This is a genomic window from Frisingicoccus sp., assembly GCF_048388605.1.
Classification (GTDB): Bacteria; Bacillota; Clostridia; order Lachnospirales; family Lachnospiraceae; genus Frisingicoccus.
Map to the genome: position 1 here is coordinate 1 of NZ_DBGCTU010000006.1, position 57671 is coordinate 57671.

A 57671-nucleotide genomic window follows, 5' to 3' on the forward strand; every position below is an offset into this window, starting at 1 on the left:
GAACTTCTGCCGTGGTCTGCAAAGCTGCCGGAAATATGCCGGGTAAAATAAATATGGTTATTTGGTCGCCAGCAATGGCGGCCTATAAAATCAACGGTACCCATGATTTACCGTATACGACTTTAATAGCCGAACCGGCATTTGCAGATGATAATATTAATGAATCAGAAACCCTGGTTGAGGGCGAATCCAATGAAGAGGAATCTTCAAAAGAAACGGATGAAGTTATGAATGATTCAGGAGATACGGTGGCTTTAACCGAGACAGAAGCGGAAACAGAGCCATCAACCGAAGTTATTCGGGATAGCTCGGAAAATATACAGGTATATGCTAGTAGGCAGTCTATAGAAAAGAGTGTATCTGTGACAGAAAGTGGTAATGGCAAATATGCGATTCGAATTTCTGGAATTGAAGAGACTGATGTAAATAAAGTTTATGCACCAACATGGTCTGAGCCAAATCAAGGAGATATATGTTGGTATGTAGCTGAGAAACAGTCAGATGGTAGTTATATTGCCAATATCGACTTGAAGAATCATCGGAATCATCTGGGAAATTATATAACTCATATATATTTAGAGTCACAGAGTGGCGAAAAAACTGTTGTTGGCTCCACAAGTTTTAAGGCTGAATTAAGTGCCGGAGATTTTATAACAAATCTTCAGAATAGTGGTTACTCTATGCGGGTGAAGCTTGATAATGTAAATACACAGGGGGTAGAGAAGTCTGTTTATTTTGCAGTATGGAGTCGAGAAGATGGACAGGATGATCTTGTTTGGTATGAAGCTCAAAAAGACGGGGATGGGTATGCGGCAGATGTATGGTTTTATAATCATAAGGATTCTGGAGTATATGACATTCATACGTATATTAAAGATGAAAATGATAATATGTATTTTTTGAAATCGACGACTTTTAATGTCGATAGTCTTCCTAAAGAGGCATCAATCGAAGTGAGCGGTTCTGATAATTCAAGAGGAACATTTAATGTAGCTGTGTATTTAAATTACCCTGAAAGTGCTATATCAAAAGTATATGTCCCGGTATGGTGTAAAAAGGATCAGAGTGATATTCGCTGGTACGAGGCAACGAGACAATCGGATGGTAAATATTTTGTAGAAGTAGATATAAAAAATCATCAATATCACACAGGGCGGTATTTGATACATGCGTATGTTGAAAATAAGGATGGAAGTCAAAAAATTGTCGGCAGTACACAAACGAATGTAGAAGTTGGCGCCGATAAATTTTCAGTGTGCAATACGGAACAAGAATATATTAGAAAATTAACATTAAATTCGGTGGTTACTCAAGGAATAGATAAAAAAATATATTTCGCTGTTTGGAGTGCGAAAAACGGTCAGGATGATCTTTATTGGTATGAAGCTTCTGGCGATGCTGCAAATTATTCAGCAGATATATTATTACATAATCATGCAAGTACGGGTTTGTATTATGCGCATGCTTATATGGAGGACAAAAATGGAGGCATGCATTTTTTGAAAGGCTTGACATTCAACATTAGTAAAATACCTAGTGTATCTGAATTGACGATTACGGATATTAATAATAATTCAGGAACATTTAATGTAAATTTATATTTGGCCGAATCTTTGGATAATATATCAAAGGTGTATGTTCCGGTATGGTGTAAAGCAGATCAAAGTGATATTAAATGGTACGAAGCGGAAAGAAAAAGTGATGGCAGATACACAGTTCAGGTTAATGTGAAAAATCATCAGTACCATATTGGCGATTATACAATTCATTCTTATATTTTGGATAAAAAAAATAAATTGAATTTTATTAATTCAGCTAAATGTTCTTTGAAATTGAGTGCAGGAGAGTTTTATGATAGTAGTACAGGGAAGGACTATTCGGTCAAATTGACGCTTAATTCTGTGATTACACAGGGAATAGAGGATAGGGTGCTTTTTGCTGTTTGGAGCAAAAAAAACGGTCAAGATGATTTGCATTGGTATACGGCTAATAAAGACGGAACAGGCTATGCATTAGATGTATTATTGTATAACCATAAGGATACTGGAACATATATTGCGCATGCGTACATTAAGGATAGAAATGGCGGAATGAGTTTTCTTAAGGATATGACGTTTGAAGTTGATAGCTTACCGGAAGAAACTATCGAGGTATCAAACATTAATCAGAAAAACGGTACGTTTGATGTGAAGGTATTAACCAGTAGACCAACAGATGGAATTAAGTGTGTGTGGGTCCCGGTATGGTGTAGTGCGGATCAAAGCGATATTTATTGGTATAAGGCCGAGCGACAGGAAAATGGAGAGTATAAAGCAACTGTAGATGCTCTTAGGCATAAGTGGCATTCGGGAGATTATACAATTCATTCATATGCAGAATTGCCGAGTGGCGAGAAGCAATTTATTAAAGAGGATAAAATAAATATACAATTAGGGTATAAAGCTGTGTCTGAACGGATAGATTCTCGCTCAGCAAGAATCAGGCTGTATGGCGTAAGCGATGATGTTACAAAAATGGATTTTGCTGCATGGAGTGTGCAAGAGGGCTCAGATGATTTGGTATGGTACTCGGCAAAGAAAAACCCGGATGGTACATGGAGCGCAGATGTTCATAGCAAACGTCACAAGGTGGCCGGAGAATATGTCTGCCATATGTATATAACCTCGGGTGAAACCCAATTTGTGACAGAGACTACATTTAATATCGAAGAAAAATGGGAAAATACATGGCGTTGGATTGATGGGTATAAACGTTATATTAATTCAGATGGTGAAATTGATACAGATGTTTCCAGACTTGTCACAGGTCCATTTTATATTAAAGTTTATAAATGGTCGAATTATCTTATTGTTTTTGCAAAAGACGAATATGGTAATTATACAGTGCCGGTGAAGGCAATGATTACGTCCTGCGGCAATGGTACGCCAACAGGCACGTACTATTCGCCGAATAAATTTAGGTGGTTAACGATGGTTGGCGGTTCTAAAGCTCAATGGTGTACCCAGATTTCAGGTGATTATTTATTCCATTCAGTACCATATCGGGTGGCTGATCCAACAACATTATATACGGATTTAATGTATAATTATTTAGGCACGACTCAATCTTTAGGTTGTATACGTTTACAGGCTGGAGATGCTAAATGGATATATGATAACTGCTCATTGGGAACTCAAATATATATTACTCCGTATGAGTCTGGTGGCCCAATTGATAAGCCTTCATTTACCCCGGTTCCATCATGGCATACATGGGATCCAACAGATCCGACAATACATTATATGTGTGAACGCTATGGATGCCATTAAAGGAATTATTATAGTTGTAGTTTTAAGCTGAGCTATTATAAGTTATGGGATTTGGATGTTTCGTTCAAATCCCATAGTATTATTATGGTAATAGAAGTTGAGTTGGAAGACGTAAAGCTTTGAATATTAGTGTTTGGGGAGCGTTGTTATGATTAATTTTAATGAACCGCCATATGTAGAATCATGCTTGGCATATATACAAAATGCAATAAGAAACAAAAAAATATGTGGGGATGGAGAATATACTAAAAAATGTAATCAATGGCTTGAGACAAAAACAGGCATAAAGAAGGCATTATTGACAACTTCTTGTACTCATGCAACGGAACTGGCAGCGTTGCTGGCGGATATTAAAGAAGGTGATGAGGTTATTATGCCTTCGTATACATTTGTTTCCACGGCAGATGCTTTCGTATTACGGGGCGCTAAGGTTGTTTTTGTGGACATACGTCCAGATACGATGAATATTGATGAATTATTGATAGAGAATGCAATCACAGATAGGACAAAGGCAATTGTACCGGTTCATTATGCAGGTGTGGCGTGTGAAATGGATAAAATTATGGACATTGCACGGCAGCATCATTTGTGTGTTATTGAAGATGCAGCGCAGGGAGTGATGTCCAGCTATAAGGGGCAATCCTTAGGAGCGATTGGTGATTTTGGATGTTATAGTTTTCATGAAACAAAAAACTATAGTATGGGTGAAGGCGGAGCCCTTCTGATTCAAAATGAAAAAGATATTGAGAGTGCAGAGATTATTCGGGAAAAGGGAACGAACAGGAGCAAGTTTTTCAGAGGGCAGATTGACAAGTATACATGGGTGGATAGGGGTTCGTCTTATTTGCCAAGTGATTTAAATGCGGCTTATCTGTATGCTCAGTTAGAGGTTGCGGATAAGATTAATGATAAGCGTTTAAAAATATGGAATATGTATAAAGAAGGTCTTCAGGATTTGGAAGAAAAGGGAAAAATAAATCTCCCGTTTGTTCCGGAGGGCTGTGTTCATAATGGACATATGTTTTATTTGAAAGCAAGAGACTTAGAGGAAAGAACGAAATTGATTGAGTTTCTAAAAAGAAATGATATTCAGGCGGTATTCCATTATATTCCATTGCATTCAGCTCCGGCCGGAATGAAGTATGGAGTATTTTCCGGAGAAGATAAGTTTACAACAAAAGAGAGTGAACGGATATTAAGGCTTCCGATGTATTATACACTGGGAGAAGACAGCGTTGAATATATTATTGATAAGGTACACGAATTTTATAAATAGTGATTTAAATTAGAGGAGATACTTTATGATTGTTATTATTGGGGCCACAGGATTTATAGGAATGTATACGGTGGAACATTTTTTGAGTAAAGGATATGATGTGCTTGCAACAGGCAGAAACAAAGTGATGCTTGATAGTTTGAGGGGAAAGGGAGCAAAGACAGAGGTTCTTGACATTTCCAGGGCAGAGGACTTTGCTGTTTTACCAACAGAAAATGTTGAAGGTGTCATTTTGCTGGCAGGGCTTCTTCCGGCAAATACGCCGGTGGATATTTCTAAAGATGAAAATGCGGCAGATTATATGCGTATTAATGTAATTGGCACAATTAATGTTTTGGAATATTGCAGGAAAAATGGCATTCAGAAAGTGATTTCGACCTGTAGTTATGCGGACGTTATTAATTCATGGAAAAAAGGTGTAGCGCTGACTGAAGATGAACCAAGAAATTTTAAATATACCGGAGATCATGCAGTGTATGTTATATCAAAAAATGCAGCCAATGATGTCATGGAATATTACAATCAGCAGCATGGTATGCAATGTGCTTCTTTCAGGCTGCCGCCGGTATACGGGGTTGGACCTCATTCAGAAATATATGTGAATGGGAAATACTATAAAACAGGTATTCAGACATTTATAGAAAAGGCATCTTCGGGAGAGGATATTGAGATTTGGGGCGATCCGGAGATTTCGAGAGATATTATTTACGTAAAGGATGTGGCCAGAGCATTTGAATTGGCTTTGAAAAGTGATAAGACCAGGGGGCTCTATAATATGACCTCAGGAACAGAAGTAACTCTTGAGGAGCAGGTTCGAACTGTAATTGAAGTTTTTGGGGAAGGGAAGGATTCGGGCATTGTATATCGTCCAGAGAAACCGAATAATACGCCGTCATTTTTATTTGATATGACGAAAGCGAAAAGGGATTTTGGATTTTCTCCAGAGTATATATCGTATAAGGATATGATGATTGACTATAAAAAAGAACTGGAAAGCGGAAGATGGGATAGTTTTATTTTAAGCAGGAAAAAAGAGAAGTAGGTTAGTATGAAAAAGATAGTTATTATTGGCGCAAATTCCTTTCAGAATCCTTTGATTCTAAAGGCAAAAGAGATGGGGTATGAGACCCATGTGTTTGCATGGCAGGATGGCTCTATAGGAGAACGGACAGCAGATTATTTTTATCCTATCAGCATTATCGAAAAAGAGGAAATATTAGAAAAATGTAAAGAGATAGAGCCCGAGGCAGTTGTTACAATTGCATCGGATTTGGCCAATATTACAGTGCGGTACCTGGCTGAAAAATTAGGGATGCCATGCAATAGTGCGGAGAGTATTTATATATCAACCAATAAATATGCAATGCGTGAGGCTTTGAAGAAGCATGGGATACCGACACCGGGCTTTGTAAAAGTGGTTGAAGGGGATGATTATGAGAAAGCAATCTCGAATTTGAGTTTTCCATTGATTGTCAAGCCCACGGACCGTTCCGGAAGCCGGGGAATTACAAAAATCAGCAGTATTGATGAATTAAGGACTGCGGTAAGAGCTGCCGTAAAAGATTCCTTTGAAAAAAGTGCTATCATTGAAGAATATATTGATGGTGAAGAGTATAGCTGCGAGAGTATATCCTATGAGGGGATTCATCATACACTGGCGGTAACCAGAAAATATACGACAGGAGCACCGCACTTTATAGAGACAGGGCATGCGGAACCGGCAAATATAAATCGGGAAGTATATAATAAGATTGAAAAAGAGATACATCGCGCATTGGATGCGTTGAAAGTGCGTTATGGCGCATCCCATGCGGAATTTAAGATGGATGATAAAGGGAATATTCGGGTCATAGAGATTGGCTCCAGGATGGGAGGCGACTGTATTGGCTCGCATTTGGTATATTTATCCACAGGATATGACTTTGTCAAAATGGTGATTGATGTTGCTGCAGGAAAATCGCCCAAATTTGAGCAGGAGCGTACTCCGGCATATGCTGCCATTCGTTTCGTTTTTTCCCAGAAAGATTTAGATGTTTTTGAAGAACTCAAAGAGAAAAAACCGGAATCTATTTATTATGTGAGTGAAATAGAAGATATAGGTGAGCATGAAGTTGTAGATAGTTCAACAAGATTTGGATATTATATTTTTACTGCTCAAACTTATAATGAAGTAAAGGAAATATTAGAGCGATGAAAGAAAAAAAGGGAAGTAAGTTTTTGATATTGTTTTTTTTGCAGGTGATTGTTATCGTCTATACAATGTCAGGGGTGGCAGCTAAATTTGCCTCGCAGCATGCATTTCTTTCACCGGGCTTTATTTTGTGCTATGGCGCCGAGATAGTTATCTTAGGTATTTACGCCATTTTATGGCAGCAGATTATTAAAAGAGTGGATTTGTCCGTGGCTTATGCCAATCGGAGTGTTGCGTTGTTGTGGTCAATGCTTTGGGCCGGTTTGTTTTTTTCTGAGCATGTTACTATAAAAAATATTCTCGGTGTTGTTGTGGTGCTCATTGGCACTATGATTGTGAATAAGGAGGATTAGGATGATTTATTGGGCATGTATGTTTCTTTCTGTACTTGTTGCCTCTTTTTCACAGATATTGCTTAAGAAGAGTGCGGGAAAAAAGTATGATAATTTTATTAAGGAATATTTGAACCCGTATGTAATCATAGGCTATGGAATGATGGTAGGTTCGACAATCCTGACAATTTTGGCATATCGGGGAATTGCTTATAAAAATGGACCTGTGATTGAGTCGCTGGGATATATTTTGATTATGTTTCTAAGTTATTTGTTTTTTAAAGAACCCATTACCAAAAGAAAAGTTTTGGGGAATCTTTTGATTTTGCTGGGGATTTTTATATTTTACATTTAGGAGGAAGCATTTATGGACATTTCGGTGGTTATTCCGGTATATGGGTGTAAGGCGGCCCTTTGGGAATTGTATGAGCGACTTGTGAAGTCGGTATCGAAGATAACGAAAAGTTTTGAAATTATTCTTGTGAATGATGCGTGTCCTCAGAATTCCTGGGAAGTCATCCGGCAGATTTGTCAAAAGGATGTCAGAGTAAAGGGAATTGAATTATCCAGAAATTTTGGACAGATTAAAGCAATTACTGCAGGATTGGATTATTCTTCAGGGGATTGGGTTGTTGTTATGGATTGTGATCTTCAGGATCGCCCGGAGGAGATTATTAATTTATATAATAAAGCCCAGGAAGGTTATGATGTTGTTTTTGCCCGGCGTAAAAACAGGCAGGATTCTTTTTTGAAAGTTTTAGTGTCCAAAATATTTTATAAGATTTATTCTTTTGCTTCAGATGGAGATTATGATCCGGCCGTTTGTAATTTTAGCATTAGTAAAAGGATTGTTATTGAAAATTATTGTAAAATGCGGGAATTACACCGTGCGTTTGTTATTTATGTAAAATGGCTTGGGTTTAGACAAACAGTGATTGATGTCGAACACAATCAGAGAAAAGAAGGAAAATCCTCGTATGATATGAAAAAGCGTTTTAAAATGGCTGGAGAAATTTTAACATCACAGTCGGATAAGTTGTTGAAATTTACAGTCGGATTGGGATTTTTAATGACTTGTTTTTCCTTTCTGGTTATTATTTTTCTGGTTGTCAATTACTTTTTTGGAGATGTGGCAACGGGATGGACAAGTATTATAGCCACGAATTGTCTTATTGGCGGGATTATCATTATGGTTATTGGCCTGGTTGGGATATATGTAGGAAATATTTTTATGCAGACAAAACAAAGGCCGCTGTATGTTGTACGCCAGATTCTAAATGAAGAAGAAAGGTTTGAGGGTAATGATAGAAGGAGCAAAGTTGAAAGATAGAAAGGTAGTATTAGGGGCCTTTAGCTTAGCTCTTATATTTTCTATTGTTTTTATTTTTGGAGATTTCCTTTGTGGTAATAAATTTTTTATGTTCAATGATGTTGGAAGTGATACATTAAATCAGTACTATCCCTTTTATATAAGCTTGATTTCGAGGATTAAAGATGGAACATTTGGTGTTTGGAATAGCCAGCATGCATTAGGGACAAGTATGATTAATAATGTTTCGCAGACACTGGATCCATTTGGCCTTATTGTTATTATACCAGGTCTTATTGCAGGCATTGAAACAGTTAAATATATGTTGGTTATTATGCAGATTGCTAAAATTTTAGCATCTGCATATTTGTGTAGAATATATTTAAAATTATTTAACATCTCCGAGGTGGCAGCATGTTTGGGCGCATATTTATATGCGTTTAACGGCTATTTAATGTTATGGGGACAACATTATATTATGGGAACTGGAAGTGTTTATTTAGTGTTGATATTGTTTTTCCTTGAAAGTAGTATCAGGAAGCGTCAGCATAAGTGGAAGGCATTCCTTTCTGTTTCTGTCATGTTCTCTATGATATACAGTTATTATATGGCATACATGATTTTAATGTTTTGCGGCATGTATTTTATTGTGAGAATTTTTTACCCCGGCGATGCAATGACATGGCTGGGACGTATAAAAATGTCAGTAAGCATTTTGATTGCGGTTGTGTCGGGAATTATGTTGTCTGGCGTTATTTTATTGCCATCAGCAGCCTATTTGTTTAATAGTTCTTCAAGGTTAAATTCAGGCTCTTCTTTAGTTAGCCGATTTTTGGAATATTTTCTTTCTATATCGCCGTTGAATCATATAGGTCAGACAGTTAGTCGGTTAATATCAAACAATTTACTGTATATAGACGGAAATGCATTGCCGGGATGGGGGAATTATTATGAAATGCCCACGGTGTTTTATACAGTATTTATTTTTATGATTTTTACCCAGTTTATAGCGTGGATTATCAGGAATATAAGTAAAGAATACAATAAATCAGTTTATTATATTTTTTGTGTATGCGTATGCATATTTTTTATGTTCAATAGAGGAATTTCTATGGCATTTAATGGATTTGCTTATCCTCAGGGACGATATATGTTTGTTATAATTCCAATGTTTGCACTGATGACAGGGATTGTGTGGAGCGAGTGTATAGAGAAGGCTAGAATTAGTATTTGCGGAGTGATTTGTGGAATATCTGTTAGTATTTTTATTTTAATGTATTCATTTTTTAAAGCTTCAGGAGAGGTGAAGAGTTATAGTATTGTTTATGGCATTTTGGTTTTGATTTTTGCAGGAACGCTTATTTATATTGTTAGAAATAAAATTCATAGAGAGTTAGCATTCTTCGTGTTACTTGGCCTGTTTTTGGTGACGACGATAATGGATAATTATATTACAAATAATCAAAGAAATTGCGTAACTAAAGCGGATTTTTTGCAGGAAAATGGCTATGACATGAAGGTAAATAGTACATTGGCAGCTTTAGATTATTTGAAACAAAATGATAAGTCGGTGTATCGTGTGGAAAAAAATTATATAGACTTTACAAAGTACGGAGATCCTGTACTGGAAGGCTATGGTTCTGTAACAGATTACAACAGTACAGTAAATAGAAATGTAGCAGATTTTTATAATCATCTGTATAGCAGTGCAAATTATTTGGCTGCTTTTAGGGCGTTTAGTTTTAAAAATAAAACTGATATTATTCCGTTGCAGATGCTAAATGTGAAATATTATTTATCAAGAGGTCCGAGGAATTATGATGAATTTGAATATGTAGATACAGTGGATGGGATTTACATTTACAAAAACAAGTATGCGGAATCTATTGCCCGTTGGTACGAACAAACGATTTCTAAGGATGAGTGCGAGGCGATGCTGGAGGAGGATAGGAAGACCTTTGTTTTAGATATGGCAATTGTTGAAGGAGAAGGTGAAGTTTTTAGCTCAGAGGAGGCCAGGAAGGCAGAAATTGGCACTTTTACTGAAACGGCTAGTGGCCATATTGAAGGGAATATAAAAGTATCGCAGTCAGGTCTTTTAATGTTGGCAATTCCAGACCAGCAGGGATGGACGGTGTGTGCTAATAGTAATCAACAGGATATTATTAATACAAACTATGGATTTATAGGTGTGAAATTGAATCCAGGGGATTATAAGATTGAGGCAGTATATACAATTCCATATTTAAAAGAAGGTATGCTGGTGAGTTTGCTTGGGGGTATCCTTTTTGTACTACAGCTTGTTTTTAGTATCTTTATGGCACACAACAATGAACAAGAAGTGATATTATTGGGGCAATACAAGCAGTTAAGTAGGGTAGAAACTGTAGCAAAAGAATCAAGCAGAAAAAAAGTAAAAGTATCCTTTGTTTTAGTACTCATGATTTGTCTGATTGGCGGAGTAATGTTTTACAAAATCAAGAAAGGTTTAGAGACGAATCCGAGGATTGATATAGAGGTGGATGGCGATACTGTCGTGTATGAGGGGATAGATTATTCACCGGTTTATAATTTCGAATACTATATTCATCATTATAAAGATATAGAGGAAGCCTATAGTGATGATGAAGAAGCGGCCTTTAGACATTTTGTGGAATATGGAATGAGTGAAGGACGCCAGGCAAATGAAAATTTTGATGTTGTTTCATACATATATCAATATCAAGATTTGCGTCGAGTGTTTGGAAATGATTTGAAGTTATATTATAAGCATTATGCAGAACATGGATATATTGAAGGGAGAATAGCTACAGGATGTTCTGAAATGCAGGATTATCTTACCGAATTAGATGGTGTTGATTATTCAGATGTGTATGATTACAATTACTATGTTAAGAGATATGAAGATGTTAGAGATGCATATGGATATGATGATTTAGCTGTACTTACTCAATTTGCTAAATATGGTATGAAAATGGGCCGAAAAGGGTGTCAGTAATTAAAATGTGTTGATATGACTATATTCGGATTTTACATGTTATTTCCAATATTACATAAAAGATGGAGGGAATTATAAAAAATGGCAATAACAAGCATGTTGTTTCTTTTTTGCTTTTTGCCTTTATCGCTTGCGGTGTATTATATTGCAAATGATGAGGTAAAAGAGTATGTTTTGTTGGCTTTAAGTCTGCTCTTTTATGCTTTGGGGTCATTGAAGTATTTTTTCATATTTACTACGGTAGTATTCATTACTGTTGCAATAGGAAGAGGCATTTATAAAGAGGAGCATAAAGGAATAAAAAAGTGTTTGCTGATATTCGGAATATTGGTGAATGTAGGTGTTCTTGGATATTATAAATATGCTGATTTTGCAATTTCGACTGTAAATAATATTTTTGGCTCTGAGTTTGAACTCAGAAATTTATTGCTCCCTCTTGGGATATCATTTTTTACTTTTAAGGCAATATCATTTTTGGCAGATATATATACTCAAAAGATTGATCTGACAAATGTCCCGGTTTTACATGATGCTCTATATCTATCTTTTTTTGCACAAATACAGTCAGGCCCTCTGACCAGATACAGCAACAGTTTTTGTGTGAAGAAGGAAGAACGGGGAAATCTTTTTTCTGACGGTGTATTCCGGTTCCTCATTGGATTTAATAAAAAGGTACTATTGGCTAATATATTAGCGAATATTACGACGGAAGTTTTTTCGAACTCTTTTGATAATTTTTCCAGCGCATATGCATGGTTAGGCTCAATATGCTATTCTTTACAATTGTTTTATGATTTTGCCGGTTATTCGGATATGGCCATTGGAATTTCGGAAATGTTTGGCTACAGATGTATGGAAAACTTTAAGTATCCATATATGACAGAATCTGTGTCAAAGTTCTGGCGCAGATGGCATATTTCATTGAGTCAGTGGTTCAGAGATTATATCTATATTCCATTAGGCGGCGCCAGATCCCCAAAAAGAATAAGAGTATATTTTAATTTATTTATTGTGTGGATCCTAACCGGAATATGGCATGGCTCCGCTTGGAATTTCGTCTTTTGGGGAGTAGGTTATTTTATTTTGATTGCTTTTGAAAAAGCAACAGGACTTCCGGATAAGCTAAGGACAAAGGCGTGTAAGAGCATATATAGAATTTTGACGCTCATATTTATCAATTGTCAATGGGTTATTTTCAGGGCAAGTGATTTAATGACGGGGCTTAGATTTTTAAAGAGAATGTTTATTCCAACAATAAACGGTCTTGCCGATTTAAGGACCATGTTTCTTATTAAGGATTATTTTGCTTTTATTTTGGCAGCGATTATTTTGTGCGTTCCTATAGTTCCATGGATTGATGAGAAGTTAGAAAAGAAAAAGTGGGCGAAGTATACATATGAAATTGTTATTGGAATTCTGACGGTACTTTTATTTGTATGGGGAATGTCATTTGTTGTTTCAGGACAGAATAATCCTTTTGCCTATGCTAATTTCTAGGAGGTGAAAGAGGGATTATGGAAAATTCTTTAAAAAAATTTCTTGCGATATTTTTTGTGGCAGTTTTATTTATAGGCTTTATAAGAAATGGGGCATATCTACAGATTCAGAGTTTGTCTCAATATTTGCAACAAGATGCAAAAGCCTTAGAAGAAGGATTGTTAACTATAGACGGAATTGAGGCAGAGTTTTCATCGGAGCTGTTTAATCAAAGAGATTTAATTAATGTTAATGGCTATATGGCAAAGAAGTTACATATGCAGGGATTTTATAGTGATATGGGAATGTATATTACAGATGATTTATATATCGTGTCGGCATCCCAGAAAACATCAACAGATTATGAATATGAACAGACAATGGCTTTTAAACAATTCCTTGATGCGAATGGAATAAAATTATTGTATGTGAATGAGCCTACAAAGTATATTGATGACAGCCTGTTTAGAAATGAGTTTGGAATTGAAACCTATAGCAACAGAAACACGGATTTGTTTTTGAGCCGGATTAGAAATGAAGGAGTTAATGTGGTTGATCTGAGGGAGTGTCTAGAAGAAGATGGTATAAATATATCGGATTTATTTTATAGAACGGATCACCACTGGACAACCAGGGCCGGTTTATGGGCAGCGGGGAAAATTGCGGAGGGCTTAAATGCCTATTGTGGATATAACATAAATCCACTATTATATGATGAGTCAAATTATGCATTCACGGATTGGCATGAATGTTGGTTGGGTGAGCAGGGAAGGAAAGTGGCCCAGTCCTATGTCGGACTTGATGATTATACGGAGATTAAACCAAATTTCAATACAAACTATACATTTAAGACGGATGAAGGCTGCTATGATGGGACTTTTGATAATTTTATAAATGAAGGCGTTTATAATACAGAAAATGACGTTTATGAGAATATAAGCTGGCATTATGCCTACTCTCAAATTAACTGTATAAATAACAATATTCCGGACGGAAAAGTACTCGTTTTGGGTGATTCCTATGAACAGGTGACGGAACCATTTATTTCATTGGGGGTTCATGAGGTTGACAGCCTGATTCTTCGCAATTATGATTCTTCTTTTAATTTAAGAAACTATATACTTGAAAATGGGCATGATACGGTGATCATTGCCTATGCCCAATTTATGGTGGGAGCCCATGACGATGAATCCTCTGCGAATTACAGAATGTTTACATTTGAGTAGTTATGTTGATCTTTTGTCTCATTTGCCTGATTGAACGAGATGGCATCCAATCAGAGTGTTTCTATAAATAAAAATCCGGATTATAAATTGAATTTAAAAAAAATAATTTTTGAAAACCTGAATAAAACTTGACTTTGATGGCCATAATTCCTATAATGAAATTGGATGGAAAGGAGGAAGGCTATGCTTTGTCAGTTTTTGTTTCAGAATTTTAAGTCCTATAAGGGAGAAACGGTTTTTGATTTTCAGGCTGCTGCTATTCCTGAATTTGTGGAGTCTTTGCTGACATGTAAAGTGAAAACAAAAGAGAACAAGGAAATAAAAGGAGCGTATTTGCTTCCAGTCGGTGTTGTTTATGGGCCAAATGGAGGTGGAAAATCAAATCTTCTTCGGGCCCTCTCCTGTCTGATTTCTATAGTTGTAAAGCCAATTTATGATTTGGAGAAGACACGCGAAAGCATCATTATTCAGCAAAGAGTCAATTATGAGCCTTTTTTGTTGGATGAAACATCCAGAGAACAGCCCACGGAATTTGAAATTTTTTTTTGTCAGGGTAAGAATGAATACCGTTATTATTTGGCTTTGTTAAATGAAGAAATTGTTTCTGAATCCTTGTATTGGAGGGCGATTGGAGGCAGACGTAGCGGTACAGTCTTCGAGAGAGAATATTCTAAAATTGAATTGGGACCAAGCATAAGCAAGGCAAGCATTAATACGTCTGTTAACCCTAAGATGCCTTACTTGTCATTTTTGGCGATTAATTATAATATCCCTGTGATTGCTGAAGTACAAAGATGGTTTGAATCCTGTATTATTCGGAATTACGCTAATCCGGCTGTGAATCATATGATTATGTTTTCACAAAATGATTCTGTTAAAAACCGGATTATCCAGGCTTTAAATGATATGGGAATCGACCTTTCAGGTTACCGGTTTGATGATGAAGAAAAGCAGCTTTATACACAGAGAACTGTGAACGGAAAAGTTTACGAGTTAAAATACTCGGATGAATCGGATGGCACTAAGAAGCTGATTGCGGCATTGCCAGTTCTGCTGCTTGCCTTGCAGGAAGGCCGTCTGGTAATCATTGATGAACTGGATGCGAAACTACATCCGAAACTGCTCCGTTATGTGATTTCTTTGTTTAAGAATCCAAAGCTGAATACCAGGGGTGCGCAGCTTTTGTTTACTTCCCACGATATGACGACCATGCGGAACACGGTATTTCGTCGGGATGAGATCTGGTTTGCAGCAGAGAATTCAAACCACGAGAGTGAGATTTATTCTCTGTATGAGATTCGCCGAGAGGATAACGAGCGCGTAAATAGTACAGCCGCATTTGATAAGCAATATATGGAAGGCAGATACGGAGCGGATCCATATCTGACGAATATGCTTTCAGGGGGCGATTGGACATGAGTTTAAAGCCTCCAAAGAAAAGCGACTTGAATAAAGGATGGATGAAAAAACGTCTTGATAGAAAAATCAAAATCCAGCCGGAGTACCATTTAATTGTTACGGAAGGGACAAATACAGAGCCGCAGTATTTTCAAACGATAAAGGATATTGTTAATCAGCAATATCGAGAAAAAATTCAGCTTGACATTTATGGTGAAGGGGATAATACACTCAGCTTGTTTGAAAAAGCCAAAAATCGGGCGAGCGAGAGCCCGAACGGATATAAGCATGTTTGGGTGGTTTATGATACGGACGATTTTCCGGCGGATCACATTAATCGTACGGCAGAGTTATGTGTTCAGAACACAACGGATGAAACACAGTACCATGCGGTGTGGTCAAACCAGTGTATAGAGCTATGGTTTCTCCTGCATTTCAGCTATTTCCACTCGGATATCCATCGAAAGGAATATTGGCCCAAATTGACCGATTGGCTGCAGAGTATTGAGAAAGGCGAATATTCCAAGGGACGGGAGGATATGTATGATATTCTCAGGCCATACATGGATCAGGCAATTCGGTACGCCAAAAAGCTGGATGAAACAAACGCTGAAAGATCTCCGGCAAATTCTGCACCGGGTACAAAGGTGTATGAACTAATTGAAAAATTAAGACCATATTTATAATGATATAGTCAATAAATGTTAAAACGGTATTTAAATTTGATTTTATAGAGTGTGTATTTGTGGTAGGAAGCTTATAAAAAAATGGATTTTTTTAGAATAAGCTTCCTTCTTGCATTCTCCTAAATGTTTTGATATAATCATATCGGATTTTACATGTGGTTAACATTTGGTTAACCATAAAAGATAAAAAGAGGTTGGTTGTCTGGTATGAAAAAGGTTGGTATTGGCAGATATATAATGTGTGTTTTTACTGCCATTATTGCAATTTTGGCGGGACTCATTGTTAGCTTGGTGTTCTGGGTTTTAAGGACCTGGGCAAATCTGAAGGCGGATGAGTTGATTTATCAGTTGAATGCGCCAATGGAAGGAACAAACACGGATATCATTATGGATGCGGTAAAATCCTGTGTTCCTGTTATGATCTTGTGTCTGGCGGCGGTGATCGGATTATTTATTTTATTTCGGAAGAAGAAGCTGTTCTGGCTTGTTATGCCGTTGGTGATCATTGCGTCGTTGGCGGCGGCGGCTGGCGCGTTGAAGCATGGCTGGGATGAGCTGGAGATGACGGAATATCTGGAAAATAAGGATAAGGATACAGGCTTTATTGATGGCAATTATATCTCCCCATCCAGTATTCAGATGGAATTCCCGGAAAAGAAGAGAAATCTGATCTACATTTTCCTTGAATCGATGGAAGTGACCTATGCGGATAAGGAAAATGGCGGCGCCTTTGATGTGAATTTTATTCCTGAATTGACAACGCTGGCCCAGGAAAATGAAGATTTTTCGGGTTCGGACAGCGCTTTAAACGGCGGTTATGATATGCCGTCCACGACATGGACAGTGGCGGCGCTTTTTGCCCAGTCTTCCGGTCTGCCGTTGACAATTTCGATTGAACGCAATTCAATGAATACTCAGGAAACGTTTATGCCAAATGTTATAACGACCGGGGATATATTGGAAGAGGCCGGTTATAATCAGATGTTTTTGATCGGATCGGATGCAACTTTTGGTGGCCGCCGCCTGTTGTTCACGGATCACGGCAATTTTACGATTCATGACTTGATTTATGCCGGTGATTCGGGAAGACTGCCGAAGGGCTATTATGAATGGTGGGGCTACAGGGATTCCCTGTTGTTCGAATATGCGAAGGAAGAGCTGGAAGATTTGTCTTCGCAGGAAGAGCCTTTCAATTTGACAATGCTGACGGTGGATACCCATTTTGAGGACGGCTTCGTCTGCGATTTATGCGGCGATGAGTTTGGTGATAATCAATATGGCAATGTCATGGCCTGCTCCAGCCGGCAGGTGACTGAGTTTGTTCATTGGATTCAGCAGCAGGATTTTTATGAAAATACAACGATTGTTATTTCGGGCGACCATCACACGATGGATGGGGATTTCTGTGAAGATGTTGATGAGGACTATGTGCGCCGGGTCTATACGACCATTATTAATCCGGCAGTTGAAGTGGCGGATCCCGCTAACCGAAGAGATTTCACAACTTTTGATATGTTCCCGACAACGTTGGCCAGCATTGGCGTTAAGATTCAGGGCAACCGATTGGGGCTTGGAACCAATCTCTTCTCTGATGAGCCGACGCTGCTTGAAACTTACGGAATGGAAGAAATGAAAGTGGGCGTGAGCAGTAAGTCCGAGCTGATGGATTATTTTACGGCGGAGGTTGATGAAGAGAAGGTTGAAGAGGCCAAGGCGCCGAAGGAGGAGGACGGTCCTAAAAAGTGGTATGAGCAGAAGCTTGAGAGTATGACTTTGGAGGAAAAGGTTGCTCAGATGTTTATTGTTTCTCCGGAGGAGGTTTCCGGGACATGGCAGATGACGGAGGCAGATGATACGCTGAAATGGAGTCTTGAACGGTATCCGGTCGGCGGATTGGTTTATGATTCGGATAATATTGAAAACAGAGAACAGTTTTCCGCATTGATTTCAGGCAGTCAGCAATATATGCAGGAACGTATGGGCATGCCTCTTTTCGAATGTATGATCGAAGAGAGCGGTGACGGCAGCGTTTTGGCTGCGAACCCGGAGATGGGTGTTCCGAGGACTGAAAATGCAGGCGATATACAGACAGAGCAGCAGGCAAAGGATGTGGGCGAGACGATCGGCCGGTATCTGGCTGAATTGGGCATTAATCTGAATGTGGCCCCGGATGTGTCCGTGGGCTCGGAAAAGGCCCAGAGTGAGCTGAATGGATTCCATAGATACGGTGTTTTCGGAATGACGAAATATTTCCCGGGCTACGGTGATTTTGAAACTGAGCGGACAATAGAGGATCTGCTGGCCAATGAGCTTTATCCATTTGATCAGGCGTCGCGCCAAAAAAATGAATTTATAATGGTTGGACACACAGCAGTTCCGGGGATAACGGGGGATTATACTCCGGCATCCCTATCGGGGCAGATGGTTTATGAGACACTTCGAAAGCTGATCGGATATAAGGGAATCATTATGACCGATGCGTTAAATAAGGATGAGATCGCATACAATTATGGTACGGGTTATGCTTCGATTGCGGCGATTCAGGCCGGCTGTGATGTATTGTTCTGTCCGTATGATTTCCAGACAGCCTATTACAGCGTGCTGAACGCGGTATATGATGGGACGATTTCTGAGGATAGGATCAACGAATCGGTGACCAGAATTCTGAAGGCAAAACAGGAATTGGTGCTTTGGGATATGCTGGATGAAAAAATGGAAGGGCCCCTGGAATAACAGAATATAAGGATATTTAAGGCTTGCATCCAAATGTGAATGCAAGCCTTATTTTCAGCAGTTTTCCTCTCGCATTTTCTTTTCTACCTCTTCCGCAAAAATCTCGATGATCTCTCTTGGAAAAGGGCGATTGTAAAGAATAATGCCGCATTGTTCTTTAAAGTATTCATAGCCGCAATTTTGCCAGAAGGCGTCGCGGAGTGTTCGGAGATTTTTCTCAACCGATGTCGGCGAGACCCCATAATGCTCAGCGACTTTCACGTACACTTCATTATAAATGCGGCAAAGGCGGGATTCATTTTCAATCACAAGAAGAATAGCATATTCGAGAAACGGGTATCCTTTGTATGCTTTGGAAATTCGTGCCTGCAGCAGGACTTCCCGAATCTTCAGTTCTAAATCGGACATCATAGAGGTGCCGATGGCGGGTAAATTTATTGTATAACAAAATTAAAAATAAAGAAATATGTTTTCAGAAAAAAATTTGTATTATATAATGAAATTAATTCAGTTATTAATATTAAGCAAAGGGGAGAAAGGGTATGAAATTTCTGGTTGTTGGTGCCGGAGGCACAGGGGGATGTATCGGCGGATATCTGGCAAAGCTTGGAGAGGACGTCACATTTATTGCCCGGGGCAGGCATTTGGCGGCGATGCGTGAGAATGGCCTTCGGGTAAGATCGGCCCGGATTGGAGATTTTCAGGTAAAACCGGTGAAGGCCTGCACGATGGCGGAGTATAATGAAGTGCCGGATGTGGTTTTTATCTGTGTCAAATATTATTCGTTGGCTGAGGCTGTGGACTTTTTGAAGCCGATTGTCGGAAAGGATACGATCGTTATTCCGATTTTAAATGTGTATGGAACCGGCGAAAAGATCCAGCCGGAGCTTGAATGTACGGTCACGGATGGCTGCGTTTATATTTTTTCGATGATTGAGGAACCGGGAATTATTCATCAGCCGACGCCGATCTTTCGAATGTTTTTCGGACTGAGGGAGCCTGCGGAGGCAGCCGGAGATGTTGAGGCCGGAGAGGATTCCGGGAAATCTGACAAGGCTGCGGGACAGCTGGAAGAACGGCTGCAGGCGATTGAGCAGACGCTGAATAAGGCCGGGATCGAGGCCCATTTGACGAGGGAGATCCGCAGAGATGCGCTGCAGAAGTTCTCTTTTGTTTCGCCGATGGGGGCCGCCGGACTTTATTATGACGGCGTGGCCGCGGATTTTATGGAGGACGGAGAAAAACGGCAGATGTTTTTTAATCTGGTGCATGAAGTGGAAGCCGTCGGACAGGCTATGGGCATTACTTTTGATGTGGATCTGGCTGAAAATGCGGGGAATATTTTGGACGGACTGACGCCGGATGCAACGACATCCATGCAGAGGGATGTGGCGGCCGGAGGCAGATCCGAGGTCGATGGCCTTGTTCATGAGATGGTACGGCTTGGCGAGGCTTATCATGTGGATGTTCCGAATTATCGGCGGATCAGTGAATGGGTGAAGGAGAAAGGCATAGAGTAATGGCGTTTGGAGAAATATTTTTTGCTGCTCTGGAAGTAGCCGGAACCATTTCTTTTGCCGTCGCCGGAGCAATGGCTGCGCTGGAGAAGCGGGTGGATTTGTTTGGCGTTATTTTTCTGGGAGCAACGACGGCTTTGGCCGGAGGTATTATTCGCGATATACTGGTTGGGAAAATACCGCCCTCGGCCTTTTCAAATTATCGTTATATGGCGATTGCCGCAGCGACCGCCCTTATCGTATTTTTGATCGCCCGGATGTTCAGGGAATATTATCAGCATCATGTGGAAGTCGTCAATGCCGTGAATAATGTGTTTGACGCCGCGGGACTCGGGGCGTTTACGATCACAGGGGCTAAAGTGGCCATGAGCATGGGATATACGGAAAATGGCTTTTTTGTCGTTTTTCTGGCCATGGTGACGGGCATTGGCGGCGGCGTTCTCAGAGATTTGATGATCGGAGAGATTCCTTTTGTTCTGAGAAAACGGATTTACGCGGTAGCGTCGATACTTGGCGGAGTGGTTTATTATCAGCTTGTGTGGCGGATCGACGATATGGCGGCGGCCTTTATCGGTATCGCTGTTGTATTCGGGCTGCGTATGCTGGCGACCATTTTTAAATGGAATCTTCCAAAGGCTTATGAATAAAAATATCCTCAGTGGGAATGATACACAAAAAATATCCCCGGAGGGAATCTCAGTTTTAAGAATTGAATTCCCCCGGGGATGTTTTTGTATCAGGTTATCAGCAAATACCCAGGCTGCCCAGAATGATGGCAACGATCACGGCAAGTGTCGGAAGCGCTGTACAGGTCATAAAGATATCGATGTAAGAATCTTTATGAGTCAGACCGCAGACACTCAGCAAGGTGATAACAGCGCCGTTATGAGGCAAGGTGTCCAAACCGCCGCAGGCGATGGAAGCAACTCGGTGAAGAGCTTCCGGGCTGAGGTTCGGATCGCTCTGAGCCAGTTCCATATATTTTGGACCAAGGGCTTCCAGCGCGATCGTGATACCGCCGGATCCGGAACCGGTAGCGCCGGCCAGAAGTGAAGTGGCGATAGCTTCGGAGATCAGAGGACTTCCCTTGATACCGAAAACGAACTGTGTCAGTGTGGCAAAACCGGGAACGGCTTTAACAACAGCGCCGAAACCATTGGCGGCTGCCGTATTACCGATGGATACAAGTCCGCCGGCAGCACCGTCATTGAGACATTTCGAGAAGAGATGGAAACTCTTGTAGTTCAAAATGGCTGTCAGGATAACGGCGATCAGCAGTGATGCCACTAATTCCATCTTGAAAACATTCAATGTGATCGGAACGGAAATCAATGGAATCAGAGAAACCAGCGGATTTGGAAGCTTTGTTTCATCGAAGGTCTCCAGATTGGTAGGCTCGGTGAAATGAAGGCCCTGAGCTTTCAGCTTGCGCTCACGATATTTCATCCAGAGAACGCCGCCAACGGCCATAACAGCGCCGGCAGCCAGTGCCATGATCGGAGCAGCCATCGCGGTTGTACCGTAGTATTTTGTCGGAATGATATTCTGAATCTGAGGAGAACCAGGAATGCCGGACATGGAGAATGAAAATGCTCCCAATGCGATCGGCCCCGGGATCAGCTTGTTTGGAATATCCGCTTCACGGTATACGGCAACAGCCAGCGGATAAATTGCGAAAACAACAACAAACAGAGACACACCGCCGTAGGTCAGCGCCGCACAGGCGATAACAACCGCCAGGATAGCCTGCTTTGCGCCGATAAAACGTGTGATCAGCAGACCAACGGATTTCGCGGCGCCGGTGGCTTCCATCAATTTTCCGAAGATAGCGCCCAACATGAATGCCGGAAACCAGCTCATGGTGAAGTTGGCCATACCTGCCATGTAGTTGTCTGTCCACATTGTCAATACATTAATTGTAGGGTCTTCAATCATTCCGAAAAGCGCTACAACTGCAGCACAGATTGGAGCTACCCAGAGAATGGATTGTCCCTTAAAAGCAAGGAAGATTAAAAGAGCCAATCCTAAAACAATACCTAATAAACTCATAAATTCGCCCTCCTGTATGTACGTTTGATTATTTGACCTTGCTCAGAATTTCATCTTTGATGCCCATCGGAGCGTCAATGAATATTCTGGAATCCATTGTTTTCAGGTCCTTAGCGATAAGCGGTGTAAATTCCATCTGATCGAGAACCTGTGTCTGCAGGTCGATGCCCGGAGCAATCTCAGTGATCGTCAGGCCTTCCGGAAGAAGCTCGAGAACAGCTCTTTCGGTGATGAACTTAACGTTCATTTTATTTCTGCGGGCATAATTGCCGGAGAAAGTGATCTGCTGAACGGCCGGTACGAATTTCTTGCTCTTACCTTCCTGAACAATGATCAGTTTTCCGTCTTCGCAGGCTGTCTTCAAACCGCCGGCGGTAAATGTACCGCAGAAAATGCAGTTCTTTGTGTTCTGAGAGATATTGATAAATCCGCCGCAGCCGGTAACGCCCGGACCGAATTTGCTGACGTTGACATTACCGTCCGTGTCTGCCTGAGCCAGACCGAGGAAGGTGACATCCAGACCGCCGCCGTCATAGAAGTCAAACTGGCTGACTTCCGGAAGCTCTGCCCAACCGTTGACACCGGCGCCGAAGGAACCGCCGCCGCTTGGAATACCGCCGATCATGCCGGACTCTGTGGTAAGGATTAACTGGTCAGCCAGACCTTCTTCACCGGCAACCGCGGCAACTTTTTCAGGAATACCGACACCGAGATTGACAACAGCGTTTGGCACAAGTTCCATAGCGCAGCGTCTGCCGATCAGTGCTTTCGTGTCGAATTTCATTGGTTCAACAGCGCTGACAGGAATTTTAAAGGAACCGGTTAAAGCCGGATTCATATAATAATCTGTCGTCTGCTGATGGGTTTCTTCCGGATTTTCAGGCACAACGATAGCGTCAACGAAGATGCCCGGAACGGCAACTTTGCGGGATGGGATTGTCTCAGGGGCTACGATATTTTTCGCCTGAACGATAACCTTTCCGCCTTTGCCTTTGGCAGCCATTGCTGCGCTTAAAATATCCAACGGAAGAATTTCATCTTCAATCGTACAGTTTCCGTTGGTATCTGCGGTCGTTACACGGATGAGTGCGATGTCTACATCCGGAAGCAGATAATACAAATATTCGTCGCCTTCGATCTCAACAACCTTAACGATATCTTCGGTTGTGCGGGAATTTAATTTTCCGCCTTCAAGACGCGGGTCTACATAAGTTTCCAAACCGACATTGGTGATATAACCTTTGCGGTTCTGGCCCATGGCGCGATACATTTCAATGATGACGCCCTGCGGCAGATTGTAGGCTTCCACCTGATTGTTGGCGATCATTTCAACAGCCTTCGGGGAGAATCCGTAATGGCCGCCGATCCAGCGTTTGATCAGGCCTTCTTTCGCCCAACGTTCCTGCTGGCCGCCTTTTCTGTTTCCCTGTCCGGCGCCGAACATAACCGTCAGATTATTTGGCACGCCGGTAGCTTCGAAAGAATCTGCGACAGCCTGGATCAGAGCATCCGGTGTTGCGGAAGTAAGGAAACCACTATTGATAATAAAATCCCCCGGTTTGATCATGGCTACAGCCTGTTCCATAGTAACAACTTTGTTCATTTCAAAAACCTCCTTCGTAAAAGTTAATCCTTTAACAAACCATTGTGATTTCATTATAACTTTGGCCCTATTGGAAAGAGAAATACCAAAAATGCATGAGATTTATGCCGATGCGATATAAATAGAAATGCTGAAAAATAAGAAAAAACGAGGAAATATGCGGATAAAATGGAGATAAGATATTAAATTTTCAGACATCAAAAGACGAAGGTTTGGGAAAAAGAGGAAAAAAACTTTGATTGACAAATAAAAAACGATTCGACATACTTAAATTAAAAGTACACCATATGGGATGATATAAGGGGTTACAGGAGATGTTTTTTGACACAAAGGGGGAAAACATATGGAGTATAGGCAGTTGTATTATTTTGTGTGTATTGCCAGGGAAAAAAGTTTTTCTCAGGCGGCAGAGAAGATCCGGGTTTCCCAGTCTTCTCTGAGTCGGACGGTTCAATGTATTGAGGACGAATACAATGTTCAGCTGATCAACCGGACAACCCGGAGTTTTAAGCTGACACCGGCCGGAAGGAAGCTCATGGAGAGGGGTGAGAGAGTCGTAAAAGAATTCGAAGAGCTTCAGAAGTATTTGCAGGGATATAGTGCGAATGATGTGGGAGAAATACGGTTGGGTATTCCTTCGGTATTGAATACTGTTATGGCGCCTCTGTTTATGCCGGTTTTTAACAAACAGTATCCGGAGGTAAAACTCTATTTTACTGTGGAAGGCAGCCATTTGATACAGAAGGAGATATTGGAGGGCATGCTCGATGTGGGATTAGTCATAAGGCCGGTGGACGAGAGGCATTTTGACGTGAAAGAAATTATTGCCGACAGGCTGGCGGTTATGGTCCCGGAGAACCATCCGTTGGCCGGACGGAAAAACGTGGGTATTGAAGAACTGAAGGAAGAAAAATTTATTTTGCTGGATTCTACATATCAGCTTTTCACCAATGTGCTGGAAATGTGTCATACGGCCGGATTTGAGCCGAATATTATCCATTGCAGTCCGAGTTGGGACTATATCGCTGCACTTGTTTCGCTGGCCCAGGGAATTTCGATTCTGCCGAGGCCGATTACGCCTTATGTTGGGAAAGGCGTGGCGGCCGTGCCCCTGCGCGGGGAACTGGCGAAGTGGACTGTAGTAGCTATCACAAAAAAAGGGACAAAGGTTTCTGCCAGTGTAAAAAATTTAATAAAGCATTTGGTTAAATCCTATAAGTAACCAGGAATCGCCGCCGCTTCAGATGCAGACGGCGATTTTTGTATTTTCAGAGGAACAAATTTATGCGCTGAACAGATAAAAGGTATGCAATTTTAATATTTCTCTTTTTGAGCCGCAATGGATATACTTTAGTCAAACATTTAACAGATAGGAGGTATATCATGAAAATCTTAGTATGTGTGAAGCAGGTGCCGGATACGACCGAAATCAAGATTGACCCGGTAACCAATACCCTCATTCGGGCAGGCGTGCCGAGTATAGTGAATCCGTTTGACGCCTGTGCTTTGGAGGTGGCAGCCCGGATTAAGGATGTTACGCCGGATACGGAGATCACAGTATTGTCTATGGGACCGATGCAGGCAAAAGAAGCTTTGACCGAGTGTCTGGCTGTCGGAGCCGATAAAGCATATCTTTGCAGCGACCGGGTTTTTGGCGGTTCCGATACGCTGGCAACCAGTTACATTTTGGCCAGCACGATCGAGGCCATTGAGGAAAAGGAAGGAAAATTTGATCTGATTTTCAGCGGCAAACAGGCCATTGACGGTGATACGGGACAGGTTGGACCGGAAATTGCCGCTCATATGGGACTGGCCCAGGTAACTTATGCTTCGGAAGTCAGCGTTCATGGCGATGATATTATTGTTAAGCGGGAAAGCGACCAGGGATATGATATCATTTCTGTCCGCAAACCGGCAGTGGTTACGGTGGTTAAAACGGCTTTTGACCCAAGATTCCCAACACTTAAAAATAAGATGGCAGCAAGGAAAAAACCGATTCAGATCATTACCGCGCAGGATATCCCGAATCTCGATCTGAGCCGGTGCGGCCTGAAGGGTTCCCCGACAAAAGTAAAGAAAACCTTCACACCGGTGAGAAATAAAACCTGCGTGAAAATTGCCGGAGAGGAACCGGCGGTATCCGCAGCGAAGGTTGTCGGCATGCTGGCAGACGCAAAAGTGCTGTAAGGAGGTTAAGGTTATGCAGTTTGAAGAATATAAAAATCTTTGGGTGTTTGTAGAAACTGAGGAAAATGCCGCAAAGTCTGTTGGATATGAGCTTTTATCGCCGGGGCGTACTCTGGCCGATAAAATGGGCGGAAAACTTGTGGCTGTAGTCATCGGCGGAAACGTGAAGGATGTTGCGGAAAAAACAATTGATTATGGCGCAGATGAAGTGATCCTTGTTGAGGGTGAGGAATATTTTAACTATTCAACGGATGCTTACGGTTATGCCATGAAGACATTAGTGGATAAATATAAACCGGCAACCATTTTGATCGGCGCTACAAATAATGGCCGTGATCTCGGACCGAAGATGGCCTGTGACCTGAATACGGGCCTGACGGCGGATTGTACGATGCTGGATTATGATGAGGAAACGGGAAACATGATCTGGACCCGTCCGGCCTTCGGCGGAAATTTGATGGCCATGATCCTCTGCCCGGATAATCGTCCGCAGCTCGGAACGGTCCGGCCGGGAATCTTTAAGAAGCCGGAACCGACCACCGGAAGGATCGGAACAATGATCTGCGAAGATATTCACATTGCGCCGGAAAAGATCCGTACAAAGTTATTAGAGCGGATCAAAGAGGTTGCAGAGGCTGTAAATCTGGAAGAAGCAGAGATCATCGTGGCCGGCGGCCGCGGGGTGGGTTCTCCGGAAGGCTTTGAGATCATTCGGAAGCTGGCAGATACATTGAATGCGACAGTGGGCGCTTCCCGCGCGGTTGTAGATGCGGGATGGATACCTCACGCACATCAGGTCGGCCAGACAGGAAAGACCGTGTCACCGAAATTATATATCGCCTGCGGTATCTCCGGCGCTATTCAGCATGCGGCCGGAATCACCGGTTCCGATTGTATTGTAGCCATTAATAAAGATGAAGAAGCTCCGATCTTTGATGTGGCTGATTACGGTATTGTTGGGGATTTATTTGCCGTGATTCCTGAATTGATTAAAGAAATTCAGAAATTGAACGCTTAAACACAATACAATTTATGCTCTTAACAGATAAATCATATGCGATTTTAATATTTCTCTTTGAGAGAAATAAAAGATATAATTAATTGTGAAAAATAAAACAAGTGAGAAGGAGGATAAACACATGGGTTACAAATTTACAGAGGAACAGCTGGATATTCAGTCTATGGTTCGCGATTTTACAAAAAAAGAGGTAGAACCAAGAGGACGTGAAATGGACCAGAACGGCTGGTGCAAAGAACTTTATGAAAAGTATATTGAAACAGGCCTTCAGGCGACACCGATTCCGGAAGAGTATGGCGGCGCAGGTCTCGGCGATGTTGAATGTGCGATCATCACACATGAGTTGGCAAAAGGCGATGCAGGTTTTGCGATGGCCATGGAGATCAGCTGGGTATGTACAGATATGATTTTAAAACACGGCAGCGAAGCTCAGAAACAGAAATATTTAACCGGCGTTGCTGAAGGTAAACTTTTTGCTTTCTGTCTGACCGAGCCGGGCGCAGGTTCCGATGCGGCAGGCCTGAGAACAAAAGCTAAAAAACAGGCTGACGGCAGCTATGTGATCAACGGCAGCAAAGCATGGATCACAAACTCCGGTATTGCAGATTACTATGTAGTTATGGCAGTAACAGATCCTGAAAAAGGCGCTAACGGCATTTCCGCATTTATCGTTGATAAGGGCACACCGGGTCTCATCATCGATGCGGAAGAAGACAAACTCGGTATGAGAAGTTCCGATACACATGGTATGACCTTTGATGATATGAAACTTCCTGCAGATGCTTTGCTTGACAAAGAAGGCATGGGCTTCAAGTTCGCTATGGAAGGTCTTGACGGCGGCCGTGTAAGCTGTACGGCAATCTCCACAGGTATCGCTGAACACGCTTTGGATATCGCTAAAAACTATGCTCTGGAGAGAGTTGCATTTGGCAAACCGATCGCAAAACATCAGGCTATCGCATTTAAGATCGCAGATATGGCTATGTACATCGAAGCTATGAAATTGATGCTCTATGATGTAGCTGAAATGAAAGCCAGCGGCGTTCGCTGCTCCGTACAGGCTGCAGAAGCTAAATTATTTGCCGCATCCCATACAACGACAATCTGTCTCGATGCGATCCAGGTATTAGGCGGAAACGGCTACAGCAAGGAATACAATGTTGAGCGTCTGCTTCGTGACAACAAGCTGATGGAAATCGGTGAAGGAACAAATGAAGTACAGCGCATCGTTATCAGCGGAGCTATTCTCAGAAAATAGTTTTTAAGTTTTAAAAGGGAAATGGGATTCAACTATAGAGGGAAACGGGTTTAATAATGAAGAAGTATGAGAGGAGGAAACGAGTATGGCTGAAGAAATTAAAAGATTTACAGGCGCTGAATTGAAAGTAGGCATGACAGCCAGCAGAACAAAAACAATCACAAAAGAGGATATCGAGTATTTTGGAAAAGTATCCACGGATACAAATCCAATGCACTTTGATGAAGACTATGCGGCAACGACCCAGTTCGGAAGATGTATTGCCCATGGCGTTATCAGCCTGAGCCTTTGCGGCGCTGTTCTTGGAATGCAGCTTCCGGGCCTTGGCACCATTCATATGGGCCAGGAAGTAACTTTCATGAAACCGGTATATCCGGGGGATGTGATCACCGCGCATTGTGAAGTCATCGATATTCAGTACAAAGAAAAGAAAGACTTCTATATTGTAAAAGTAAAACAGGAGGTTACAAATCAGAAAGGTGAAGTTGTAACCGCAGGTGTTGCTACATGTATGCCGCCGAAATAAAAAGGCGTTAATTACTGCTTGCCCTAAAAATTAAATAAAAAGTATTGTAAAACTTATATAAGCCTCCCAACTTATATAATGCATGCATCTCCGGTACCGGCCGCCCTAATCCGGTATCGGGGATGTTTTTTTATTTACATAAATCCGCAAATATGTGTCAAAAGTGTGATAAATATGGTTTTGCGTTGCTTTTTGGGGACTCATGTACTATAATAAGTGGGATATAATGGATGATTTTAAAAAAAATTATACAGAGGTGAATTATGGGAAATACTAAAAACATACGGAAAAGAAAAAAGAGAAACCGGCATACCATTGGAAAAATCCTTGCGATACTGCAGATCATTTTGTCGGTTATTTTCGTTGTCGTACTTTTGATGATCAACATATTGCCGATGAAATATCTGGCGATTATTTTTGGTATTTTGATGTTTCTGGATGCCTTTGCACTCGGTTCCCAGTTTACGCGGAGTGCCCATATTATCGGCAAGGTGGACTGTGTTTTGATGCTTATTCTTTTAACCTTCGCCAATGTCTATCTGATCCGGACAAATGCGACACTGTTCAGCATTACGAGTAATGATTATAAGGTAGACCGGATTGCCTTTGCCGTATTGAGCAATGATGCGGCCCAGACGCTGCAGGATGCGGCGGGATATGAGTTCGGCGCCCAGGTGATCGGCGGAAGCGATAAGGTGGAACAGGCGATCGTGGAGGCTTCTGAGGAAGTCGGACAGAGTCTGGCTTATTATAATTATGACGACCCGTATATGATGGTTCAGGATTTGTATGATGGAAATGTTCAGGCGATTATTTATAATACGGCCTACGATTCCTCACTGACAGAGAAGTTCCCGAATTTTGCTACGGATGTGCGTGAATTGAGCAATATCGAGATTAAGACAAAAGTAGAAACCGTATCCGGCGATAAGACCGATGTCACAAAAACACCGTTTACCGTATTTATCAGCGGTATTGATACGGAGGGCAGCATTGCGACGACAAGTCGAAGCGATGTCAATATGCTTGTGACGGTAAATCCGAATACAAATCAGGTATTGATGACCTCAATTCCTAGAGATTATTATGTGCAGCTTCCGGGTATTTCCGGTGATTCGAGAGATAAGCTGACCCATGCCGGACTGTATGGACCTCAGTGCTCTATGGACACTTTATCCCAGTTGTTTGGTGTTGATGTGGATTACTATGCAAAAGTAAACTTCACCACATTGAGAGATATGGTCAATGCCCTTGGCGGTGTGGATCTGGATTCGGTTTATGAGTTTACCACCATCAGCGGTGAATATTTTGTTCAGGGCATGAACTATGGCGTGGACGGTTCTTCCGCACTGGCCTTTGCCAGAGAACGTTATAATTTGCCGAATGGTGATAATGACCGCGTTATGAATCAGCAGATCGTGCTGAAAGCGATTATTAATAAATGTCTGTCACCGGCTATTTTGACCGGTTATATGGGTATTATGGAGAGCTTGTCCGACAGCTTTGAGACATCCCTGAGTCAGCAGCAGATTTCCAGTTTGGTGCGTATGCAGTTAAATGACGGCGATAGCTGGAATATACTTTCCTCCAGAGTTGTGGGCACGGGAAATGATACGGATTATACTTGCTATTCTTCCGGTGATCAGATTCTTTATGTTATGCTTCCGGATGAAAACAGTGTAAGTACAGCCGCGGACTACATCAATCGGATTAAGAATGGTGAGACGCTTACTCAGGAGGAAATTGCCGCAGGCATGATAAATTAATTCAGGCTGCGGGGAAAGGGATTGAGCGATGGATTCCTTAAAAAAAGAAAAACAATCGTTAATTAATAAGATCTTTTTAATCATCGTAGACGCATTGAGCGTGGTCCTCTGTTCATTTCTGGGCCTGCTCATGCGTTTTGAAATGGATGTAAGTCATATACCGGGGCCCTATGTCACTGCCGTAGAGCGGATGGTCCCGGCTTTTATCGCGGCAACACTGCTTATTTTCTGGGGAGCAAAGCTTTATCATACGCTTTGGCGTTTTGCCAACTCCAGAGAACTTGTCGGAATCGTTGCCGCGGTGGCGGCTTCCACCGTTTTTACGATCATCTACAGTTATTTCACTTATAATGCGGTGCCGCGAAGCTTCTTTGCGATTTATTTTATCTGCTTGCTGGCCTGCGTCTGCATCACACGATATTCGTCGATCATTATACGAACTTTGATAGAGAGCCGAAACCATGGACGGCATGCCCGGAATACCATGATCATCGGCGCCGGAGAAGCCGGAAATATGGTTATGAAAGAGCTTGTCATGAGCAATTATCTGGATGCCCGGATCAAATGTTTTATTGATGATGACAAGCATAAGCAGAATAACTATATCCACGGAGTAAAGGTTGTCGGCGGCAGGGATAAGATTCTGGAATCCGTGGAAAAATATGATATCAATGAGATCATTATTGCCATGCCGAGTATCGGTAAAAAGACGACGAAAGAAATCGTGGATATCTGTAAGGATACGGATTGTGATTTAAAGATCTTGCCGGGCGTCTATCAGTTTGTCACCGGTGATCTGGATCTGTCCATGATCCGAAATGTTCAGATTGAGGATCTTCTCGGAAGGGAAACGGTGGATGTGGATGTCCAGTCGATCATGAGTTATGTTTCGAAAAAATGTGTGCTTGTCACTGGCGGCGGCGGTTCCATCGGAAGCGAGTTGTGCCGGCAGATCGCGGCAAATCATCCGCGTCGCCTGATCATTCTGGATATTTATGAAAACAATGCTTATGATATTCAGCAGGAATTAAAACGCCAGTATCCATATCTGGATCTGATCGTGCTGATCGGATCAGTGCGCAATACAAATCGTGTCAATTCAATTTTTGAAGAATACCGGCCGGATATCGTCTACCATGCGGCGGCCCATAAGCATGTACCGCTGATGGAGGACAGCCCCAATGAGGCAATCAAAAATAACGTATTCGGTACTTATAAGGTGGCTACGGCGGCCGACAGGTACGGGGCAAAGCGGTTTGTATTGATCTCCACGGATAAGGCGGTCAATCCGACAAATATCATGGGCGCAAGTAAACGCATGTGTGAAATGATCGTACAGTCCTTTAATAAACGTTCGGAGACAGATTTTGTCGCCGTTCGTTTCGGCAATGTGCTGGGCAGCAACGGCAGTGTTATTCCGCTGTTTAAAAAGCAGATTGAAGCCGGAGGACCGGTGACTGTCACTCATCCGGATGTGGTGCGGTATTTTATGACGATTCCGGAGGCTGTGAGCCTTGTTTTGGAGGCGGGAGCCACAGCGAAGGGCGGCGAGATTTTTGTGCTGGACATGGGTGAACAGGTTCGGATTGATGATCTGGCGCGAAATCTGATCCGGCTTTCCGGTTATACGGTCGGCGAGGATATAGAGATTGAATATACGGGCCTCAGGCCGGGAGAAAAGCTGTATGAAGAGCTTTTGATGAATGAAGAGGGGCTGCAGCAGACGGCCAATAAAATGATATATATTGGGAAACCAATCGAATTTGATGAAGATGAATTTCTTCAGAATCTGGAGAAACTTTATACCTATGCTTATGATGAGACGGACAAGATGAAGGAAATGGTATCAAAAATCGTGCCGACCTATCATATCCGCCCGGAAGATAAGAAGAGGGATGCCTTGAGATCGAGGCGGATGGTGCCGATCGGGGACTCGGAAGTCAGTCAGTATGAGCCTTTCCGCCAGAGTAAAACATTGAAAAGAGATGAGACTTGATGAACATTCCATTTTCACCGCCGGATATCGGCGAGGAAGAGATTAGAGAAGTCGTGGATACATTAAAGAGCGGATGGATCACCACCGGCCCTAAAACAAAGCTGTTTGAAAACAAGATTGCGGATTTCTGCCGGACAAGCCGGGCTGTATGTTTAAATTCAGCAACGGCCTGTATGGAGACGACCCTTCGTATTCTTGGAGTGGGTCCCGGGGATGAAGTCATTACCAGCGCCTATACCTATACGGCGACAGCCAGTGTTGTATGTCATGTTGGAGCGAAGCTTGTGCTGGTGGATACGGCGGAGGATTCCTTTCAGATGGATTATGACCGGCTGGAAGCGGCGGTAACGGAGCGGACGAAGGTGATCATCCCGGTAGAACTGGGCGGCGTAGTCTGTGATTACGACCGTCTTTTTCAGATTGTGGAAAATAAAAAACCCCTGTTTCATCCATCGAATGAAATTCAGGAGAAGATCGGGCGGGTTATATTGATGGCCGATGCCGCTCATGCTCTGGGCGCTATGCGCCGGGGAAAGATGTGCGGTGAAATCGCGGATTTTACCTGCTTTTCTTTTCATGCCGTGAAAAATCTGACAACGGCGGAGGGCGGCGCCGTGACCTGGAGAGATATTCCGGGCATTGACAATGAGGATTTATATAAAAAATATATGCTGCTGTCTCTTCACGGACAGTCAAAGGATGCATTGGCAAAAACTCAGCTTGGCGCCTGGGAATATGATATTATTGCGCCTTATTACAAATGCAATATGACCGATATCATGGCATCGATCGGGCTGGCCCAGTTAAAGCGTTACCGGGAGATATTGCAGCGCCGGCGGAATATTATTGAAACATATGACAGGGCTCTGGATGAATTGCCGGTGACCCGTCTGAAACATTTTGACGACATCAATGTATCCAGCGGTCACCTCTATCTTGTGAGGCTGACCGGAAAGGACCGGAAGTTTACGAATCGATTTATTACGGCGATGGCAGAGGAAGGCGTGGCGACAAATGTTCATTATAAACCGCTGCCCCTTTTGTCTGCCTATAAAAATATAGGTTTTGATATTAAAGATTATCCGAATGCGTTTCATATGTTTGAAAACGAATTGACATTGCCCCTTCATACATGTCTGACGGATGAACAGGCGGCTTACGTGGCAGAAACTTTTAAGAAAGTATGGACAGATTTATGTTGAGAAAATGGGAAAATTTGCCGAAACGCATGCAGAATGATGCGGTCCGGCCTTATTATGAACGATTGCAGAAAAAGAAGGTAAGTCTTTTTTTGAAGCGGTGTATGGATATCAGCCTTTCAGCACTGCTTTTGGCAGTGTTGGCACCGGTGTTTGCGGTGCTTGCTGTGGCAGTCCGGCTGGATTCGCCGGGACCGGCTTTTTTTCGCCAGATTCGGGTGACCCAGTATGGACGGCAGTTCCGGATTTTTAAATTCCGCACGATGGTAAATCATGCGGATAAGATGGGAAGTCAGGTGACGGCCGGCGGTGATGCCCGGATCACCCGTTTGGGGGCGATCATGCGGCAGTATCGGCTGGATGAACTGCCTCAGCTGATCAATATTTTGCTGGGCGATATGAGCTTTGTGGGAACACGGCCGGAGGTTGTGAAATATGTCCGGGAGTATACGGATGAAATGACGGCAACGCTGCTCCTGCCGGCGGGAGTGACCTCGGAGGTTTCCATCCGGTATAAGGATGAAGAGAAATTACTGGCTGGGGTGGATGATGTGGACGATGCCTATATTCATGTGGTTTTGCCTGAAAAAATGGAATACAATCTGCAGAGCCTTCGTGAATATAGTTTTATTCATGAAATAAAAATAATGGTGGATACGGTGATCGCCGTATTCCGGTAAAATGTGAGGCGGCAGCGATGATTTTTGGGGTGATTGTGGCCGGCGGCGTGGGCGCCCGGCTGGGTGCGGATATGCCGAAACAGTTTTTGAAGCTGGCGGACCGGCCGATTATCATGCATACTTTAAGCGCTTTTTTAAAGTGTTCTGAACTGGAGCATATTTATATGGGAATTCATCCGGAATGGGTAGAATATATGGCAGAGCTTGTTAAACAGTACGTCCCTGGGCGGGAACAGCATCGGATCCACCTGATTCCGGGCGGCGCCGAGCGCAATGAGACGATCATGAATGTGATCCGGCAGATCGAAGCGGATTTCGGAAATGAAGAAACCCATTATATTATTACTCAGGATGGCGTGCGTCCTTTTGTGACCCAGCGGCTGATCAGGGAGCACGTGGAAGCTGTTGTGCGGTATGACGCGGTGGATACGGCGATTCCGGCGGTGGACACAATTATTTTTTCGCGGGATGGAAAGTTTATAACCGATATTCCGGAAAGAAAGTATTTATATCAAAGTCAGACGCCTCAGAGCTTTCGGATGGATCTGCTGAAACGGCTTTATCTGGGCTTAACTTCGGAAGAAAAAAGTATTTTAACGGATGCCTGCAAAATATGTACTGTTCGGCAGGTGCCGGTACATATCGTGGCCGGAGAGGTCTCAAACATGAAGATCACAACGGCGGCCGACTATAAAATTGCTCAGATCATGGCCGAAAATGGGGAATTGAACACAGAAAATTTGTAAATTCCGTATGTTTTTACCATTGTCAGGCCTTTTTGTGTCATGTATAATATTTTGGAGAAATTTAGAAGGGATAGAAATATGCAGAGGAAAAGCACATTTGAGGATTTTGAAAAATTGATGGATACGGCGGCCTCTGATTCATCAGAAACCATAGAGCATACACCGGAAGAGAGTCCCTCAGAGAAAAAACGCGGGGATCTGGAGTTTGACGCCGGGATCGTTCAGCGGCGTCACAGGCCTCAGATTCCGGCAAACGGCTCAGAGCTTTTTGATGAATCGGACAGCGAGGAAGAGGATTATAACGAAGAAGTTTATGAATCGCGGAAACCGGTATATTCCCATCGCAATGCAGAGTCATTGGACGAAGCGGCAGCGGAAGAGCGCTATCGGCAGCGGGAGGCAAGACTGCGGAAAAATGCGGAAACACGACGGAAAAACCGGCATTTGGGCGGAAAGATCCTGGCTGTCCTTCAGTTCGTTTTATCCATTATATTTATGGGGCTTATTTTAAAACTGGATGTTCTGCCGACAAAATATTTCATTGCCGCCAGTGTCATTTTAATCGTGTTGGCGGTTATCTGCTTTTTGCTCCAATTTCGCAAACACGCCCACTGGGCCGGCAAGATCATATCGATTATCGTTATATTGATTATGCTCTTTGGCAGTGTCTATGTGGGAAAGACCATGTATACTCTGGGCAGTGTGACAAAGGTAAAGACCTATCAGACAGATAAAATCGTTATTGCGGTGCTTGCGGATGACCCGGCTCAGTCGCTGGCAGATGCTAAAGATTATAAATTTGCAATTATGGAGGGTAAGGACCGCGCCAAAGTCGATCTGGCGATCGATCAGATCAACAGCAATCTGGGATCGGAAATAGAAACGGTGGAATATAGTACCTATTCTGAGCAGATTGAGGCGCTGTACAGCGGAAAAGCAGACGCGATGATCTACAATAAGAGTCTGGATGAACTGATTGAAGAAAATAATCCGGGATTTTTGGAAAAAGTACGGATCATTGATAACTTTGACGTGGAGACGGAAGTCTTCATGGAGGATGTCCCGGATCTTCCGATAACGAAAGAACCGTTTATCGTGTTCCTCAGCGGTATGGACGTTTACGGCGAGTTGGAGCAGACAAGCCGAAGCGATGTCAACATTATGGCCTGCGTAAATCCGACGACAAAGCAGGTGCTGCTTGTCAGCGTGCCGCGGGATGCCTGGGTCGAGATCCCGGGAATTACCAACGGCGAAAGGGATAAGCTGACCCATGCGGGCATGTATGGAATTCAGTATTCGATTGCTTCCATGGAAGAAATTTTTGATGTGGATATCAGCTATTATGTGCAGATTAATTTTACATCGCTGATCATGATGGTCGATGCTCTCGGCGGTATTGATGTGGAATCGGAGTATGCTTTCTCCACTTATTATAAACAGTATGATGAGAAGACGGATACATGGCTGTATTATGAGTACGATAAAGGAATGAATCATCTCAATGGTACTTATGCCCTTGCCTTTGCCAGAGAACGTATGAACGCAGCCGGCGGAGATTATCAGCGGGCGAAGAATCAGCAGAAGGTTATCGCGGCTCTTCTCGAAAAAATAAAATCACCGGCATTCCTTACCGGGTATACCGGCCTTCTTTCCAGCCTGGAAGGCAAAATGAATACCAACTTCACGTCTCAGCAGTTGGCCAGCCTGGTAAAAATGCAGTTAAATGACGGGGCGGATTGGAATATTGTTTCCAGCAATGTTTACGGCGTTTCTTCCGAGGAATACTGCGCGTCCTATGCGGGTTCACCGTTGGCGGTAGAGGTTTTGGATGATGATTCGATTGAAGCCGTTCAGGAAGTGATTGAAAAACTTATGAAAGGTGAGGTTATTTCTGAACCGCGAGTGACAGATCTTCAGGAGGCCTATGAAATGTATAGTGAGAGTTCAGAGGAAGATGAGGATTATTATGTAAACCAGCATGCCAGTGATGATGAGTATGATGATTTCTATTGGGAGCATGGCGGTTATCTGGATGATGAAGATTATGAAACATTTGAATATTCGGAAGATGGTTATTAAAACCCTTGAGGAGTTATGGACGGATAGGAATTTTAACTCCTGAAAAAAAAGACCTCTTTGCAAAATTCAGTTTTATTAAAAACTTTGAGTTTTGCGAAGAGGTCTTTTTTTGAATTTCATATATAATGTCTGGCGGGCGCGTTTGCGCACCATAACTAAAGGCGGTATTTTTCTCGCTCATCTATCGGTATCTGCAGGGCGTCCATCGCCTGTTCTGCTGTCAGATTCAGGGTTTTCATTAATTTCTGTATAGATTCCAGTCGCTCCGCTTCCCTGCCGACTTTTTGGCCCTCCGTCAGACCAAAAGCATGGCCCTCTTTTAAGCCGGATTCACGGCCTTCTGAAAAACCATCGTGATGGCCTTCCTGGCGTGCCTCTTCCAGTTCTTCCCACAACCGCATATACTTTACACCTACTTCCTGACTGTCTTTCAACATTTCAATCTGGCCTGAAAGCTTCCGTACACGCTCATCCTGAATCTCCTTTTCCTGCTGTTCCGGATTTTCCACATAGTGGAGAAATTCGACAAGGCCCGGAGGCACTTCATCATCATTCTTTCCATGAGTGTTCAAGAAAATTCGGACGGCGCCGTCGTCCAGCGTCATTTCCGGGGCTTCATCGCAGGTCATGCGGAATGTATAACGATACTTGTCTTTCCCAAATAAATCAAAGGGCGCAATGAAGATCACGTAGACGTCGTTCATATTTCCAAAGTCGAATTCTCCCGGTTCCATAAGATTCACATCGATAGCTGACTGGTACAGGCGGCTGCGCCTGAGAAGGAAGCGTTTTCCCTTATTCTCCTTCTGGGCCTCTGCGTCATAGATGACTTCATTTTCACCGACGGCCAGCAGATCCATCCGCACCGCCCTGGAATCGTAATAGGGCTCCTCCGTCTTCTCAGCAATGCCAATCCGGATCGGCGGTATTTCTTTTTCTCCAAAGATGATCGAAAGGATATTCCGGCAGATTTCCGGATCGCTCATGGCCGTATCAAAAAGGAAACGGTCGAGCAGTGTCAGCTTTTTCAACGGCTTGCGTACAGGCTTTTCATTTCTTCTGTTCTTCAATACTTTTCCTCCTTCATTGTATCATGGTTTCTTTTATCTTACAATGAAAGATTAACATAATTCGTCTGAAAAACCTGTCGAAGTGAGCCGTCGAAACCGGATTATTTATCGACAAAGTGGTGCATATCAATTTTGTATTGTGGAATTCATAAAGGAGAGGTATAATAATAAAAACGCAATGCGTATCAGGAGGAAGATATGGATTCTAAAGAGAGGTTGATTCAGATCAAAGAAGCATCGGGAATGAACTGGAAAGAATTTTCGGCTTATTTTCAAATTCCATACCGGACAGTCCAGGACTGGGAACGGGGCAATCGAAAAATGCCAGAATATCTTTTAAGGTTAATGGAATATAAATTGAGAATCGAGAAAATCATCGAGTGAAATAGTTATAGAAATTTTGACTAATTTTGTGTCGAAATTTCATACTAAATGTACAAAAATGTAAAAATTACAAAAAGTGTGTCACAAAGTGGCCTCTGAGAACGGATATAGATGATGAGAGCCAATCGAGGGACACCGGTAATTTACAAAAGAAAGGAGGGCTGGTGTTGATGGCGGGAAAGGAAAAATCCGGTGATGGGCTCTCGAAATTGAACAAGAATAATGCTTCGGCTCCAAAAGAGTCGGACAATATCGTTGGCATTTCATCAGAATCTATGGCTCCGACCGGTGAAGATGGGGAACAGAAAATCATTGACACCAAATCTCCCGGAAAAAACGAATGTGAGGAAGGTGGTTGTCAGGAAGATTTTGACCTGATGCGGGAAAGCTTAGTTGTAAAGGCGGTAGACCGGTTTCTTGAAGAAAATGCAGACGAGATTTCCGATGGTGAAGAAAACCCTCGCATTTTTTCACAGGGCTATGAAGCGCGCAAAAAAAAGATGCTGCAAACGGCTTTCGATAGGAATGAGATAGAATCCATAACCAAGCCAAAACGCCGTTTCCGTATTCCTGCTGCAGCGGCTGCTGCCGTGATTTTTTTGGCAGTCGCTGTCGGCCTCGGTGCTGTTCGCGCAGACGCTATGCCCGAGCCTATCCGCATCCTTGTGATGCAGGTGCAATCCCTCTTTAGCAGCGCATCCGTGGATGAAGAGATTTTGTATGGCGAAAATCAGGCAACAGATTTCCCTGAAGAGATCAAAACTGTCTATGAGCCGTCAGTGGTGCTGGATGGGTATGAGGTCAGCGAGAGGATATTGCAAAGTAAACTTTTAAGAATATATTATGCTGATGCAGATCAAAATGAATATAGTTATCAGCAAATGACACTCGATTTCTGGGCAGGCTATGATACAGAAAATATATCTTATGAAGAAATTGCTTTGGGAGATTATGCAGGGATGATATATATTAAAAATAATCAATATCATCTTCAATGGCAGAGAGATGGATATGTATTTGAATTGGCAGGATACCAAAATACGGATATATTTAAACAGGTGGCGGCATCGGTAGAACCAGCGGAGGACTAAAGATGTTATCTAAAAAGTACGTGAAAAATATAATGTTGATGTTGGTGCTGATGTTTATGTTTGCTTTTTCAATAAATGTCCATGCGGAGGAGACGGTGGACAATAATGATTATTCGAACGAAGTGGTGCCTGGTTATGAGAAAACCTCACGGTGGAGTTACACAAATAGTGTTTATGCGGCGCTGACTCTGAGTACCAGCGGTGCGGCGACAACGAATTGTGCAGTGACTGGATATCAGGATATAACAACGAAAATCATCACCTATACTTATCTCCAGAGATTGGACGGTAATAGTTGGACGAATGTGGATTCTTCATCACATACCGCATATAAGTGGCATGCTGAGTATGAAGATCCTATGACTACCGTGTCCTGGGGGCATGATTATCGAACCCGAAACAGTGTCTATGTATATTCCGGGAATTCTTATGAGAACATTGTTTTTTACAGCAATGTGCATCATTATCATTCCACGGGTGACACTTCAAACTGTGTAGATTAAAATAAAAAAGAAGAAGCGCTGATACCGGTCGGAGTGTCGAAAAGGGAATATGCATTACAGTATTAAATAGATATTTAAAATAGCTTAAATTAAAAAAGAAAAAACCTTGTATGTAAGCTGATTTAAGTAAATAATGCTGGTGAGCGGCGCCGGAAATCTGAACCGACGCTGCCCTGAAAAGAGGGAGCATTTTATGAATGTTTTAGATCTGATCTATCCGCCACGCTGTCCTCTGTGCGGGGAGATTTTATCTTTGAGAGAGGGACCGGTTCATTCGAACTGTTATAAAAAATTATCCTGGGTGCAGGAACCGTTGTGCAAGCGCTGCGGCAAGCCATTGACGCCGGAGGCCGGAGAGACGCGGGAATTGTGCATGGATTGCCTGCGCAGCCGCCACCGGCACAGGAAGAGCTTTGACCAGGGGCGGGCCGTCTGGCTGTACAGCGGCGATATCCAGAAATCCGTACTGGATTATAAGTACAAAGGGATGAAAGGCTATACGGATTTCTATGCCGGGGCCGCCGTACAAAAATGGGGGCGTTGGATTCAAAGCAAAAATCCGCAGCTTCTCATACCTGTTCCGCTGCATGCGAGGAAAAAGCGGATTCGGGGCTTTAATCAGGCGGAATTATTGGCAAAAGCCATCGGCAGACGGATGAAAATAGAAGTTAATACGGATATACTTTACAGAAAACGGTGGACGGAGCCTCAGAAGGCAGTTTCCGGCCAGGAGCGTCGACATAATCTGTCAAAATCCATGGAGATACGACATTTGCCGGAAAATCTGCGGCGAGTGATGCTTATTGATGACATTTATACGACCGGCAGCACAATGGAGGCCTGCGCGGGAATTTTGAAGAAAAATGGTGTGGAAGAGGTGGATTTTCTGACGCTGTGCATCGGTTATGGCAGCGGATAAACCGGATTTTGCCGGATTTACAGGCTGTTTACCGGGTAAAATAGAGAAAATTTTAAAATAGAGTTGACGACCCCTGTAGATTTGTTATATAATGAATGGGCTATGGAAGCGGTCTTTTTTTTATGCCTAAAATTAAAGACCATTATAAAAAATATAAGTGGAGGTGGAAGTTGTGCGCGTTAGAATCACATTGGCATGTACAGAATGTAAGCAGCGTAATTATAATCTGACAAAAGAGAAGAAAGCTCATCCGGACAGAATGGAAACAAAGAAATACTGCAGATTCTGTAAAAAACACACAATGCACAAGGAAACAAAGTAATTAGCGATTGGCAGGGAGTGAATACTATGGGCGATATAGAAAAAGCAAACAAGCCTGGAAAGCTCAGCCAGATCAAAGCCGAATTCCGGAAGGTCATCTGGCCGGACCAGGGAACAGTCCGTAAAGAAACGACCGCCGTTGTCGTTGTCTCTGTTTTATTGGGCTTAGCAATCGCATTACTTGACATCGTTCTCCGTTACGGGGTCGATTTCCTTATTTCGCTGTAGGAAAGGTGAAGTTATGGCAGAAGCAAAATGGTATGTGGTACATACCTATTCAGGCTATGAAAACAAAGTGAAGGCCAACATCGAGAAATCCATTCAGAATTTACATCTGGAGGACCAGATTTTGGATGTTCAGGTGCCGATGCAGAACGTTATGGAAGTGAAAAACGGTCAGAAAAAGAGCGTTCAGAAAAAACTCTTCCCGGGTTATGTGTTGCTCCATATGATTATGAACGATGAAACCTGGTATGTTGTACGTAACACACGGGGTGTTACCGGATTTGTCGGTCCGGAGTCCAAACCTGTTCCTCTGACGGAGGCTGAGATGGCGCCTCTGGGCATCAGCAGCGAAAAAGTTCAGATCGATTATGAAATCGGCGATGCAGTGCGTGTGGTTTCCGGTGCATGGGAGGAGACCGTCGGTATTATCCGCGGTATTAACCAGGCAAAACAGACGGTAACCATTGGAGTTGAGATGTTCGGCCGCGAGACGTCGGTGGAAATCAGCGTCTTAGATATTCGAAAAATGTAAAACAAAAGAGCCTGCATGTGTGAGCGGGCCGTGGGAGGGAGATTCCCGAAATTACCACAATATTCAGGAGGTATGCTATTATGGCAAAGAAAGTCACAGGATATATTAAATTACAGATTCCTGCTGGAAAGGCAACACCAGCACCACCGGTTGGTCCTGCATTAGGTCAGCACGGTGTTAATATCGTACAGTTTACAAAAGAGTTCAATGCAAGAACTGCAGACAAGGGCGATTTGATCATCCCTGTTGTCATTACAGTTTATAATGACCGGAGTTTCAGCTTCATAACAAAGACTCCTCCGGCAGCAGTTCTGTTAAAGAAAGCCTGCAAGATTCAGTCCGGTTCTGCAGTGCCGAATAAGACAAAAGTTGCTACGATTTCCAAAGAAGAAATTCAGAAGATCGCTGAAATGAAGATGCCGGATTTAAATGCGGGCAGCCTTGAAGCTGCTATGAGCATGATTGCCGGTACAGCACGCAGCATGGGAATCAAAGTAGCAGATTAATTTTTAAGCAGTGGGAGGGTAGCTCCCGATAATACCACAAGGAGGATTTTTAATCATGAAAAAAGGTAAGAGATATGTAGAGTCTGCAAAATTAGTAGACCGTACAAATCTTTATGATGTTGATGAAGCAGTAAGTATTTTAAAGAAAACAGCAAGTGCAAAATTTGATGAAACAATTGAAGCCCATATCCGTCTGGGCGTTGACGGCCGTCATGCGGATCAGCAGGTTCGTGGCGCTGTTGTATTGCCGCATGGAACAGGTAAAACAGTTCGTGTGCTTGTATTTGCCAAAGGTGACAAGGTTGCTGAGGCAGAAGCAGCAGGCGCAGATTTTGTAGGCGGCGATGAACTCGTTCCGAGAATCCAGAAGGAAGGATGGCTGGATTTCGACGTTGTTGTTGCCACACCGGATATGATGGGTATCGTAGGTCGTTTGGGACGTATCCTTGGACCTAAGGGCTTAATGCCAAACCCAAAAGCGGGTACAGTTACTATGGATGTAACAAAAGCGATCAACGATATTAAAGCTGGTAAAATTGAATACAGACTGGATAAATCCAACATTATTCATGTGCCAATCGGAAAAGCTTCTTTCACAGAAGAACAGTTAGCGGACAACTTCCATACATTAATCGGAGCAATCATTAAGGCAAAACCGGCCGCTGCAAAAGGTCAGTATCTGAAGAGCGTTGTTGTTTCTTCCACTATGGGCCCTGGTATCAAATTGAATACCGTTAAGTTAGCATAATTGCTGGTTTTTGATTGACAACCACTTTAAATTGTGATACAATTCTAAAACGAATGCTGCCAGAGACAGCAGGTACCGTAATGGTGTAAGTTATAAACGCCTGCCGAGGGAGACTATTTTATCTGATTTATCGGATAGTATTAAAATAGTTTATAGAACCTCTCTGTCTGTGGATAGAGAGGTTTTTTCAATGGCGGTACACTTTAAATTCTACAAGGAGGTGCACCAACGTGGCAAAAGTTGAATTAAAACAGCCTATCGTAGATGAGATCGCTGCATTACTTAAAGATGCAGAGGCATTAGTTGCTGTAGATTATCGTGGTCTTACAGTTGAGGAAGATACACAGCTTCGTAAAACATTAAGAGAAGCCGGCGTAACTTACAAGGTTTATAAGAACACTTTGATCAGACGTGCCGTAGAAGGAACAGAATGGGAAAAAATCTCAGATGTTCTTGAAGGCCCGACAGCAATTGCTGTAAGCACGGAAGATGCAACAGCACCGGCCAGATTATTATTTGAATCCGGCAAGAAGATGCCGAAGCTTGAACTTAAAGCAGGTATCGTGGCTGGCGAATACTACGATGAGGAAATGATTAAAGTTATTGCGACAATTCCGTCCAGAGAAGTTCTTCTCGGAAGACTGCTTGGAAGTATTCAGGCTCCTGTTGCAAACTTTGCTCGTGTTATTAAACAGATTGCAGAAAAAGACGAAACTGCAGCTTAATTATTTTAAATTGGAGGTAAATTATAATGGCAAAATTAACTACAGCTGAATTTATTGAAGCTATCAAAGAATTATCCGTTTTAGAGTTAAATGAATTAGTAAAAGCTTGTGAAGAAGAATTTGGTGTATCCGCAGCAGCAGGCGTTGTTGTTGCAGCAGCAGGTGCCGGTGAAGCAGCAGAAGAAGAAAAGACAGAATTTGATGTTGAATTAACAGAAATCGGTCCTAACAAAGTTAAAGTCATCAAAGTTGTTCGTGAGATCACAGGTCTTGGCTTAAAAGAAGCTAAAGAAGCTGTTGACAACGCTCCGAAGGTTGTTAAAGAAGGCGCAAGCAAAGAAGAAGCTGAAGAGATCAAAGCTAAATTCGAAGCTGAAGGCGCTAAAGTTACTATTAAATAATTTGGTGTATCCATTAGGAAAGGCGTATCGCTTGGGCGGTACGTCTTTTTTGATATGAGAGACGATAAAAATGATAACTTTTTTACATCATACATATTACCTGGAGGCATAGAAAAAGGTTATCATAAATGAGATATAACGGAAGAAAAAGAATCGAGATTGTTAATTTCAAAACAATATATAGTTTATAATGGTTTGACCAATATTAAAAAAACTAAAAATTGGTCAAACCAATTGGTATTTTTTTTGGTAGAACCAGTTCAAAACCATGCATATTGCACTAAAATAGACAAAAATAATTATGAAAATAGCATATAAAAAACCAAACGAGAATGTGAAAAAATCCTCAAAAATCCTCGATAATAATGCAGATTAGACAAAAAGATAGACGAGCTGTCAAAAAAATATATACAAAATATCTAAAAAACTATTGACGAATAGAAAGGATTGTAATATTATTAACGGTGTGAAGAGTAACTTATTAATATAGGGGATTAAAAAAGGGATTTAAAGGAGGATGTTTTATGTATGCTATAATTGCTTTTATTCCTATTATTGTTACTGTCGTGCTGATGGTTGGTTTCAACTGGCCTGCAAAGCGGGCGCTTCCGTTGGCATGGGCACTGGCTTTTATTATCGGTATTGCTGTTTGGAAGATGAGTCTGACAGCGGCCGTAACTCAGACGGTTATCGGTTTCCTTGAAGCCTTTGCCGTATTGGTTATCATTTTTGGTGCGATTTTGATCATGAACACCTTGTCTGCTTCGGGCGCTATGGCAGCGATCAACCGTATGTTCACCGGTATTTCTCCGGATGCCCGTATTCAGGCGATTATCATCGGCTTCATTTTTGGAGCATTTATCGAGGGCGCCGCTGGTTTCGGTACACCGGCTGCTCTGGCAGCACCGCTGTTGATCAGCGTTGGATTCCCGCCGCTGGCTGCTGCGATCGTTGCTTTGATCTACAACTCCGTACCTGTATGTTATGGCGCTGTAGGTACTCCTACAAACTCGGCTTTTGCCGTTGTTTCTGAGTCTGTTACGAATCTTGGACACAGTGCAGAAGAATTCTTATCTGATCTGACATTCTTCTCCGCATTGAACATGGCTGTTGGTGCTTTCTTTATCATTACCATCGGTATTATCATTCTTGTTACTACTTTTGGTAAGGATGCAGAACACAGAAAAGTTTCCAAAGCTTTTGAAGTATTTCCATTTATTGTATTCGTTGCAGTAGTATTTGACGTTGTTTACCTCTGCATCGCAAGATTTATCGGCCCTGAGCTTGTATCTCTTGTTGCTGCGGTTGTTACATTGTTCGTGGTTCTGGCAACCTCCAAGAGCGGCTTCCTTATGCCGAAGGAGATCTGGACATTTGATGAGAAAGATAAATGGGATCAGAGCTGGCAGGCAGTTACAGAAGTTCCTGAACCGAAACAGTCCGATATGCCTCTGATTAAAGCATGGCTTCCATACTTCCTTATTGGTGGTGCATTGGTTATCACCCGTGTATGGTCCACATTACAGCCGGATAGCTGGGCTGGCGCTATGAAATCATTTAAGATTACTCTTCCGATCATTAACTGGAGTTGGGCGATTCTCTGGTGCCCAGGTGTTATTTTCATTATTGTAGCTATTATTACAATTGGCCTGCATAAGATGAGCGGCGAAGCTGTTAAGACAGCATGGATGGATTCCCTGAATCAGGTTAAGGGAGCTGCCATCGCTCTTCTGTTTGGTGTTGCCATGGTTTATATTTTCCGTAACTCTGCAAATGATGCTGTTACAGTTACATATTTGATGGACGGCGCAGAAAAAGGACTCGGTTCCATGTTGACCATGATGGCCGACGGTCTTGGCTCCATCTTCAGAGGCGCATATATCATCATTGCTCCGCTGATCGGTGTTCTCGGTGCTTTCATGTCCGGTTCAAACACTGTATCTAATACATTGTTCTCCGGTCTGCAGTTTGAGACAGCTACAATGGTTGCTCTGCCTCAGGTTCTTATCGTTGCTCTTCAGAATAATGGTGGTGCCATTGGTAATATGGTTTGCGTTAACAACGTTGTATCCGCTTGTGCGACAACAGGTACAATCGGTAACGAAGGTAAGATCATTCGCAAGAACTTCGTACCATGTATTGCATATTGTATCGTAGTAATTGTTGTATCCTTTATCGTTATGAATCTTGGACTGGTATCTGTACTCCAGTAAATATACGATTAGTAAAGGATTGACGGCTGGAAGAAACTAGATTATACTGATTGGGGGTCATTGCGATGCAATGTCCCCCAATTTTATAAAGAGACAGGAGAGTTTGACATGTTTATTATTGTGTACATTCTTATTGCCGTATGTGCCTGCGTGATGGTTTATTTCGGATATCAGCAGAGCACTGAACAGTTTTATATGTGTGTTTTCAGCGCAGCCGTTGTTTTGTATTGCGTTTATCTCGATTTTAAAAAACGTGCCGAAAAGAAAAGGGAGAAAGAGCGGGAGGCTCAGATGAAAGGCGGTAAGAAGAACAGAAATTCCCAATCCGTATCCGGAAACGGAAAGAAGCAGGCTAAATTGAACAGTGCTTCAAAGGTCAAGGGCGGACAAAATGTCAGTATTCGGGATGCTGCTCACAAATCTACGAAGGGCAAGGACGTCAATAAATAAGTATATTTACTATTATATGGATGACAATCAAATAAAATGTTGTTTAAAATGGTCTGGCTGATTGAGAATGATAGATTTCAATGGCCGGGCCCTTTTGTTTGACAGAAAATTTGCTGCGTTGAAGTGGTGTGGTGTTGACAAATTGTGGCACGAAAGCGTATAATAAGTGCACAGTTATTGAATGAAAGTGAGGAAACGGGGAATATGAAAAAAATAGTAAAAAAAGCGGTTGCGGGACTTGTATCAGCAACAATGCTGGCTTTATCATTGACAGCCTGCGGAGGAAAAGAGCAGAGCAGCGCTTCTACTGCCGGAACTTCTGAAACTTCTGAGACGGAAGCTCAGAGTGAAGCGGCGGAGGGAAAAACATTAGTTGTCGGCGTGGCCGGCACACCAAAGCCATACAATTATGTGGAGGAAGATGGAACCCTGGCCGGATATGAGATCGATATGCTGAATGAGATGGCAAAACGGTTAGGTTATACATTGGAGTATGAAGTTACGGAATTTGAATCCATGTTTGCGGGACTGGATTCTGATCGTTACGATCTGATTGTGGGCAACATTTCCAAGAAACCGGAAAGGGAGGAGAAATATCTTTTCAGCACAAAGCCGTATTTTAAAAATAAGATCGTATTGATCACAGCTCCGGACAATACGGAGATTCAGACGATTGAAGACCTTGGCGGCAAACGTGTTCCTGCAGGTTCCGGCCGTGCCAATGCACTGTTTATGGAGAGCTATAATGAGCAGAATTCGGACAACCCGATTAGTATTCAGTATACGGATGCAGATGCGAGTGAGGCATTGATCGACCTTCATAACGGTCGTTATGACGCCTGCATTTATAATCAGACCTATGTCACAAATGTAAATGCGGAATACGGTTATGAATTCAACGTATACGAAATCCCTAATGCGGATGAAATTGAGATTCCGGAAGCATGGATTTTGTTCAGCAAGAGTGAGACGGATTTACAGGCGGAATTTGATAAAGCACTGGAAGAGATTAAAGCTGATGGTACACTTTCAGCTTTGAGTGTAACTTACTTTGGTGATGACTATGTCCCGGTAGATTGATGACCCATCCCTGCTGAAAGACCTGAATGGCTTCAGCAGGGATTTTTTTAACAGGTGATATATTATGGAAAATATTTTTAAACCTTCGGCCATTGGCAGTGCGATGCGGGAATTGATCTCCGCGATACCGATAACCATCGAGATTGCGGTCGTTGCGGCAATCGTCGGTTTGCTGATCGGTTTTTTGCTCGCCCTTTTTCGTATAAAAAAGTGGGCGGTACTGTCCCAGATTGCGACACTTTATATTTCCTTTGTGCGGGGCACGCCGCTTCTGGTTCAGATTTTCTTGTCTTACTATGGAATACCTATGGTGTTAAATATGCTGAATTATGAGTTTGGGACTTCCTTCAGCATTAATAAGATACCGAGTATGGTGTTTGTTTTTGTGGCATTTTCATTAAATGAAGCAGCTTATATGGCTGAGGCGATTCGGGCCGCTATCCTCTCGGTGGATAAAAAAGACATTGAAGCCGCCCATTCGATTGGTATGACCGGCGGTCAGACGATGCGACGTGTCATTTTGCCTCAGGCGATGATCGTCGCCATCCCTAATCTGGGAAACAGCCTGATCAGTCTTATAAAATCAACATCCCTGGCCTTTACTATCGGCGTGATGGAGATGACGGGTAAGACGAAAGTTATTGCCGGAAGAAATATGCGATTTTTTGAATCCTACATCGGTTTGGCGCTGCTGTACTGGGTTTTATGTATTGTGATTGAATTTGGCATTCACAAGCTGGAAAAGAAATTTAATATCATGGAAAGGAAGGTGGATGATAATGATAAGCCTTGAGGGTATTGATAAGTCCTTTGGAAAAAATCATGTGCTGCAGGGTGTGGACCTGACTGTGGATACCGGAGAGGTCGTTTCAATTATCGGCGCCAGCGGAAGCGGCAAATCCACATTCCTGCGCACAATTAACTTTTTGGAACCGGCGGATTCGGGAATCATTACATTAGATGATATTCGCGTAGATACAAAAAAAGCGGAAAAAAAGGATATTTTGGCCCTTTGCCGGAATACGGCGATGGTGTTCCAGTCTTATAATCTGTTCCGCCATCGGACAGCTTTGGAAAATGTTATGGAGGCCCTTACGGTTGTTCAGGGAAAGAGCCGGGCGGAGGCCAGGGCCATTGCTGAAGCCCAGTTGGAACGGGTGGGCTTGTCGGACCGGTTGAATTATTATCCTCATCAGTTGTCAGGAGGACAGCAGCAGCGTGTGGGGATTGCCAGAGCTTTGGCTATTGAACCCAAAGTGATGCTTTTGGATGAGCCGACTTCGGCCCTGGACCCTGAGATGGTCGGGGGCGTTCTGGATGTTATTCGATCGATTGCTGAGCAGGGCCTCACGATGATCATCGTTACCCATGAGATGGCATTTGCCAGGGAAGTATCGGACCGGGTGGCCTTTTTTGCCGATGGAAATATTATGGAAATTGGTACGCCATCGGATATTTTTGAGCATACAAAAGAGGAGAAGACGAAACAATTTCTCAAAAATATGCTTTCACACTGAAAATTAAAGGGAGGAAATGGTTATGCGTTTTATTGTGTGCGGGGACTCGCTCTTTTCAAGCCGCAATCTTGTAAAACGTTTGGATAAAAAACTGGTAAACTGGTTCCGGGAGGCTGATGGAGCCTTTACAAATGCGGAATTTTGTACGCCGGAGCCGGAGACGCCGCCGGCCTGCGGACGCGGTTATATGACCTCCGTTCGTCCGGCCACATTGGATGAATTCGCAGATTTAAATATTGAAATGGTCGGCTTTGTGAATAATCATACGGGAGATTACGGCTGGCAGGGCGTGCTGGATACGATGAATGCCGCTGAAAAGCGGCATCTTATACCCTGCGGTGTCGGCCGGAATCTGAAAGAGGCCCGTCTGCCGAAATTCCTTGACACGGCGGATGGCCGTGTGGGCATTGTAGCGACTTCATCGACCCGCTCTGAAGCCTTTGCCGCCAGCGATGACGGCGCCGGGGTGGCCGCGCGCCCGGGCTCTAATCCGCTGCGGTGGGGACGGGCTTATGTCCTTCCGGATGATATGTTTGAACAGCTTCATCAGATTGACGTTGCTCTCGGTACGAGGGAAAGCATGGATGAGGGGTGCCGGGTGGAAACTTATCCGCCCCAGGGGAATGATTCGTTCCGATTCGGCTCCCTATTTGAAGGCTGCCTTCAGATTGAACGGGGTGAAAAGGCTTATGTACGCACTTATGCCAATGCGCAGGATGCGGCAGAGATTCTAAAAAGTATCACGGATGCTTCGAAACGCTCGGATTTGACAATTTTCAGCCTGCATACGCATGAAGGGTTGAATGAAAACTGGTATGCTTCCAGGCCGCCGGAATTTATTGAAAAAATTGCCCGGGATGCCATTGATGCGGGGGCCGATGTGGTTGTGGGCCACGGCGCTCATTTCCTGCGCGGAGTGGAAATCTATCATGGACGGCCGATTTTCTACAATCTGGGGAGCCTGCTTATGGAATTCGAAGCCGGAGAGTCGATCATTGCTCCGGAAATGTATGAGAGCTATGGCTATGATGTGAACAGCCGGCCGTCGGATCTTCATTCGAATCGGGCAAAAGATAAAGACGGGAATTTTATCGGATTTAATGCGGAACGGCGGTTTTCTGAAAACTGTCTTCTGCAGATTGATAAAACAGAGGACGGAATTTCCTTTGCATTGCTGCCGATCGATCTCCGAATGGCGGCTGAACGACCGCTGGACAGGGGACTTCCTGAAATCGCGGCGCCGGAGGTGGCGCGGACCATTGCTGCCAATATGACGGCTTATAGTGAGCCTTATGGGACAAAGCTGGTTTATGATGAGGCGGATGGGTTCATACATATTGTTTAATGCAAAAAGAGAGGTAAAGTCTTAACGAAATGCGAAATGACTTTCCTCTCTTTTTAGACAGGTTTTCCATTATTTTAATTCAAGAATTTCTTCGGCAATTCGCGCCGCGTCCTCAATACAGCCCGGGCAGGAGCGAAGAACTTTGCCTGTTCCGACGCCCTTTAAGTCGCAGCAGGCGATGGCGCCGTTTTTCTCCTGAAATTCTTTAACGATGGCGGCGGACAGCTTGTAGGTGTCGGCTTTTGAGTTCGGGGCCGCCAGATTGGCGGTGCTGTTTTTGAAACCGGCCAGAAGGACTGCTCCGGCGATAGCGCCGCAGGTGCCGTGCATACCTCCCATGCCGAGACCGAAGGCTTCTCCGGCTTTAAACATGGTTTCCTCATCAACTCCTACCAGGTCGCAGAAAGCGCAGGCAACGGACTGGCAGCAGTTATAGTTTTTATCGTGATTTTCCAGTGCTTTTGTAATTCTGTCTGACATTATTATTTCTCCTTTGTGTACATTACGGATTGTTTTATATTTTCTGCCGTGGCAGCATCGGTCAGCAGGCAGATCAGGGCAGCGGCGAATTCGATGGCGGTGCCGAGACCGCGGCTTGTGATAATATTTCCGTCAACGACTGCGTCATCCGTTACATGGTCGGCTCCGATCAGATCTTTTTCGAAGCCCGGATAGCAGGTTGCCTTCCGGCCCTTCAGAAAGCCCAGATGGCCAAGAACCATCGGCGCAGCGCAGATAGCGCCAATATATTTGCCTTTTTCGTAAAAATCCTTTAATAAGGCTTTGAGAGGTTCACAGGCATTCAGATTACAGGTTCCGGGAGCGCCGCCCGGCAGAACAAGCATCTCTGTGTCTGAGAAATCCATATCGTCAAAACAGCAGTCGGCGGTAATGCGGATACCGTGGGCGCCGGTCACTTCCGGCGTATCGCTGATAGAAACAATGCGGACAGGAATATCGGCACGGCGCATCAGATCAACAACGGTTAAACCTTCGATTTCCTCCAAACCAGGGGCAAAAAATATACAAACTCGACTCATATCAGGTCACCTTCCTTCCATTGTATTTCTAAGTGACCTTATTATACTATAGATTCACTTATTTTGAAATAGAGAAAAGTGTTTACCAGAACTTCGTAAAATGCTATAATATAGGATAAGTTGTTTTTATCTGTATTGAAATGTTCAGAAAAAAAGAGGTAAGATAATGAAAAATGATATGGAAATCAAAGGGCGTTTGAAGTGGTACCTGAGATGGCCGATTATATTGAATATCATCGTTGGACTTATGACGCTCGGAGTTACGGTGATAGATCATAAAGCCGGCGCGTTGATGGGCGTATTTTTTTTAGTTCATCTTGTGTTTTCCATCGTTGTATCCTTCTATTCAAAGCCGGCGATCACGGAGGAATTGATAAATTTCGGACTTCAGTATGGCCAGGTCCAGAAAAAACTGCTTCATGAGCTGGAAGTACCGTATGGCGTTCTTGACAGCACCGGGAAACTGATGTGGGAAAATGAAGCGTTGACCCGGGTAATCGGCAATCTGGCCGTCCGAAAGAATATTCAAAGTATATTTCCGTCTTTGGATCTTCAGAAAATTCAGGAAATGGAAGAAAAATGTTTTCTGGAGATTGTTCATGAGGACCGGGTATATCGGACAGAATTTTGCCGGATGCATGTGGAGGATTTCGCCGAGCATAATGATTTGGTAGGCTTTAACCATCCGGAAAATCTTCTGATTGCCATGTTTATGTTTGATGAAACGGATATCCGCCGTTATATCCGGGAAAATCAGGAGCAGAAGCTTGTCGCCGGTATCATTTTTATTGATAATTTTGAGGAGGCTATGAACAGCACAGAGGAAGTGCGCCGTTCACTTCTCGCAGCTTTGATCGAGCGAAAGATCACCAAATACATGCAGTCCTATGACGCCATCATCACAAAGGTGGAAAAGGACAGATATTCCTTTGTGGTGAATCATAAACATATGGCGGCGATCCAGTCCAGCCGTTTTTCTATTTTGGATGAAGTCCGGGAGATCAATATTGGAAATGAAATGGCCGTAACCATGTGTATCGGCGTCGGCATGAATGCGATTTCCTATGGACAATCCTATACATGGGCGCAGAATGCCATTGATCTGGCCCTGGGCCGGGGCGGCGACCAGGCGGTTGTCAAGGCAGGGGATAAGATTTCTTATTATGGCGGTAAGACGAAACAGGTGGAAAAGGGAACCAGTGTTAAGGCCCGCGTTAAGGCTCATGCCCTGAAGCAGATTATTCTTGGAAAAGACCAGGTGATCATTATGGGGCATAAGATCGGCGATGTGGATTCTTTCGGTTCGGCGATCGGAGTGTACCGGGCGGCGAAGTCCCTGAATAAACCGGCCCATATCGTTATTAACGAGATTACGACCTCGGTGCGGCCGATCATCAATAAGTTTAAAAATAATCCGGATTATGAGCCGGATATGTTCCTGCGCAGCAGTGAGGCCGCCGCGATCATGAATATGGAAACAGCCCTTGTTGTGGTGGATGTGAACCGGCCGTCCTATACGGAAGGGCCCGAACTTTTGAATCGGACAAAAACAGTGGTTATCCTGGATCACCACAGGCAGAGCAGCGAGTCGATTGAGAGCCCTGTGTTGTCCTATATCGAGCCTTATGCCTCGTCAGCCTGTGAAATGGTTGCGGAGATCCTGCAGTATATTACGGATGGCGTTAAGCTTCGCCCGATCGAGGCGGACGCCATGTTTGCCGGTCTGATGATCGATACAAATAATTTCTCCAGTAAGACAGGGGTGCGAACCTTTGAAGCCGCTGCCTTTTTGAAGAAAAGCGGCGCGGATATTACCCGTGTCCATCTGGCCTTCAGGGACAGTATGGAGATATACAGGGCCCGCGCAGAAGCGGTGCGTCATGCGGAGATGGAAAATGATATGGCTTATGCGACCTGTCCGGCGGAGGGGCTGGAAAGTCCGACGATCGTCGGGGCCCAGGTGGCGAATGAGCTTTTGAACATTACGGGAATTAAGGCGTCCTTTGTCTTTACCCGTGTGAAGGAGACTGTTTATGTCAGCGCCCGGTCGATGGAGGGCGAGGATGGAATCAACGTCCAGCTTGTTATGGAGCGGATCGGCGGTGGCGGTCACAGCACTATTGCCGGCGCGCAGCTCCAGAATATGTCTGAGGCCCAGGGAATGGAGCTCGTGAAGCGGACGATAGCGAATATGCGGAAAGAAGGAGCGATATAGATGAAGGTTATTTTATTGGAAGATGTAAAGAGCCTCGGAAAGAAGGGCGAACTTGTAGAGATCAATGAAGGATATGCGAGAAACTTTATTTTAAAGAAAAAGCTCGGCCTGGAAGCTACGGCCAAAAATATGAATGATCTGAAGCTCAAAAAGGCAAATGAAGAGAAGGTCGCAAAGGAACAACTGGAAGCGGCAAAGGCATTTGCTGAGGAATTAAAAGAAAAGGTTGTCACGGTATCGATTAAAACCGGCGAGGGCGGACGCGTATTCGGCTCCGTTTCCACAAAGGAGATCGCAGCGGCAGCAAAGGCCCAGTTGAATCTGGATATTGATAAGAAGAAGTTAAATCTGCAGGAGCCGATTCGGATGGTTGGAACGGTGATCGTGCCGTATAAGGTTCATCCGAAGGTAACGGCAGAATTGAAAGTGAAGGTTGTGGAGGCCTGATATGGCGATGGATGAAGCATTGATCAAGAGAATATTGCCGCATAGCGATGAGGCGGAACGGGCGGTTATCGGCGCCATGCTTATGGATGCGGACGCCATTGCGACTGCTTCGGAAATCATAGGGAGCGATGATTTTTATCAGAGACAGTATGGAATTCTTTTTGATGTGATGACGGAGCTGTACGGGGAAGATAAGCCGGTGGATTTGGTGACGCTTCAGGAACGGCTGAAGAATAAGGATGTTCCGCCCGAATTGACCAGCGTCGAATTTATCAGCGGCATTTTAAACGATGTGCCGATCTCGGCCAATGTCGGCTATTATGCGAAGACTGTGGCGGAAAAGGCTCTTTTGCGCCGCATGATAAAAACCAATGAAGAGATTGCAAACACCTGTTATCTCGGAAAAGAATCCCTGGATCAGATTCTGGAGGACACAGAAAAGAAAATTTTCGGATTGCTTCAGAAAAAAAGCACGGATGACTTTGTGCCGATACGGGATGTGGTTTTGAGCGTCATTGATAAGATTGAGATGGCCGCCAAACATAAGGGAACAGTCACCGGTTTAGCTACCGGGTTTTATGATTTGGATTATAAGACTTCAGGCTTTCAGCCGTCGGACTTAATTCTTGTCGCTGCCCGTCCATCTATGGGAAAGACGGCCTTTGTCTTAAATCTGGCCCAGTATATTGCGGTGAAAAATAAAGTGCCGACCGTCATATTCAGCCTGGAGATGTCGAAGGACCAGTTGGTCAATCGTCTTCTCTCGATGGAATCCAAAGTGGATTCCCAGTTGATACGTACCGGAAATCTGAGCGCCAATGATTGGGAAAAGCTTATTGAGAGCGCCGGAGATATCAGTAAGGCGCCGCTGATCATTGATGATACCCCCGGTATTTCCATTTCAGAGCTGCGCTCTAAATGCCGGAAGTTCAAGCTTGAAAATAATTTGGGGTTGGTGATCATTGATTATCTGCAGCTTATGAGCGGCGGCAGTAAGCGGACCGATTCAAGGCAGCAGGAGATTTCTGACATTTCCCGTTCTTTAAAGGCTTTGGCCAGAGAGATCAATGCGCCGGTGATCGCCCTGTCCCAGTTGTCGCGGGCCTGTGAGACCCGGCCGGATCACCGGCCGATTTTGTCGGATCTGCGTGAGTCCGGAGCAATTGAGCAGGATGCGGATGTGGTGATGTTTATTTACCGTGATGATTACTATAATAAAGACACGGATAAGAAAAATATATCCGAAATTATTATTGCCAAACAGCGTAACGGCCCGATCGGCACGGTGGAACTGGTCTGGCTTCCGAATTATACGAAGTTTGCCAATAAGTCAAAGAAATAAAATAACGCAGATTTCGGCGTATATCCAGCCGGTCACGAATATTGTGACCGGTTTTTTTATTTTTCGAAGAGGGTATGTCGACAAGTTGTTAGGGCGAAAAATTGAAATATTTTGGGGGTTTGCTATAATTTGATTGTCAGATAACGAGAAGGTTAAGTGGAGGTATTCTATGGAAGAAATGCGATACACAATATCAGATGCAGCGAAGATGGTTAAGGTTGAATCTCATGTACTTCGGTACTGGGAGGACGAGCTTGCATTAGAAATACCAAGGAATGAAATGGGCCATCGTTATTATACACAGCGAGAGATCGATATGTTTTGCCAGATACGGGCGTTAAAAGACAGGGGATTTCAGTTGAAGGCGATAAAAGATGTTCTTGAGATTATGTTTGAAGAAAACAAAGGCACAAATATTATTTCTCTGAATAATGTACGGCAAAATTTTGCGGAGCCTGAGGAAAAAGTGAAAAAGTCTGAGGAAAAACAGAGAAAGGCTGAAGAAACCATGAAAAAATCTGAGGAGAAGGCGAAAAAGCCTGAGGAGAAGAATCCGCAGATCGAGGAAAAAGCCCGGAAACCGGAGAAAGAGGCCGTGAAGAGTACAGCGGTAGCTGAGTTCGTTAAGGCAGAACGTGTTGAGGCCCCTGAGGTTGTCAGCGTCAGTCCGGCTGAGAAAATGAGCCATTTTAAATACATAATGGATGGCATTGTTTCTCAGGCGCTTCAGGCAAATAATCTCAAACTGGAGGAATCGATCGCATCACAGGTGGCAGAGCGTCTTTTGAGGGAAATGGACGTCCTGGAGCAGGAGAGGGAGCAGAGAGAAGAGGCACGGTTCAGAAAGCTGGATGAAGCAATTCGGGGACGCCAGAGGGGTTATCAGGAGGCGGCAGCAGCCAAGCTTCCCCCGTATACGCCAACGAAAATGAATAAAAGACATTTCAGCCTGTTTCGAAGATGAAACGGCTGTTTTAGGGAGAAAGAGAAAAGACGCTTGAAAGGTCAGAAATGGCCGGAAAAGCGTCTTTTTTCAGAAA

At 43.3% G+C, this 57671-nt stretch carries 53 protein-coding genes and 1 other annotated feature; of the genes, 47 read left to right on the plus strand and 6 right to left on the minus strand.

Annotation, left to right across the window (positions count from 1 at the left end; translation table 11 throughout):
- The first annotated feature begins 35 nt into the window (after positions 1-35).
- The 13 genes from ACMN7X_RS00845 (at position 36) to ACMN7X_RS00905 (ending at position 18933) form a co-directional block, all read left to right on the plus strand.
- Entirely contained in the window at positions 36-3308 is a 3273-nt protein-coding gene (locus ACMN7X_RS00845; RefSeq protein WP_418745615.1) for a GBS Bsp-like repeat-containing protein, read from the plus strand.
- Between the two features lie 148 nt (positions 3309-3456).
- Positions 3457-4584, plus strand: a complete 1128-nt coding sequence (gene rffA / locus ACMN7X_RS00850; RefSeq protein ID WP_418745616.1) for a dTDP-4-amino-4,6-dideoxygalactose transaminase — start codon at positions 3457-3459, stop codon at positions 4582-4584.
- A 25-nt stretch (positions 4585-4609) separates the two neighbouring features.
- The gene (locus ACMN7X_RS00855; RefSeq protein WP_418745617.1) at positions 4610-5626 is read left to right on the plus strand and encodes an NAD-dependent epimerase/dehydratase family protein; all 1017 of its coding nucleotides are present in this window, start codon (positions 4610-4612) and stop codon (positions 5624-5626) included.
- 6 nt (positions 5627-5632) lie between these two features.
- Positions 5633-6778, plus strand: a complete 1146-nt coding sequence (locus ACMN7X_RS00860; RefSeq protein ID WP_418745618.1) for an ATP-grasp domain-containing protein — start codon at positions 5633-5635, stop codon at positions 6776-6778.
- The gene (locus tag ACMN7X_RS00865) at positions 6775-7128 is read left to right on the plus strand and encodes a transporter (protein ID WP_418745619.1); all 354 of its coding nucleotides are present in this window, start codon (positions 6775-6777) and stop codon (positions 7126-7128) included. Before ACMN7X_RS00860 ends, ACMN7X_RS00865 begins: the two co-directional genes overlap by 4 nt.
- A 1-nt stretch (position 7129) precedes the next feature.
- Complete coding sequence (locus ACMN7X_RS00870) at positions 7130-7462, plus strand: EamA family transporter (protein WP_418745620.1); 333 nt, start codon at positions 7130-7132, stop codon at positions 7460-7462.
- A gap of 12 nt (positions 7463-7474) precedes the next feature.
- On the plus strand, positions 7475-8437 hold the full coding sequence (locus tag ACMN7X_RS00875; protein ID WP_418745621.1) for a glycosyltransferase family 2 protein: 963 nt from the start codon (positions 7475-7477) through the stop codon (positions 8435-8437).
- Positions 8427-11414 (plus strand): YfhO family protein, encoded by a 2988-nt coding sequence (locus tag ACMN7X_RS00880; RefSeq protein ID WP_418745622.1) that lies wholly within the window; start codon positions 8427-8429, stop codon positions 11412-11414. The genes ACMN7X_RS00875 and ACMN7X_RS00880 overlap by 11 nt, the downstream gene beginning before the upstream one ends.
- A gap of 81 nt (positions 11415-11495) precedes the next feature.
- Positions 11496-12911 carry an MBOAT family O-acyltransferase gene (locus tag ACMN7X_RS00885; RefSeq protein WP_418745623.1) on the plus strand — a complete coding sequence of 472 codons (1416 nt, stop codon included), beginning with the start codon at positions 11496-11498 and terminating at the stop codon, positions 12909-12911.
- Positions 12912-13069: 158 nt separating this feature from the next.
- Positions 13070-14116 (plus strand): alginate O-acetyltransferase AlgX-related protein, encoded by a 1047-nt coding sequence (locus tag ACMN7X_RS00890; RefSeq protein WP_418745624.1) that lies wholly within the window; start codon positions 13070-13072, stop codon positions 14114-14116.
- Positions 14117-14299: 183 nt separating this feature from the next.
- Positions 14300-15535, plus strand: coding sequence for an AAA family ATPase (locus ACMN7X_RS00895; RefSeq protein ID WP_418745625.1), 1236 nt, complete (start codon positions 14300-14302; stop codon positions 15533-15535).
- Positions 15532-16200: an RloB family protein gene (locus ACMN7X_RS00900; RefSeq protein WP_418745626.1), complete on the plus strand. Its 669-nt coding sequence runs from the start codon at positions 15532-15534 to the stop codon at positions 16198-16200. Before ACMN7X_RS00895 ends, ACMN7X_RS00900 begins: the two co-directional genes overlap by 4 nt.
- A gap of 207 nt (positions 16201-16407) precedes the next feature.
- Positions 16408-18933, plus strand: coding sequence for a glycoside hydrolase family 3 N-terminal domain-containing protein (locus ACMN7X_RS00905; RefSeq protein ID WP_418745627.1), 2526 nt, complete (start codon positions 16408-16410; stop codon positions 18931-18933).
- Positions 18934-18987: 54 nt separating this feature from the next.
- Here ACMN7X_RS00905 and ACMN7X_RS00910 read toward each other — a convergent pair whose 3' ends face one another.
- The gene (locus ACMN7X_RS00910) at positions 18988-19341 is read right to left on the minus strand and encodes a sporulation initiation factor Spo0A C-terminal domain-containing protein (protein WP_418745628.1); all 354 of its coding nucleotides are present in this window, start codon (positions 19339-19341) and stop codon (positions 18988-18990) included.
- Positions 19342-19475: 134 nt separating this feature from the next.
- Here ACMN7X_RS00910 and ACMN7X_RS00915 point away from each other — a divergent pair, with 134 nt between their 5' ends.
- Both ACMN7X_RS00915 and ACMN7X_RS00920 read left to right on the plus strand, forming a co-directional pair.
- A complete protein-coding gene (locus tag ACMN7X_RS00915) occupies positions 19476-20453 on the plus strand; it encodes a ketopantoate reductase family protein (protein WP_418745629.1) in 978 nt (325 codons plus the stop codon).
- Entirely contained in the window at positions 20426-21097 is a 672-nt protein-coding gene (locus ACMN7X_RS00920) for a trimeric intracellular cation channel family protein (protein WP_418745630.1), read from the plus strand. Before ACMN7X_RS00915 ends, ACMN7X_RS00920 begins: the two co-directional genes overlap by 28 nt.
- 97 nt (positions 21098-21194) lie before the next feature.
- Here ACMN7X_RS00920 and ACMN7X_RS00925 read toward each other — a convergent pair whose 3' ends face one another.
- Both ACMN7X_RS00925 and ACMN7X_RS00930 read right to left on the minus strand, forming a co-directional pair.
- Positions 21195-22499, minus strand: a complete 1305-nt coding sequence (locus ACMN7X_RS00925; protein ID WP_418745631.1) for a GntP family permease — start codon at positions 22497-22499, stop codon at positions 21195-21197.
- A 28-nt stretch (positions 22500-22527) separates the two neighbouring features.
- Positions 22528-24102, minus strand: a complete 1575-nt coding sequence (locus ACMN7X_RS00930) for an acyl CoA:acetate/3-ketoacid CoA transferase (RefSeq protein WP_418745632.1) — start codon at positions 24100-24102, stop codon at positions 22528-22530.
- 343 nt (positions 24103-24445) lie between these two features.
- Here ACMN7X_RS00930 and ACMN7X_RS00935 point away from each other — a divergent pair, with 343 nt between their 5' ends.
- The 11 genes from ACMN7X_RS00935 (at position 24446) to ACMN7X_RS00985 (ending at position 37557) form a co-directional block, all read left to right on the plus strand.
- Complete coding sequence (locus ACMN7X_RS00935; RefSeq protein WP_418745633.1) at positions 24446-25324, plus strand: LysR family transcriptional regulator; 879 nt, start codon at positions 24446-24448, stop codon at positions 25322-25324.
- 161 nt (positions 25325-25485) lie between these two features.
- Entirely contained in the window at positions 25486-26289 is an 804-nt protein-coding gene (locus tag ACMN7X_RS00940; RefSeq protein ID WP_418745634.1) for an electron transfer flavoprotein subunit beta/FixA family protein, read from the plus strand.
- Positions 26290-26302: 13 nt separating this feature from the next.
- On the plus strand, positions 26303-27307 hold the full coding sequence (locus ACMN7X_RS00945; RefSeq protein ID WP_418745635.1) for an electron transfer flavoprotein subunit alpha/FixB family protein: 1005 nt from the start codon (positions 26303-26305) through the stop codon (positions 27305-27307).
- Between the two features lie 121 nt (positions 27308-27428).
- Complete coding sequence (locus ACMN7X_RS00950) at positions 27429-28565, plus strand: acyl-CoA dehydrogenase family protein (RefSeq protein ID WP_418745636.1); 1137 nt, start codon at positions 27429-27431, stop codon at positions 28563-28565.
- A gap of 85 nt (positions 28566-28650) precedes the next feature.
- Positions 28651-29091: a MaoC family dehydratase gene (locus ACMN7X_RS00955; protein ID WP_418745637.1), complete on the plus strand. Its 441-nt coding sequence runs from the start codon at positions 28651-28653 to the stop codon at positions 29089-29091.
- 263 nt (positions 29092-29354) lie between these two features.
- A complete protein-coding gene (locus ACMN7X_RS00960) occupies positions 29355-30857 on the plus strand; it encodes an LCP family protein (RefSeq protein WP_418745638.1) in 1503 nt (500 codons plus the stop codon).
- Between the two features lie 28 nt (positions 30858-30885).
- On the plus strand, positions 30886-32853 hold the full coding sequence (locus tag ACMN7X_RS00965) for a polysaccharide biosynthesis protein (protein ID WP_418745639.1): 1968 nt from the start codon (positions 30886-30888) through the stop codon (positions 32851-32853).
- Positions 32853-34055 (plus strand): DegT/DnrJ/EryC1/StrS family aminotransferase, encoded by a 1203-nt coding sequence (locus tag ACMN7X_RS00970; RefSeq protein ID WP_418745640.1) that lies wholly within the window; start codon positions 32853-32855, stop codon positions 34053-34055. Before ACMN7X_RS00965 ends, ACMN7X_RS00970 begins: the two co-directional genes overlap by 1 nt.
- A complete protein-coding gene (locus ACMN7X_RS00975) occupies positions 34052-34732 on the plus strand; it encodes a sugar transferase (RefSeq protein WP_418745698.1) in 681 nt (226 codons plus the stop codon). The genes ACMN7X_RS00970 and ACMN7X_RS00975 overlap by 4 nt, the downstream gene beginning before the upstream one ends.
- A 17-nt stretch (positions 34733-34749) precedes the next feature.
- On the plus strand, positions 34750-35478 hold the full coding sequence (locus tag ACMN7X_RS00980) for a 2-C-methyl-D-erythritol 4-phosphate cytidylyltransferase (protein ID WP_418745641.1): 729 nt from the start codon (positions 34750-34752) through the stop codon (positions 35476-35478).
- Positions 35479-35556: 78 nt separating this feature from the next.
- Positions 35557-37557 carry an LCP family protein gene (locus tag ACMN7X_RS00985; protein ID WP_418745642.1) on the plus strand — a complete coding sequence of 667 codons (2001 nt, stop codon included), beginning with the start codon at positions 35557-35559 and terminating at the stop codon, positions 37555-37557.
- A gap of 155 nt (positions 37558-37712) precedes the next feature.
- On the opposite strand, the gene ACMN7X_RS00990 is transcribed toward ACMN7X_RS00985, so the two are convergent.
- Positions 37713-38627 (minus strand): Rpn family recombination-promoting nuclease/putative transposase, encoded by a 915-nt coding sequence (locus ACMN7X_RS00990; protein WP_418745643.1) that lies wholly within the window; start codon positions 38625-38627, stop codon positions 37713-37715.
- Positions 38628-38825: 198 nt separating this feature from the next.
- On the opposite strand from ACMN7X_RS00990, the gene ACMN7X_RS00995 reads away from it, so the two are divergent.
- The 17 genes from ACMN7X_RS00995 to ACMN7X_RS01075 all read left to right on the plus strand — a co-directional run bounded on the left by ACMN7X_RS00995 (position 38826) and on the right by ACMN7X_RS01075 (position 51587).
- Positions 38826-39011, plus strand: coding sequence for a helix-turn-helix domain-containing protein (locus ACMN7X_RS00995; RefSeq protein ID WP_418745644.1), 186 nt, complete (start codon positions 38826-38828; stop codon positions 39009-39011).
- Between the two features lie 170 nt (positions 39012-39181).
- Complete coding sequence (locus tag ACMN7X_RS01000) at positions 39182-40102, plus strand: DUF4367 domain-containing protein (RefSeq protein ID WP_418745645.1); 921 nt, start codon at positions 39182-39184, stop codon at positions 40100-40102.
- Positions 40103-40104: 2 nt separating this feature from the next.
- Positions 40105-40605: a hypothetical protein gene (locus ACMN7X_RS01005; RefSeq protein WP_418745646.1), complete on the plus strand. Its 501-nt coding sequence runs from the start codon at positions 40105-40107 to the stop codon at positions 40603-40605.
- A gap of 193 nt (positions 40606-40798) precedes the next feature.
- A complete protein-coding gene (locus tag ACMN7X_RS01010; RefSeq protein ID WP_418745647.1) occupies positions 40799-41524 on the plus strand; it encodes a ComF family protein in 726 nt (241 codons plus the stop codon).
- A 172-nt stretch (positions 41525-41696) separates the two neighbouring features.
- Complete coding sequence (rpmG, locus tag ACMN7X_RS01015; RefSeq protein WP_178042622.1) at positions 41697-41846, plus strand: 50S ribosomal protein L33; 150 nt, start codon at positions 41697-41699, stop codon at positions 41844-41846.
- A gap of 26 nt (positions 41847-41872) precedes the next feature.
- A complete protein-coding gene (secE, locus tag ACMN7X_RS01020) occupies positions 41873-42073 on the plus strand; it encodes a preprotein translocase subunit SecE (protein WP_178042621.1) in 201 nt (66 codons plus the stop codon).
- A gap of 13 nt (positions 42074-42086) precedes the next feature.
- Entirely contained in the window at positions 42087-42602 is a 516-nt protein-coding gene (nusG, locus tag ACMN7X_RS01025; protein WP_132091586.1) for a transcription termination/antitermination protein NusG, read from the plus strand.
- Positions 42603-42682: 80 nt separating this feature from the next.
- Positions 42683-43108 carry a 50S ribosomal protein L11 gene (rplK, locus tag ACMN7X_RS01030; protein ID WP_178042620.1) on the plus strand — a complete coding sequence of 142 codons (426 nt, stop codon included), beginning with the start codon at positions 42683-42685 and terminating at the stop codon, positions 43106-43108.
- Between the two features lie 55 nt (positions 43109-43163).
- A complete protein-coding gene (gene rplA / locus ACMN7X_RS01035; protein ID WP_418745648.1) occupies positions 43164-43856 on the plus strand; it encodes a 50S ribosomal protein L1 in 693 nt (230 codons plus the stop codon).
- A 41-nt stretch (positions 43857-43897) separates the two neighbouring features.
- Positions 43898-44054: a sequence feature (ribosomal protein L10 leader region), on the plus strand.
- Between the two features lie 32 nt (positions 44055-44086).
- Positions 44087-44581, plus strand: a complete 495-nt coding sequence (gene rplJ, locus ACMN7X_RS01040; RefSeq protein WP_418745649.1) for a 50S ribosomal protein L10 — start codon at positions 44087-44089, stop codon at positions 44579-44581.
- Between the two features lie 26 nt (positions 44582-44607).
- Positions 44608-44982, plus strand: coding sequence for a 50S ribosomal protein L7/L12 (rplL, locus tag ACMN7X_RS01045; protein ID WP_418745650.1), 375 nt, complete (start codon positions 44608-44610; stop codon positions 44980-44982).
- A gap of 524 nt (positions 44983-45506) precedes the next feature.
- On the plus strand, positions 45507-47195 hold the full coding sequence (locus ACMN7X_RS01050) for an L-lactate permease (protein ID WP_418745651.1): 1689 nt from the start codon (positions 45507-45509) through the stop codon (positions 47193-47195).
- A 108-nt stretch (positions 47196-47303) separates the two neighbouring features.
- The gene (locus ACMN7X_RS01055; protein WP_418745652.1) at positions 47304-47645 is read left to right on the plus strand and encodes a hypothetical protein; all 342 of its coding nucleotides are present in this window, start codon (positions 47304-47306) and stop codon (positions 47643-47645) included.
- A 204-nt stretch (positions 47646-47849) separates the two neighbouring features.
- On the plus strand, positions 47850-48725 hold the full coding sequence (locus ACMN7X_RS01060; protein WP_418745653.1) for a transporter substrate-binding domain-containing protein: 876 nt from the start codon (positions 47850-47852) through the stop codon (positions 48723-48725).
- Between the two features lie 64 nt (positions 48726-48789).
- On the plus strand, positions 48790-49518 hold the full coding sequence (locus ACMN7X_RS01065; protein ID WP_418745654.1) for an amino acid ABC transporter permease: 729 nt from the start codon (positions 48790-48792) through the stop codon (positions 49516-49518).
- On the plus strand, positions 49499-50242 hold the full coding sequence (locus ACMN7X_RS01070) for an amino acid ABC transporter ATP-binding protein (protein WP_418745655.1): 744 nt from the start codon (positions 49499-49501) through the stop codon (positions 50240-50242). Before ACMN7X_RS01065 ends, ACMN7X_RS01070 begins: the two co-directional genes overlap by 20 nt.
- 22 nt (positions 50243-50264) lie before the next feature.
- Positions 50265-51587: a CapA family protein gene (locus ACMN7X_RS01075; RefSeq protein ID WP_418745656.1), complete on the plus strand. Its 1323-nt coding sequence runs from the start codon at positions 50265-50267 to the stop codon at positions 51585-51587.
- Between the two features lie 69 nt (positions 51588-51656).
- Here the strand turns inward: ACMN7X_RS01075 and ACMN7X_RS01080 are convergent, their stop codons facing one another.
- Both ACMN7X_RS01080 and ACMN7X_RS01085 read right to left on the minus strand, forming a co-directional pair.
- Positions 51657-52067, minus strand: coding sequence for a C-GCAxxG-C-C family protein (locus ACMN7X_RS01080; protein ID WP_418745657.1), 411 nt, complete (start codon positions 52065-52067; stop codon positions 51657-51659).
- Between the two features lie 2 nt (positions 52068-52069).
- Positions 52070-52627, minus strand: a complete 558-nt coding sequence (locus ACMN7X_RS01085) for a DJ-1 family glyoxalase III (RefSeq protein WP_418745658.1) — start codon at positions 52625-52627, stop codon at positions 52070-52072.
- Positions 52628-52793: 166 nt separating this feature from the next.
- Here ACMN7X_RS01085 and ACMN7X_RS01090 point away from each other — a divergent pair, with 166 nt between their 5' ends.
- From ACMN7X_RS01090 to ACMN7X_RS01105, 4 genes are all read left to right on the plus strand, one after another.
- On the plus strand, positions 52794-54842 hold the full coding sequence (locus ACMN7X_RS01090) for a DHH family phosphoesterase (protein WP_418745659.1): 2049 nt from the start codon (positions 52794-52796) through the stop codon (positions 54840-54842).
- On the plus strand, positions 54843-55289 hold the full coding sequence (gene rplI, locus ACMN7X_RS01095) for a 50S ribosomal protein L9 (RefSeq protein WP_418745660.1): 447 nt from the start codon (positions 54843-54845) through the stop codon (positions 55287-55289).
- 7 nt (positions 55290-55296) lie between these two features.
- Entirely contained in the window at positions 55297-56631 is a 1335-nt protein-coding gene (gene dnaB, locus ACMN7X_RS01100; RefSeq protein ID WP_418745699.1) for a replicative DNA helicase, read from the plus strand.
- A gap of 169 nt (positions 56632-56800) precedes the next feature.
- Complete coding sequence (locus tag ACMN7X_RS01105; protein ID WP_418745661.1) at positions 56801-57595, plus strand: helix-turn-helix domain-containing protein; 795 nt, start codon at positions 56801-56803, stop codon at positions 57593-57595.
- The last annotated feature ends 76 nt before the right edge of the window (positions 57596-57671 follow it).

Coding starts and splice junctions, on each gene's coding strand:
- ACMN7X_RS00845 (WP_418745615.1), top strand. CDS start 36: ATGCCGGGTAAAATAAATATGGTTATTTGGTCGCCAGCAATGGCGGCC.
- rffA (WP_418745616.1), top strand. CDS start 3,457: ATGATTAATTTTAATGAACCGCCATATGTAGAATCATGCTTGGCATAT.
- ACMN7X_RS00855 (WP_418745617.1), top strand. CDS start 4,610: ATGATTGTTATTATTGGGGCCACAGGATTTATAGGAATGTATACGGTG.
- ACMN7X_RS00860 (WP_418745618.1), top strand. CDS start 5,633: ATGAAAAAGATAGTTATTATTGGCGCAAATTCCTTTCAGAATCCTTTG.
- ACMN7X_RS00865 (WP_418745619.1), top strand. CDS start 6,775: ATGAAAGAAAAAAAGGGAAGTAAGTTTTTGATATTGTTTTTTTTGCAG.
- ACMN7X_RS00870 (WP_418745620.1), top strand. CDS start 7,130: ATGATTTATTGGGCATGTATGTTTCTTTCTGTACTTGTTGCCTCTTTT.
- ACMN7X_RS00875 (WP_418745621.1), top strand. CDS start 7,475: ATGGACATTTCGGTGGTTATTCCGGTATATGGGTGTAAGGCGGCCCTT.
- ACMN7X_RS00885 (WP_418745623.1), top strand. CDS start 11,496: ATGGCAATAACAAGCATGTTGTTTCTTTTTTGCTTTTTGCCTTTATCG.
- ACMN7X_RS00895 (WP_418745625.1), top strand. CDS start 14,300: ATGCTTTGTCAGTTTTTGTTTCAGAATTTTAAGTCCTATAAGGGAGAA.
- ACMN7X_RS00900 (WP_418745626.1), top strand. CDS start 15,532: ATGAGTTTAAAGCCTCCAAAGAAAAGCGACTTGAATAAAGGATGGATG.
- ACMN7X_RS00905 (WP_418745627.1), top strand. CDS start 16,408: ATGAAAAAGGTTGGTATTGGCAGATATATAATGTGTGTTTTTACTGCC.
- ACMN7X_RS00910 (WP_418745628.1), bottom strand. CDS start 19,341: ATGTCCGATTTAGAACTGAAGATTCGGGAAGTCCTGCTGCAGGCACGA.
- ACMN7X_RS00915 (WP_418745629.1), top strand. CDS start 19,476: ATGAAATTTCTGGTTGTTGGTGCCGGAGGCACAGGGGGATGTATCGGC.
- ACMN7X_RS00920 (WP_418745630.1), top strand. CDS start 20,426: ATGGGTGAAGGAGAAAGGCATAGAGTAATGGCGTTTGGAGAAATATTT.
- ACMN7X_RS00925 (WP_418745631.1), bottom strand. CDS start 22,499: ATGAGTTTATTAGGTATTGTTTTAGGATTGGCTCTTTTAATCTTCCTT.
- ACMN7X_RS00930 (WP_418745632.1), bottom strand. CDS start 24,102: ATGAACAAAGTTGTTACTATGGAACAGGCTGTAGCCATGATCAAACCG.
- ACMN7X_RS00935 (WP_418745633.1), top strand. CDS start 24,446: ATGGAGTATAGGCAGTTGTATTATTTTGTGTGTATTGCCAGGGAAAAA.
- ACMN7X_RS00940 (WP_418745634.1), top strand. CDS start 25,486: ATGAAAATCTTAGTATGTGTGAAGCAGGTGCCGGATACGACCGAAATC.
- ACMN7X_RS00945 (WP_418745635.1), top strand. CDS start 26,303: ATGCAGTTTGAAGAATATAAAAATCTTTGGGTGTTTGTAGAAACTGAG.
- ACMN7X_RS00950 (WP_418745636.1), top strand. CDS start 27,429: ATGGGTTACAAATTTACAGAGGAACAGCTGGATATTCAGTCTATGGTT.
- ACMN7X_RS00955 (WP_418745637.1), top strand. CDS start 28,651: ATGGCTGAAGAAATTAAAAGATTTACAGGCGCTGAATTGAAAGTAGGC.
- ACMN7X_RS00960 (WP_418745638.1), top strand. CDS start 29,355: ATGGGAAATACTAAAAACATACGGAAAAGAAAAAAGAGAAACCGGCAT.
- ACMN7X_RS00965 (WP_418745639.1), top strand. CDS start 30,886: ATGGATTCCTTAAAAAAAGAAAAACAATCGTTAATTAATAAGATCTTT.
- ACMN7X_RS00970 (WP_418745640.1), top strand. CDS start 32,853: ATGAACATTCCATTTTCACCGCCGGATATCGGCGAGGAAGAGATTAGA.
- ACMN7X_RS00980 (WP_418745641.1), top strand. CDS start 34,750: ATGATTTTTGGGGTGATTGTGGCCGGCGGCGTGGGCGCCCGGCTGGGT.
- ACMN7X_RS00985 (WP_418745642.1), top strand. CDS start 35,557: ATGCAGAGGAAAAGCACATTTGAGGATTTTGAAAAATTGATGGATACG.
- ACMN7X_RS00995 (WP_418745644.1), top strand. CDS start 38,826: ATGGATTCTAAAGAGAGGTTGATTCAGATCAAAGAAGCATCGGGAATG.
- ACMN7X_RS01000 (WP_418745645.1), top strand. CDS start 39,182: ATGGCGGGAAAGGAAAAATCCGGTGATGGGCTCTCGAAATTGAACAAG.
- ACMN7X_RS01005 (WP_418745646.1), top strand. CDS start 40,105: ATGTTATCTAAAAAGTACGTGAAAAATATAATGTTGATGTTGGTGCTG.
- ACMN7X_RS01010 (WP_418745647.1), top strand. CDS start 40,799: ATGAATGTTTTAGATCTGATCTATCCGCCACGCTGTCCTCTGTGCGGG.
- secE (WP_178042621.1), top strand. CDS start 41,873: ATGGGCGATATAGAAAAAGCAAACAAGCCTGGAAAGCTCAGCCAGATC.
- nusG (WP_132091586.1), top strand. CDS start 42,087: ATGGCAGAAGCAAAATGGTATGTGGTACATACCTATTCAGGCTATGAA.
- rplK (WP_178042620.1), top strand. CDS start 42,683: ATGGCAAAGAAAGTCACAGGATATATTAAATTACAGATTCCTGCTGGA.
- rplA (WP_418745648.1), top strand. CDS start 43,164: ATGAAAAAAGGTAAGAGATATGTAGAGTCTGCAAAATTAGTAGACCGT.
- rplL (WP_418745650.1), top strand. CDS start 44,608: ATGGCAAAATTAACTACAGCTGAATTTATTGAAGCTATCAAAGAATTA.
- ACMN7X_RS01050 (WP_418745651.1), top strand. CDS start 45,507: ATGTATGCTATAATTGCTTTTATTCCTATTATTGTTACTGTCGTGCTG.
- ACMN7X_RS01055 (WP_418745652.1), top strand. CDS start 47,304: ATGTTTATTATTGTGTACATTCTTATTGCCGTATGTGCCTGCGTGATG.
- ACMN7X_RS01060 (WP_418745653.1), top strand. CDS start 47,850: ATGAAAAAAATAGTAAAAAAAGCGGTTGCGGGACTTGTATCAGCAACA.
- ACMN7X_RS01065 (WP_418745654.1), top strand. CDS start 48,790: ATGGAAAATATTTTTAAACCTTCGGCCATTGGCAGTGCGATGCGGGAA.
- ACMN7X_RS01070 (WP_418745655.1), top strand. CDS start 49,499: ATGATAATGATAAGCCTTGAGGGTATTGATAAGTCCTTTGGAAAAAAT.
- ACMN7X_RS01075 (WP_418745656.1), top strand. CDS start 50,265: ATGCGTTTTATTGTGTGCGGGGACTCGCTCTTTTCAAGCCGCAATCTT.
- ACMN7X_RS01080 (WP_418745657.1), bottom strand. CDS start 52,067: ATGTCAGACAGAATTACAAAAGCACTGGAAAATCACGATAAAAACTAT.
- ACMN7X_RS01085 (WP_418745658.1), bottom strand. CDS start 52,627: ATGAGTCGAGTTTGTATATTTTTTGCCCCTGGTTTGGAGGAAATCGAA.
- ACMN7X_RS01090 (WP_418745659.1), top strand. CDS start 52,794: ATGAAAAATGATATGGAAATCAAAGGGCGTTTGAAGTGGTACCTGAGA.
- rplI (WP_418745660.1), top strand. CDS start 54,843: ATGAAGGTTATTTTATTGGAAGATGTAAAGAGCCTCGGAAAGAAGGGC.
- dnaB (WP_418745699.1), top strand. CDS start 55,297: ATGGATGAAGCATTGATCAAGAGAATATTGCCGCATAGCGATGAGGCG.
- ACMN7X_RS01105 (WP_418745661.1), top strand. CDS start 56,801: ATGGAAGAAATGCGATACACAATATCAGATGCAGCGAAGATGGTTAAG.